47 protein-coding genes, 1 tRNA gene and 1 pseudogene are annotated in these 55,305 nt (G+C 62.7%); 22 read left to right on the top strand and 27 right to left on the bottom strand.

Annotation, left to right across the window (positions count from 1 at the left end; genetic code table 11):
- The first annotated feature begins 7 nt into the window (after positions 1-7).
- Positions 8-2,155: a PKD domain-containing protein gene (locus PLN84_RS03505; RefSeq protein ID WP_348531905.1), complete on the top strand. Its 2,148-nt coding sequence runs from the start codon at positions 8-10 to the stop codon at positions 2,153-2,155.
- Positions 2,156-2,380: 225 nt separating this feature from the next.
- Here the strand turns inward: PLN84_RS03505 and rpl12p are convergent, their stop codons facing one another.
- From rpl12p to PLN84_RS03485, 4 genes are read right to left on the bottom strand one after another with little or no spacing between them, the layout of a single operon-like run.
- Positions 2,381-2,701, bottom strand: coding sequence for a 50S ribosomal protein P1 (rpl12p, locus tag PLN84_RS03500; RefSeq protein WP_348531904.1), 321 nt, complete (start codon positions 2,699-2,701; stop codon positions 2,381-2,383).
- Positions 2,702-2,733: 32 nt separating this feature from the next.
- On the bottom strand, positions 2,734-3,759 hold the full coding sequence (locus PLN84_RS03495) for a 50S ribosomal protein L10 (protein ID WP_292382942.1): 1,026 nt from the start codon (positions 3,757-3,759) through the stop codon (positions 2,734-2,736).
- Entirely contained in the window at positions 3,759-4,400 is a 642-nt protein-coding gene (locus PLN84_RS03490) for a 50S ribosomal protein L1 (protein ID WP_292382944.1), read from the bottom strand. The genes PLN84_RS03495 and PLN84_RS03490 overlap by 1 nt, the downstream gene beginning before the upstream one ends.
- 51 nt (positions 4,401-4,451) lie before the next feature.
- On the bottom strand, positions 4,452-4,928 hold the full coding sequence (locus PLN84_RS03485; protein ID WP_292382946.1) for a 50S ribosomal protein L11: 477 nt from the start codon (positions 4,926-4,928) through the stop codon (positions 4,452-4,454).
- A gap of 260 nt (positions 4,929-5,188) precedes the next feature.
- On the opposite strand from PLN84_RS03485, the gene PLN84_RS03480 reads away from it, so the two are divergent.
- The gene (locus PLN84_RS03480; protein WP_292382948.1) at positions 5,189-6,376 is read left to right on the top strand and encodes a transposase; all 1,188 of its coding nucleotides are present in this window, start codon (positions 5,189-5,191) and stop codon (positions 6,374-6,376) included.
- A gap of 136 nt (positions 6,377-6,512) precedes the next feature.
- Here the strand turns inward: PLN84_RS03480 and PLN84_RS03475 are convergent, their stop codons facing one another.
- Genes PLN84_RS03475 through PLN84_RS03460 form a run of 4 tightly spaced genes read right to left on the bottom strand, consistent with a single transcriptional unit; the run spans position 6,513 to position 9,615 of the window.
- Complete coding sequence (locus tag PLN84_RS03475; RefSeq protein WP_292382949.1) at positions 6,513-6,986, bottom strand: transcription elongation factor Spt5; 474 nt, start codon at positions 6,984-6,986, stop codon at positions 6,513-6,515.
- Positions 6,987-6,991: 5 nt separating this feature from the next.
- Positions 6,992-7,201, bottom strand: a complete 210-nt coding sequence (locus tag PLN84_RS03470) for a protein translocase SEC61 complex subunit gamma (protein ID WP_292382950.1) — start codon at positions 7,199-7,201, stop codon at positions 6,992-6,994.
- Between the two features lie 6 nt (positions 7,202-7,207).
- On the bottom strand, positions 7,208-8,305 hold the full coding sequence (gene ftsZ, locus PLN84_RS03465; protein ID WP_292382952.1) for a cell division protein FtsZ: 1,098 nt from the start codon (positions 8,303-8,305) through the stop codon (positions 7,208-7,210).
- A complete protein-coding gene (locus tag PLN84_RS03460; RefSeq protein ID WP_292382953.1) occupies positions 8,302-9,615 on the bottom strand; it encodes a D-aminoacyl-tRNA deacylase in 1,314 nt (437 codons plus the stop codon). The genes ftsZ and PLN84_RS03460 overlap by 4 nt, the downstream gene beginning before the upstream one ends.
- 94 nt (positions 9,616-9,709) lie before the next feature.
- On the opposite strand from PLN84_RS03460, the gene PLN84_RS03455 reads away from it, so the two are divergent.
- From PLN84_RS03455 to PLN84_RS03445, 3 genes are read left to right on the top strand one after another with little or no spacing between them, the layout of a single operon-like run.
- Positions 9,710-9,892 (top strand): hypothetical protein, encoded by a 183-nt coding sequence (locus tag PLN84_RS03455; protein WP_292382955.1) that lies wholly within the window; start codon positions 9,710-9,712, stop codon positions 9,890-9,892.
- Positions 9,889-11,091, top strand: coding sequence for a gephyrin-like molybdotransferase Glp (gene glp, locus PLN84_RS03450; RefSeq protein WP_292382957.1), 1,203 nt, complete (start codon positions 9,889-9,891; stop codon positions 11,089-11,091). The genes PLN84_RS03455 and glp overlap by 4 nt, the downstream gene beginning before the upstream one ends.
- Positions 11,085-12,995 carry a molybdopterin biosynthesis protein gene (locus tag PLN84_RS03445; protein WP_292382959.1) on the top strand — a complete coding sequence of 637 codons (1,911 nt, stop codon included), beginning with the start codon at positions 11,085-11,087 and terminating at the stop codon, positions 12,993-12,995. The genes glp and PLN84_RS03445 overlap by 7 nt, the downstream gene beginning before the upstream one ends.
- On the opposite strand, the gene PLN84_RS03440 is transcribed toward PLN84_RS03445, so the two are convergent.
- Positions 12,922-13,404 (bottom strand): TIGR00725 family protein, encoded by a 483-nt coding sequence (locus PLN84_RS03440; RefSeq protein ID WP_292382961.1) that lies wholly within the window; start codon positions 13,402-13,404, stop codon positions 12,922-12,924. The two genes, PLN84_RS03445 and PLN84_RS03440, sit on opposite strands and share 74 nt — an antisense overlap.
- Positions 13,405-13,804: 400 nt before the next feature.
- On the opposite strand from PLN84_RS03440, the gene ileS reads away from it, so the two are divergent.
- A complete protein-coding gene (gene ileS / locus PLN84_RS03435; RefSeq protein WP_348531903.1) occupies positions 13,805-16,984 on the top strand; it encodes an isoleucine--tRNA ligase in 3,180 nt (1,059 codons plus the stop codon).
- On the opposite strand, the gene PLN84_RS03430 is transcribed toward ileS, so the two are convergent.
- On the bottom strand, positions 16,967-17,701 hold the full coding sequence (locus PLN84_RS03430) for a tRNA(His) guanylyltransferase Thg1 family protein (RefSeq protein ID WP_348531902.1): 735 nt from the start codon (positions 17,699-17,701) through the stop codon (positions 16,967-16,969). The genes ileS and PLN84_RS03430 overlap by 18 nt on opposite strands.
- A 46-nt stretch (positions 17,702-17,747) precedes the next feature.
- Positions 17,748-18,011 (bottom strand): PRC-barrel domain-containing protein, encoded by a 264-nt coding sequence (locus PLN84_RS03425; protein WP_292382966.1) that lies wholly within the window; start codon positions 18,009-18,011, stop codon positions 17,748-17,750.
- A 52-nt stretch (positions 18,012-18,063) separates the two neighbouring features.
- On the opposite strand from PLN84_RS03425, the gene PLN84_RS03420 reads away from it, so the two are divergent.
- Complete coding sequence (locus tag PLN84_RS03420) at positions 18,064-19,200, top strand: CBS domain-containing protein (protein ID WP_292382967.1); 1,137 nt, start codon at positions 18,064-18,066, stop codon at positions 19,198-19,200.
- Here the strand turns inward: PLN84_RS03420 and PLN84_RS03415 are convergent.
- The 3 genes from PLN84_RS03415 to PLN84_RS03405 are packed head-to-tail and all read right to left on the bottom strand — an operon-like array spanning position 19,197 to position 22,907.
- Positions 19,197-20,840, bottom strand: a complete 1,644-nt coding sequence (locus tag PLN84_RS03415) for a radical SAM protein (protein WP_292558928.1) — start codon at positions 20,838-20,840, stop codon at positions 19,197-19,199. The two genes, PLN84_RS03420 and PLN84_RS03415, sit on opposite strands and share 4 nt — an antisense overlap.
- A complete protein-coding gene (locus PLN84_RS03410; RefSeq protein WP_292382972.1) occupies positions 20,830-21,450 on the bottom strand; it encodes a 6-hydroxymethylpterin diphosphokinase MptE-like protein in 621 nt (206 codons plus the stop codon). Before PLN84_RS03410 ends, PLN84_RS03415 begins: the two co-directional genes overlap by 11 nt.
- Complete coding sequence (locus tag PLN84_RS03405; RefSeq protein ID WP_299954419.1) at positions 21,447-22,907, bottom strand: DHH family phosphoesterase; 1,461 nt, start codon at positions 22,905-22,907, stop codon at positions 21,447-21,449. The genes PLN84_RS03410 and PLN84_RS03405 overlap by 4 nt, the downstream gene beginning before the upstream one ends.
- A 113-nt stretch (positions 22,908-23,020) precedes the next feature.
- On the opposite strand from PLN84_RS03405, the gene PLN84_RS03400 reads away from it, so the two are divergent.
- A tRNA-Lys gene (locus tag PLN84_RS03400) sits at positions 23,021-23,094 on the top strand.
- 387 nt (positions 23,095-23,481) lie between these two features.
- On the opposite strand, the gene PLN84_RS03395 is transcribed toward PLN84_RS03400, so the two are convergent.
- Both PLN84_RS03395 and PLN84_RS03390 read right to left on the bottom strand, forming a co-directional pair.
- On the bottom strand, positions 23,482-23,973 hold the full coding sequence (locus tag PLN84_RS03395; RefSeq protein WP_292382975.1) for a chemotaxis protein CheW: 492 nt from the start codon (positions 23,971-23,973) through the stop codon (positions 23,482-23,484).
- A gap of 10 nt (positions 23,974-23,983) precedes the next feature.
- On the bottom strand, positions 23,984-25,837 hold the full coding sequence (locus PLN84_RS03390; RefSeq protein ID WP_292382977.1) for a PAS domain-containing methyl-accepting chemotaxis protein: 1,854 nt from the start codon (positions 25,835-25,837) through the stop codon (positions 23,984-23,986).
- Between the two features lie 267 nt (positions 25,838-26,104).
- Here PLN84_RS03390 and PLN84_RS03385 point away from each other — a divergent pair, with 267 nt between their 5' ends.
- Positions 26,105-28,303, top strand: a complete 2,199-nt coding sequence (locus tag PLN84_RS03385) for a PAS domain-containing protein (RefSeq protein WP_292382979.1) — start codon at positions 26,105-26,107, stop codon at positions 28,301-28,303.
- Positions 28,304-28,437: 134 nt separating this feature from the next.
- On the opposite strand, the gene PLN84_RS03380 is transcribed toward PLN84_RS03385, so the two are convergent.
- Positions 28,438-29,478 carry a transposase gene (locus PLN84_RS03380; RefSeq protein ID WP_348531901.1) on the bottom strand — a complete coding sequence of 347 codons (1,041 nt, stop codon included), beginning with the start codon at positions 29,476-29,478 and terminating at the stop codon, positions 28,438-28,440.
- Between the two features lie 183 nt (positions 29,479-29,661).
- On the opposite strand from PLN84_RS03380, the pseudogene PLN84_RS03375 reads away from it, so the two are divergent.
- The 3 genes and pseudogenes from PLN84_RS03375 to PLN84_RS03365 all read left to right on the top strand — a co-directional run.
- Positions 29,662-30,024, top strand: a pseudogene (locus PLN84_RS03375) (PAS domain-containing protein); the annotation flags it as partial.
- Positions 30,004-30,192: a PAS domain-containing protein gene (locus PLN84_RS03370; protein ID WP_299954934.1), complete on the top strand. Its 189-nt coding sequence runs from the start codon at positions 30,004-30,006 to the stop codon at positions 30,190-30,192. The pseudogene PLN84_RS03375 and the gene PLN84_RS03370, both read left to right, overlap by 21 nt.
- Positions 30,189-30,332 (top strand): hypothetical protein, encoded by a 144-nt coding sequence (locus PLN84_RS03365; protein ID WP_292382982.1) that lies wholly within the window; start codon positions 30,189-30,191, stop codon positions 30,330-30,332. The genes PLN84_RS03370 and PLN84_RS03365 overlap by 4 nt, the downstream gene beginning before the upstream one ends.
- A gap of 164 nt (positions 30,333-30,496) precedes the next feature.
- On the opposite strand, the gene PLN84_RS03360 is transcribed toward PLN84_RS03365, so the two are convergent.
- Positions 30,497-31,219, bottom strand: coding sequence for a PAS domain-containing protein (locus PLN84_RS03360; protein ID WP_292382983.1), 723 nt, complete (start codon positions 31,217-31,219; stop codon positions 30,497-30,499).
- Positions 31,220-31,501: 282 nt separating this feature from the next.
- Between PLN84_RS03360 and PLN84_RS03355 the strand changes: the two genes are divergently transcribed.
- On the top strand, positions 31,502-34,006 hold the full coding sequence (locus PLN84_RS03355; RefSeq protein WP_292382985.1) for a PAS domain-containing protein: 2,505 nt from the start codon (positions 31,502-31,504) through the stop codon (positions 34,004-34,006).
- 293 nt (positions 34,007-34,299) lie between these two features.
- Here PLN84_RS03355 and PLN84_RS03350 read toward each other — a convergent pair whose 3' ends face one another.
- Positions 34,300-35,190 carry an ABC transporter ATP-binding protein gene (locus PLN84_RS03350; protein ID WP_292382986.1) on the bottom strand — a complete coding sequence of 297 codons (891 nt, stop codon included), beginning with the start codon at positions 35,188-35,190 and terminating at the stop codon, positions 34,300-34,302.
- Positions 35,191-35,269: 79 nt separating this feature from the next.
- On the opposite strand from PLN84_RS03350, the gene PLN84_RS03345 reads away from it, so the two are divergent.
- The 4 genes from PLN84_RS03345 (at position 35,270) to PLN84_RS03330 (ending at position 40,376) form a co-directional block, all read left to right on the top strand.
- Positions 35,270-37,075 carry a PrsW family intramembrane metalloprotease gene (locus PLN84_RS03345; RefSeq protein WP_292382988.1) on the top strand — a complete coding sequence of 602 codons (1,806 nt, stop codon included), beginning with the start codon at positions 35,270-35,272 and terminating at the stop codon, positions 37,073-37,075.
- 44 nt (positions 37,076-37,119) lie between these two features.
- Complete coding sequence (locus tag PLN84_RS03340; RefSeq protein WP_292383720.1) at positions 37,120-38,154, top strand: ABC transporter permease; 1,035 nt, start codon at positions 37,120-37,122, stop codon at positions 38,152-38,154.
- 159 nt (positions 38,155-38,313) lie between these two features.
- The gene (locus PLN84_RS03335; RefSeq protein WP_292382989.1) at positions 38,314-39,009 is read left to right on the top strand and encodes a hypothetical protein; all 696 of its coding nucleotides are present in this window, start codon (positions 38,314-38,316) and stop codon (positions 39,007-39,009) included.
- 53 nt (positions 39,010-39,062) lie between these two features.
- Positions 39,063-40,376 carry a methyl-coenzyme M reductase glutamine C-methyltransferase gene (locus tag PLN84_RS03330; protein WP_292382991.1) on the top strand — a complete coding sequence of 438 codons (1,314 nt, stop codon included), beginning with the start codon at positions 39,063-39,065 and terminating at the stop codon, positions 40,374-40,376.
- A 44-nt stretch (positions 40,377-40,420) separates the two neighbouring features.
- On the opposite strand, the gene PLN84_RS03325 is transcribed toward PLN84_RS03330, so the two are convergent.
- Both PLN84_RS03325 and PLN84_RS03320 read right to left on the bottom strand, forming a co-directional pair.
- The gene (locus PLN84_RS03325; RefSeq protein WP_292383722.1) at positions 40,421-40,939 is read right to left on the bottom strand and encodes an RNA-guided endonuclease TnpB family protein; all 519 of its coding nucleotides are present in this window, start codon (positions 40,937-40,939) and stop codon (positions 40,421-40,423) included.
- 190 nt (positions 40,940-41,129) lie between these two features.
- Positions 41,130-41,522, bottom strand: a complete 393-nt coding sequence (locus PLN84_RS03320) for a transposase (RefSeq protein ID WP_292383724.1) — start codon at positions 41,520-41,522, stop codon at positions 41,130-41,132.
- A 385-nt stretch (positions 41,523-41,907) separates the two neighbouring features.
- On the opposite strand from PLN84_RS03320, the gene PLN84_RS03315 reads away from it, so the two are divergent.
- Together PLN84_RS03315 and PLN84_RS03310 are read left to right on the top strand one after the other, a co-directional pair.
- The gene (locus PLN84_RS03315; RefSeq protein ID WP_292382993.1) at positions 41,908-43,767 is read left to right on the top strand and encodes a DUF2795 domain-containing protein; all 1,860 of its coding nucleotides are present in this window, start codon (positions 41,908-41,910) and stop codon (positions 43,765-43,767) included.
- A 201-nt stretch (positions 43,768-43,968) separates the two neighbouring features.
- Positions 43,969-45,147 (top strand): DUF2795 domain-containing protein, encoded by a 1,179-nt coding sequence (locus tag PLN84_RS03310; RefSeq protein WP_292382994.1) that lies wholly within the window; start codon positions 43,969-43,971, stop codon positions 45,145-45,147.
- On the opposite strand, the gene PLN84_RS03305 is transcribed toward PLN84_RS03310, so the two are convergent.
- On the bottom strand, positions 45,099-46,259 hold the full coding sequence (locus tag PLN84_RS03305; protein WP_292382996.1) for a radical SAM protein: 1,161 nt from the start codon (positions 46,257-46,259) through the stop codon (positions 45,099-45,101). The two genes, PLN84_RS03310 and PLN84_RS03305, sit on opposite strands and share 49 nt — an antisense overlap.
- A gap of 142 nt (positions 46,260-46,401) precedes the next feature.
- On the opposite strand from PLN84_RS03305, the gene ablB reads away from it, so the two are divergent.
- The 3 genes from ablB to PLN84_RS03290 all read left to right on the top strand — a co-directional run bounded on the left by ablB (position 46,402) and on the right by PLN84_RS03290 (position 50,307).
- Positions 46,402-47,442 (top strand): putative beta-lysine N-acetyltransferase, encoded by a 1,041-nt coding sequence (gene ablB, locus PLN84_RS03300; RefSeq protein ID WP_292558997.1) that lies wholly within the window; start codon positions 46,402-46,404, stop codon positions 47,440-47,442.
- A 32-nt stretch (positions 47,443-47,474) separates the two neighbouring features.
- On the top strand, positions 47,475-48,692 hold the full coding sequence (locus tag PLN84_RS03295; protein WP_292383000.1) for an NAD(P)/FAD-dependent oxidoreductase: 1,218 nt from the start codon (positions 47,475-47,477) through the stop codon (positions 48,690-48,692).
- Positions 48,693-48,822: 130 nt separating this feature from the next.
- The gene (locus tag PLN84_RS03290) at positions 48,823-50,307 is read left to right on the top strand and encodes an alpha-amylase family glycosyl hydrolase (protein WP_292383001.1); all 1,485 of its coding nucleotides are present in this window, start codon (positions 48,823-48,825) and stop codon (positions 50,305-50,307) included.
- An 11-nt stretch (positions 50,308-50,318) separates the two neighbouring features.
- On the opposite strand, the gene PLN84_RS03285 is transcribed toward PLN84_RS03290, so the two are convergent.
- From PLN84_RS03285 to dinB, 5 genes are all read right to left on the bottom strand, one after another.
- On the bottom strand, positions 50,319-51,173 hold the full coding sequence (locus tag PLN84_RS03285) for a MerR family transcriptional regulator (protein WP_292383002.1): 855 nt from the start codon (positions 51,171-51,173) through the stop codon (positions 50,319-50,321).
- A 163-nt stretch (positions 51,174-51,336) separates the two neighbouring features.
- The gene (locus PLN84_RS03280; RefSeq protein ID WP_292383004.1) at positions 51,337-52,095 is read right to left on the bottom strand and encodes a tetratricopeptide repeat protein; all 759 of its coding nucleotides are present in this window, start codon (positions 52,093-52,095) and stop codon (positions 51,337-51,339) included.
- A gap of 179 nt (positions 52,096-52,274) precedes the next feature.
- Entirely contained in the window at positions 52,275-52,748 is a 474-nt protein-coding gene (locus tag PLN84_RS03275; protein ID WP_292383006.1) for an HNH endonuclease signature motif containing protein, read from the bottom strand.
- Between the two features lie 53 nt (positions 52,749-52,801).
- The gene (locus PLN84_RS03270) at positions 52,802-53,653 is read right to left on the bottom strand and encodes an ATP-dependent Clp protease proteolytic subunit (RefSeq protein ID WP_292383008.1); all 852 of its coding nucleotides are present in this window, start codon (positions 53,651-53,653) and stop codon (positions 52,802-52,804) included.
- Between the two features lie 27 nt (positions 53,654-53,680).
- Positions 53,681-54,769 carry a DNA polymerase IV gene (gene dinB, locus PLN84_RS03265; protein ID WP_292383010.1) on the bottom strand — a complete coding sequence of 363 codons (1,089 nt, stop codon included), beginning with the start codon at positions 54,767-54,769 and terminating at the stop codon, positions 53,681-53,683.
- Positions 54,770-55,305 lie beyond the last annotated feature (536 nt).

The raw sequence follows: 55,305 nt of genomic DNA, 5'->3' as shown, positions 1-55,305 counted from the left end.
AAACCTCATGAACCTGTCAATACCTGTGGTCAACGATAACCCGTCGACATTTACCACCAGGTATGTCGAGATCGACGATTCGTGGGAGTACCGGTGGGACACTCAATATGTGCGTGGCGGACTTCTTGAAGAGGAGACGTACACCATCTACGCTGTCTCCGCTCCCCGGGACGAAGCCCATCTCTCCGATGCCGTGTACGCCACGACCACAATCCGGTTCCAGCCCCCCACCATCACCGCCACAGCCTCCAGCGCCACCATCGCCCCGGGCGACGAGCTCTGGATCAACGGGACCGCAACCGGCAACCCGTCCAGTGTGCAGCTCTGGATCTTCGGCCCGGACTACTACGGCCGTTATGATGGAGCGCTGGAGACACAATTCTGGAGCGTTGAAGCCGACGGCACCTTCGAGGGCGTCCTACATACCGATATGCTGCAGGAGGGGCAGTACTATTTGGTTGTCCAGCACCCGGTGGATTACGACTTCGGGGTCATGGCCGACCCCGCCAACGGAGTGATCTACGGAGAAGGCATCGGTAACGTGACACTCACCGACCTGCAGGCCTCCGACGCCGTAACTGCGCTCATCAACGCCCTCGACTCGCCGGGTGTCGATGATATCTATGCCACGCTGAACTTCGAAGTCACTGACTCGGGCCCACGGGCGAACTTCACCGCCAATGTCACCGCCGGTATCGCCCCGCTCACCGTGCAGTTCACCGACACTTCGACCGGTGATCCGGCCTCCTGGCGCTGGACCTTCGGCGACGGCAACACCTCGACCGAGCAGGACCCGGTCCATACCTACACTTCTCCCGGCAACTATTCCGTTGCACTCACGGTATCGAACGGCAACGCAAACGACACGGTAACAAAAGAGCACTACATCCAGGTGCAGCAGCCGCTCCCCCGCGCCGAACTCATCTTCAACGTCAACTACAACAGGGGCACGGCGAACGACACCATCGCAAGCGGCGCAGCTCCCTGCCAGTTGGGGTATTACATGAGTGCGGTCAATCCCCCGGGCAACCAGGAGAACATCCTCGGCAACCTCTCGTTTGTCCTCGATGCGCCGGAGATTATCAGCACCGAGCCCGCTACGGAGATCGACGGGACACGGGTGACCTGGACCTTCCCCCCGTCAACCGAGATTGGCCCTGGTATGACGCTCTCGACCGCGGCAACGACGTCGGTCTTTGCACCTCGGACTTCCAGCGTAACGCTGGAGCGATCCTGCAACCGGACAACGTTCACCGAAAGTGGCATCCAGCAGGTCACCCTGAAGATGACCTTCGATACCGTCGACGACCTCGACAACCTCTGGGGCAGGTTAGAATGCGCCGGGACCGACGATGTCGGGGCCGCGATCGTCCCGGCCACGATCTCGACCGACCTGCCTCTCCTCGGGCTTAGCGATGAGAACACAAGAATCCAGTTTACGATCGACCGATCCGCGATTGAAACCGGCCGGCAGTATACCCTCTCCTGTGCAGTGGAAGTCAACCCCCTCCGGACGGTAATCTATGCCCCGGCCTGTACGGTCTGGGAGGTCAAGAACTCGGCGTCGGCGGTTGCGCCCGCGGGAACCGCAGTGACCCTTCCTGCGGAGCTCCTCCCGGATAACGTCAGCAGTGTCGCATTCTCCTCGGCGACCCCCTGCGAGTGGTCATGCACCCAGAACGACCACGTCATCACCAGCCTCCGTCAGCGGGCTGTCCCGGTATCGATACCGGCGGCGAACTTCACCGCGAACGTCACCGCCGGCACGGTACCATTCACGGTTCAGTTCACTGACCTCTCCACCGGCGACCCGACCACCTGGCTCTGGGACTTCGGCGACGGCAACTCCTCGACGGAGCAGCACCCGGTCCATACCTACAGAACACCGGGCACCTACACCGTGAACCTCACGGTCAGCACCGCGGACGGCTCGGACACGCTCTCCCGGCCCGATTACATCGCCGTCACACGCCTCAAAGGTGACTTCAAAGGAGACGGCAAAGTGGACATCGGCGACGTCGCCTTTGTCGCGCATATGGTCGTCGGGAAGGCCGCGGCCGACCCCGCCGCCGACTTCAATGAGAACGGCGCGGTCGATATCGGGGATGCGGCAAAGATCGCCTACTACTTCGTCGAGAAGATCCCGGCGCTGTGAGACGGCCGGAAAGAAAGAATAGAATCCCTTATCCGGGGGAGCGTTGCACCTCCCCCGTTCTCCCACTCCAGGTCTCAAACCGCTCCGGTCACAGTTACCCATACATCCCGCCGGCCCGAATAGTGGCAGGAAAGAGAGATACAACTCATGGCGTGGCCTACCGGAGAAGGTTCCGGAAGAATTATGTTGTAACGGCTACCGGCAAACCGCCGGCAAAAAAAAGATTTAGCCGAAGAGGGCACCGAGACCGGCCATGCCGCTCTCTTCTTCCTCTTCCTTCTTGGACTCTTCCTCGGCCTCTTCCTCGGCTGCGGGCGCGGCGGCCGCTGCAGGGGCAGCGGCTGCGGCGGGTGCAGCGGCGACGGGCGCGACGGCGGCCTTGCTGATGGCCTCCTCGATGTTCACGTCCTCGAGTGCGGCGACGAGCGCCTTCACGCGGGCATCCTGGGCCTCGACACCGGCCGCGTTCAGGACAGCAGTCACATTCTCTTCAGTTACATCCTTGCCTGCGTTGTGCAGGAGCAGTGCAGCGTAGATATACTCCATAGTTCATTCACCTTTGATTGTCTGATAAAGTATTAGCCGAAGAGGGCACCGAGACCGGCCATGCCGCTCTCTTCCTCCTCTTCCTTCTTCTCCTCTTCCGTCTCTTCTTCCTCGGGCTTTGCCTCGGCTGCCGCCGGGGCTGCAACGGGGGCTGCAGCAGTTGCGGCTGAGGCAGCCTTCAGGGTCGCCTCATCGAGTTCGAACCCGTGGCCCTGCGCCGCGAGCGCGACGACCAGCATCTCCCGCTGTGCCCGTCCGATGATCAGGTCGACGACACCCTTCTCGTAGATGGCCGCCTCGACGCCCACGTTCCGGGCTTCGCGAACCGCCCTGCCGATGATCGCGCTGATCGTCAGCGGGGTCGGGATGACGGCGTTGACCGAGAGGTTGAACGCCTGCTGGGCAGCAAGCACGAGGTTGTTCGCGTAGGCCTCTTCATCGATAGCGAGGAGGTCCGGCGTGAAGATGGTGCTCCTGTAGTATGCGGCCTGCAGGACGAGACCAACGTCCATCGGCTTGATACCGAGTTTCACGAGCGCGTCGGCAACCTTCTTGTTGATGACCTCGCCCTTCTTCACGACGGTCTTCGTCTCACGGATCTTGACCTTTCCGCCCTCGATGGCTGCGGGAATGCCCACCTGCTGGAGCTCGCCCACGATGGGGCCTGGCTTGAAGGTGGTCGGACCCTTGGGGACGACGATATCCTCGGGAGCCGTCTCGCCGGGCTTCGCCGCCATCTTGGTCTTCGTCTTCTCCAGCAGCTTGAAGAGTTTGAACGGATTCTCGTTCGTGAAGATCAGGGCACTCTGGCCCTCGGCGTGATCCTTCAGACCGCCGACGTTGCCGCCGAGTTCGGTGAGGGCGTGCTCGATCAGCGTGTTCCGGGCCATTTTCACCCTCGCCGTTCCGCGGAGGTTCCTCCGGATGTGCTGGACCTGCGAGGCGGGAATGCCGTACATGTCCACAACGCCGACGAGCGTGTGCTCCTCGACACCACGCTTGATCTCGTCTACCTCTTCCTTCTTCCACCTGGGCAGGTGGTGCGTATAGAGTGCCATCAGATCACCCTCACTGCCGGCCCCATGGTCGTCTTCACGTAGACCGAGTGGATGTTCAGTGCCCCGCTCTCGAGAACCGACTCGACCCTCCGGAGGACCGCATCGATATTCTCAGCGATCTCCGCGGGATCCATCCCGGCCGAGCCGACCTTCGCGTGGAAGACCTTCTTGTCCTTCGTCCGGATCTTGACGGAACTCCTCAGACGCTGGACGATGGGCCGGATATCCATTCCCTGCGGAACCGGCATAGGCATTCGGCCGCGGGGGCCGAGCCTGACACCGAGATACCGGCCGACGAGAGGCATCATTGCCGTCTCGGCAAGGAAGAACTGGTACTCTTCCGCCACCTTACGCGCTTCCCGGGGTTCTCCCCCGAGCCGCTCAATCTCCTCAGGTCCGATGATAAGGTCCACGTCGACCTCTTTTGCCTGCGTGGTGATGTCGCCCTTCCCGAGAACCGCGATCCTGACGTTGTCAAAACCGTTCGGAAGGAGAATCGTCTCATCGATACGATTCTTGGGCTGGGACATATCGATATTCCTGAGGTTGACGGTGATATCCACGCTCTCCTTGAACTTCCGTTCCGGAGCCTTTGAGAGGGCCGTCGTCACGGCCTGCTGTATATTGGTTTTATCAACCATCCTTTGCCTCCATAGTACACGACCTCATGATCTTCTATGGTTGTCTGACATCTATGCGACGAGTACGCCGTCGTATGCTCCGTCGTTGATGGCCCGGATCATCTCGCGGGGTTTCATACCCTCGACGGTGACACCGACACTCACGCACGTTCCCACGACCTCTTTGACCGCGGATTTCAGGTCGTACGAGAGCATCCCATCAAACTTCATACGGGCAATACGGACAGCGGCCTCCAGCGGCAGATCTCCCGCCACCAAAGCACCCGGCTCTGCAGACCCCTTCGTGATACCGGCCTCTTTCATGACGAGCGCCGTCGTGGGCGGAATGCCCACATCAATCGTGAAGTTTCGCTTATCGTCGACCGTGACCGTCACCGGCACTTGCATGCCGTTGAAATCGGCCGTCTTCTTATTGATCTCGTCGACGACTGCCTTCACGTTGATACCAAGAGGTCCAAGAGCAGGCCCGAGAGGCGGGCCTGCTGTTGCCTTGCCACCGGGTACCAATACCTCGACCGTTTCTGCCATACAAATTCTCCAGCTTATTCCTCAGGGGAATAGTTGCCTGGGTTATCTAAGGTCAGCGTAAGAGAATTTAACCCTTGTGGAGGTGAAGGGGCGGAGCGAGAAGTCCCCGGTCGAGAGATCGGGGATGACACGGCACAACCCGCGGGGTTGTGCCTGACAGGAATATGCGAAGCATCTTCCGTGAAGCGGAGCCGTCCTTCTTCACTTTCACCCTGCACGGATCAAGTATATCTTATTTCAGATGAACTATCCTGTTGTCTATGCTCATTTCCTACAAGTATCGAGCGTATCCAGATGCAATCACCGAGGTGCGGCTCAACGCAGCTCTCGATACCTGTAGATGGCTCTATAACAAACTCCTTGAAGAGTGTAATACCGCACGGGAGACCGGGATCACTCCGACGATGCGAGGAATGCAGGCGCGGATCGTCACGCTGAAAGAGGAGAATCCAACCCTGAAAAGCGTGTATTCAAAAACACTCCAGATGGTGAACTATACCCTCTGGAGCAACATCCCCGCGCTCTCACAGACGAAGAAGAGAGGATGCAAAATCGGCAAACTCAGGTTCAAAAGTGCAGTCCGGTACCGGACGCTCAATTACAACCAGTCCGGGTTCAAGATTGACCGGGAACAGAGCAGGATTACATTCTCGAAGATTGGAACAATCCCCTTCAACATGCACCGGCCCTACTCGGGCAACGTGAAGGGTATTCTGATCACCCGTTCTGGAGAGCGGTGGCATGTGATTATTCAGGCAGAGCAGACAGTGTCTGCATCGAAGCGTGAAGGGCGTTCAGTCGGCATCGACGTCGGGTTGGATTCGTTTGCAGTCGATAGTGACGGTGCAGTGATTGAGAATCCCCGGTTCTATGAGCACTCACTTGACCGGATCAAGAAGTTACACCAGAGTATTGCCCGGAAGAAGCGATCTTCGCAGAATTGGAAGAAGGCGAAATGCAGGCTGGAGAAGGTCTATGAGCATATCACGAACCAGAAGAACGATTTCCTGCACAAACTCTCCCGTCAGTACACTGACACCTATGCGACGATTTGCGTCGAAGACCTGAATATCAAGTATCTTAAAGAGAACGGCAAATCTCGCGGGCTCCGTAGAAGTATCCACAGTGCGTCATGGGGACGATTCTTTTCGTATCTTTCGTACAAGGCTGAAAGTGCTGGTACGAACTTCATTCAGATCGATCCCCGGGATACAACGCAGCTGTGCGCGAACTGTGGGAGTATCGTGAAAAAGACGCTTTCCGAGAGAGTCCACGATTGTCCGTACTGTGGGTTCATTGCCGATCGAGACTATAATGCTGCGGTGAATATTCACCGCATGGGGATGGAACAGCCCTTTGAGCCTGTAGAGCCGATACCGCTACATCACATCGCTGTGATGCAAGTATTGGCCATGAAGCAGGAAGCCCCGCCCGAGAGCGCGGGGTAGTTCACATATAGTGCAGGGCGGTTCCTTTCCAGCGCCGGGCCCCTCCCGCACGATCGGGCGCGCCCGATCGAGAAGAGTCGGATCAACAGCGGGGCAACGACCCCAATCAGGAGAAAAAAAGTGGAGTGATGACGTTTCAGTTCATGTCTTCCGACCGCTCCACGACGCGAACGGAATCGCCGCGAACGGTGATCGGGATAGGAACCATGCTCTCGTAGAGTTCGACCGTGATCTCTTCCTTCCCGGTATCGATACGCTTGACGACCGCTTTTTCGCCCTTGAAGGGGCCGGCGATGATCTCGACGATGGTGCCCTCGGTGATGCCGCTGACCACCGGTTTCGGCACCAGGAAATGCTCGACCTCCGAGAGAGCGGTCGAGCCCTGCACCACCGCGCGCGCGTGGGGAATCAACTCGACCAGCTGTTCGATCCTGGCGATGGAGTCGGGACTCTCCACGAGGACGTAGCCTTTCAGTTCCTCGGGGACCATGACGGCCATCACGTGGATGTCTTTCTGCTCGCGGGTCACCTTCTCAATATTGTCGGCAACCGTCCGCTCCTGCTTTGCGGTCGTCTTTATTGCATATACCCTGTTTACGCTGTCAGCCATATCCATCATTTAGGCAACATTAACATAATCTCGTAGATAACAAAGCCGACAAGACCGATGAGCAGGATCCCGGCAGCCGCCACGATAGCGATCTTGGAGAACTCGTCCCGGGTCGGGGTCCGTGCCAGTTTCAGCACACGCCAGTACTTTTTGAAGAGTTCCTCTTCGATCTTGAACGATTTTACGTCCTCAAACTTCTCTTTATAATCCATCATACCGGCTCACTTCAGGAAGTCGATCTCAAACTGTTTCATCATGCGCGGCATACTCTTTTCGTTTCTCCCATATATTTGTGGTGACCGCACACCGGTGACGACGAGCAGCGTCCGCATCTTGCCCTGCATCTCGGGGTCGACCTGAGCACCCCAGATGATCCGGGCGTCGGGATCGATGCGGTCGTAGACCTCCTGGATGACGGCCTCAGCCTCAAACATGGTCATATCGGGTCCGCCGACCACGTTGACGAGCGCCGCGGTCGCCCCGGAGATATCTACGTCGAGCAGTGGGGAGCGCAGCGCTTTCTTGACCGAGTCGGCGGCTTTATCTTCACTGTCGCTCTCACCCATCCCGATCATCGCAACGCCTCCCCGTTCCATGACGGTCCGGACATCGGCGAAGTCAAGGTTGACGAGCCCGGGCATCGTGATGAGCTCGGTGATGCCTTTGACCGCCCGCATCAGCACCTCGTCGGAGACCTTGAAGGCTGCATGGAGCGGGAGACGGGGAACGACCTCGAGCAGGCGGTCGTTGGGGACGACGATGACGGTATCCGCCACCTCGCGGAGCCTCTCGAGGCCGGCCTCGGCGTTCTGCCCGCGGATGGCGCCTTCGGCAGTGAACGGCAGGGTGACCACGGCGATGGTCAGCGCGCCCTCCTCGCGGGCGGACTTTGCAACTACGGGTGCGGAGCCGGTGCCGGTGCCGCCCCCAAGCCCGGTGGTGATGAAGACCATATCGCACCCCTCGACGGACCGCTTGATGTCGTCCTCGTTCTCGAGGGCCGCTTCCTCGCCGACCTGGGGGATCGAGCCCGCGCCAAGGCCGCGGGTCCTCTGCCTTCCGATCAGGATACGGGTCTCTGCCCGTGTCCGGATAAGGTGCTGGGCATCGGTGTTGATGGCGATCAGCCGCGCCCCATTGATGCCTTCCTCCGCCATCCTGGTGATCGTGTTCGAACCGCCGCCCCCGCATCCGACGACCGCGATCTCGGTCCGGAGTTCCATAAGGATATCTTCAAGATCCTTGTCGACCTCTACGGGTTCAGCAAAGCGCTGCTCTTCTCGTGCCCGTGAAAGTGCCTCTTCTACGATAGATTTCATATGTACCTCTCCAATCCCGGGATATGTATCCGCTTTGCGCTGGTTGTCTGCACTGCATCGGGTGTTATCTTCCGTCCCTCGATCTCGACCGCTTTCCCACCGGCAAGCATGCCGAAGAGCGGTCCTTTCGGGACCCCGAGCATGCGCGCCTTCTCGGGGTCGAACCGCACCTTCCGGAGGACGAGGTGATCACCGTCGATAACAGCATTTTCACAGATAAGTAAGAGTTTTACACACAGGGTAGTTATATCTCTTGCGAGTTGGGAGGACATCTCCTCGAAGGTGATGAACGTCGGTACAACCTCGGTCGATCCTTTTGAGAGATGGGCTACCGGTAATTTGTCGAGTGCGGCAAGGAACCCGACTTTGTCGATTTTTACGGTTTCTTCGACCAGATCGGGAGAGACCCGGACCGCAACGGGGGTCCCTCCCCCTGCAAGATCGTGGATATGGACGCGTGACCCCGGAGCGATCTCCCCGACGAGGGACCTGACCCTGAGGTAGCTCGCCCATGCAAGACCCGCGGCCTCCAGGATCTCCGATTCGGTGAGGAGAAGAACCCCGGCATCGTCGAGCATCCGCTCGATCCGTCTGACCTCGCTGGTGGCAAGTGACTTCTGGTCGATGTGGGCGGCCACGGCAGAGCTCGCCTCCTGCATCTGCAAGATGAGACCGGGGTTGACGGCGCGGATCTGCCGGGCCGGGACGATGTGGCCGAAGGCGCCCCGTGAGGAGAGAGCGATCTCAGTCTGCCGCACGGCGTAATGGGTTCCGCCAAAGCCGATAAGATTGATCGTCTCCTCCGGCGCCGCGGAGAGGATGCTCTCTGCCACCGCTCTCCCGGCGGCCGGGTCGGCCCACTCAGTGGCGGTGGACCCGATCTCGACGAAGAGCGACGGGGTCCTGAGCGCCGTCGGGCCGTGGTGGGTCACCTCGTAGGAGACCCGGTAGCCCTCCGGGGCCCGGGCGGCAAGGTTCCTCAGGACGGCATGCATCCACGCGGGGGCTGCCGGCGCAAGCGTCTCCGGCTCCCCGCCGAGGTCGGCGGTCTCATAATTGCCGGTCACGTGCACGGTCAGGGCGGGCATTGGCTGCGCGCTCGCGTGCCGGGAGATGAAGATGATCAGGTCGGCGTCGACCTCTTCGTCGATCCGGTCCTGGTAGATCAGTCTTCCCCCGACCTCGCAAAACGTCAGCGTATGCCGGTTCGCAAGCGGCCACTCCCCGCCCTCCGCGAGCAGGATCTCAAGGTGGTGCCTGATATTCACTCCCGCAACATCCTCTCTTGAATTGATCAGCGCGATCCGCATCGGTATCTATCTTAGACGGGCGGCACGCTAAATGGTAGTGCCGATCAGCCTGACAGTAAATCCTATCTGCCTGCAAGCGAACCATGTTGGTACTATGGACAGAGAGAAGATACGGAAAGCATTTGAAGCGTACGGCATAACGGACGAGATCACCTGCCCGCAGGCGTTCGAGATCTCGGAGAAATACGACATTCCGAAGATGGATATCGCCCGGTACTGCAACCAGCGCGAGCCCAGGCTGAAGATCCGGGGTTGCCAGCTGGGCTGCTTCAAATGAGCCTCTTCCTCGAAGTCGTTTCGGTCAGCGAGGCCGTGGAGGCGGTCCGGAGGATCGCGCCACCGCCCGGGTATGAGGAGGTCCCGCTCGAGGACGCCCTGCACCGGGTTCTCGCGAGGGACGTTGCTGCCGATATCGATATCCCCGGGTTTGACCGGTCGACGGTCGACGGCTACGCAGTCGCCGCGGCCGAGACCACCGGTGCCTCCGAGGCCATCCCGGCGATGCTCCAGTGCCAGGGCCGGGTCGGGATGGGAAGCGTAGATGCGGGGGCGATCTCCCCGGGATCGTGCCGATACGTCCCCACCGGCGGCGCTCTCCCCGGGGGCACTGACGCGGCGGTGATGATCGAGCATGCCGAGCAGATCGGCGACGAGATCCTGGTGCACCGCCCGGTAGCGCCCGGCGAGAACGTGGTCTTTCGGGGCGAGGACTTCAAGGCAGGGGAGATGGCCCTCGCACGTGGTCGCATCCTTTCACCCCGGGATATCGGCGTCGCCGCGGCGGTCGGCTCCGACCGGGTGAGTGTGGTGAAGCGCCCCAAAATCGGGATCATATCGACAGGAAACGAGCTCGTCCCCGTCGTCGAGACCCCGGGGCCGGGCGAAGTGCGGGACGCGAACTCCTACCTTGCCGGGGCTTTCGTGACGGAACGAGGCTGCCACCCGGTCTACTTCGGGATCGTCAGGGACGATCGTACGGTGCTGAGGGGGGCGGTCGCTTCGGCGCTCGATCAATGCGACGCGGTCCTGGTATCGGGGGGGTCCTCCAAGGACGAGCGGGACAACACCGCCGCGGTCATCGCGGAACTCGGCGAGGTGCTGGTCCACGGGATCGCCCTCGCACCCGGAAAACCCACCATCATCGGGACGGCCCGGGGCAAACCGGTCATCGGTCTCCCCGGTCACCCGGCCTCGGCCTATGTCGTGCTCGTCGCCATAGTTGACCACCTGCTCGCGGCGATGCTTGATACTGCCGTCTCCCGGCGGACCGTCCGCGCACGGCTGAAGCAGAATGTTCCCTCCGCCCGCGGGCGGGAGGACTACGTCCGGGTCAGCCTCAGGAACGGGGAGGCGACGCCGGTCTTCGGGAAGTCGGGGCTCCTCAACACCCTGGTGCAGAGCGAGGGGCTAGTACGGGTCCCGGCATCGAGCGAAGGGCTCGAGGTCGGCGAGAAGGTGGAGGTGATCCTGTGGTGAAGCGCTACCTCTCGGTCATATCGCTCGCTGAGGCGCGAGCGCTCGTGGAGCGCTCGTTTGCGGCGGTCCCGGGGGTCGTCCGGGTCCCGGTGACCTCCGGAGCGGTCGGGAGGATAACCGCCGCGCCCATATTCGCCCGGTTCTCGGTCCCCGCCATCCACCTCTCGGCGATGGACGGGATCGCGGCGAGAAGCGCCGATACCCACGGGGCGAGCGAGCAGCACCCGGTGACCCTCCCGGAAGCGGCACGGGTCAACACGGGGAACATTGTCCCGCCCGGCTACGATGCGGTGGTGATGATCGAGGACGTCTGGGTCGAGTCGAAGTCTGACGACTTCTCCCGCTCCGCTCCCACGGAACGTCACGACGGCGAGACCTACACCGTCCGAAAGCCGGTCAGCCCCTGGCAGCACATCCGCCCGGTCGGCGAGGATATTGGAGAATCGGAGATGATTCTCCCCTCACACCACCGGATCCGGCCCCAGGACGTGGGAGCGCTCGCAAACTACGGGGTGACGGAGGTCGCGGTCGAAAACGTCCGGGCCGGCCTGATCCCCACCGGGAGCGAGCTGGTGCCGGCGGGTGAGATGCCGCCGCCCGGGAAGGTCGTAGAGAGCAACACCCTGATGGCCGCGGCGGTCCTCACGGAGGCGGGCGTGGAGGCGCATCGCTACCCAATCGTCCCGGACGACTACGACCTGATCCGGGAGGCCGTCCGGCGCGGCGTCGCCGAGAACGATATCCTGCTCGTCTCGGCCGGGTCGTCCGCCGGGACCCGCGACTACACCGCAGAGATCGTCCGGGACCTCGGCGAAGTGCTGGCGCACGGGGTCGCCATCAAGCCCGGAAAGCCGGTGATCATCGGCCGGATCGACGGGAAGCCGGTGATCGGGCTTCCCGGCTATCCTCTTGCGGCGGCGACCGTGCTCCGGGAGATCGTCCTGCCGCTCGTCGCCCGCTACGGTCTCCCCACCCGGGAGGGGGAGCGCGTCGAGGCCCGGCTGACCACGACCCTCCAGTCGGATATCGGGACCGACGAGTTCGTCCTCCTCTCGGTGGGAAATATCGGCGACCGCTGGGTGGCGGTGCCCCAGTCACGGGGCGCGGGTATCCAGATGAGCGCAGTCCGGGCGAACGGCTACCTCCAGATCCCATCGCAGAAGGAGGGCGCCGAGGCAGGAGAGACCGTTAACGTCCGGCTCACTGTCCCCTGCGCGGAGGCTGAGGAAGCGGTGCTCATCACCGGCAGCCACGACCCGGCCCTCGACTACCTGGCCGACCAGGTCCGGCCGCGCGGCGTCGACCTCCACTCCACCCACCTCGGGAGCATGGGCGGGGTGATCGCGCTCAAAAAGCAGGAGTGTCACGCGGCCCCGATGCACCTCCTCGCCCCCGACGGCACCTACAACACCCATTACCTTGAGCGCTACATGCCCGGCGCGGACCTCGCCCTCCTCTGTGTGGCGGAACGGCAGCAGGGGGTCATCTCCCGCGACGGGCTCGGGTTCGACGACCTGCCCGGGCGGACGTTCATCAACCGGCAGAAGGGGTCGGGGACCAGGATCCTTCTCGACCACTGCCTCGCGAAGCGCGGCATCGACGCAACATCCATCCCCGGCTACGAGCGCGAGGCGACGACCCACCTTGCAGTGGCCCTTGCCGTCCGGACCGGGGAGGTGGACGCGGGCATGGGAGTCTACAGTGCCGCAAAGGCGCTCGATCTTTCCTTCGTCCCGGTGGCGACGGAGCGCTACGAGCTCGTGATGCACCGTGCGATGCTCGACGACCCCCGGATCGCGGCCCTGGTAGAGACCGTCTCTTCGGAGGCGTTCAAGCAGATCCTCCGGGACCTCGGTGGCTACGAGACGGGCGAGACCGGCGTCCTGCGCGGACTGCGAGGCTGACCGCCTCCTCGGGCCCGGCGCAGGCCCGCACCCCTTCTATCTCCCAGGTCAGGAGGCCGAAGACCGGTTTTTCGGTCTTGAGGGCAACGGCGATCTCCGAGAGCGTGCCGTACCCGCCCCCAACGGCGATCACCGCGTCCGCCGAGTTGACGAGGACGACGTTCCTCGCGTGACCCATGCCGGTCCGGATCACCACGTCGAGGTAGGGGTTCCCCTCTCCGGTGTCCGGCAGGATGCCCACAGTCGTCCCGCCGGCCTCTTTTGCGCCCCTGCAGGCGGCCTCCATCACCCCGCCGAGGCCGCCGCAGCAGACGATCACGCGATTCCGGGCGATGAGACGGCCAACGGCCTCCGCTGTTGCGTATTCTTCGCTGGAGCAGTCCCCCCTCCCGATGACGGCGATCTGCATGGAGGAGAAGTCGGGGTTGTGAGGGGATAAAGGCCCGGCACGGGGGGCACCCGGGTGGTTGAACTCCGTTCCGACAGTTGCAAGTCGCAACCTGCGGGGCACCCAAGGAGAGGTTGAACTCCGTTCCTACCGGAACGTCGCACTTCGAAGCCTGATGGCTTCTCATGCTCCTGTCGTTCCGACAGTCGCAAGTCGCACCTAACGGTGCTCCTGCTCCGGCCCTGATGGCCCGTCGCAAGTCGCACCCGGCGGTGCTACCGCTACGGCCCTTCGGCCCGACGCGAGTCACACCTGCGGTGCTCCTGCCCCGGCTGCCCTGCGGGGCACCCGGGACACATACAAAATACTTTGTCCCACGGCAACAAACGGTACACCAGAGTGTGACGATGAGGGATACCAGGTGAAAGAAGTCACCAGCAGTTATAACCCGCGCGATATCGAGACGCGAGTCCAGGATTACTGGAAGAACGAGAATATCTATGCACGCGTCCAGGCTCTGAGGAATGATGGAAAGGCGTTCTTTTTCGTCGACGGGCCGCCGTATACCACCGGCCACATCCACCTCGGCACCGCCTGGAATAAGATCATAAAAGATACCATCCTCCGCTACCACCGGATGCGGGGCGCCGACGTCATCGAGCGGGCCGGCTACGACATGCACGGCCTCCCCATCGAGGTGAAGGTGGAGCACCAGCTCGGGTTCACCTCCAAGAAGGACATCGAGGAGTACGGCATCGCTGCGTTCATCGAACAGTGTCGGACGTTCGCGGTGACGCATATGGGGATCATGAGCGACCAGTTCCGGAAGCTCGGTGTCTGGCTCGACTTCGATAACCCCTACCAGACCATCGATGCGGGCTACATCGAGTCCGCGTGGTGGGCGATCCAGCGGGCCGACGAACGCGGGCTCCTCGAACGCGGCCACCGGGTCGTGAACTGGTGTCCCCGGTGCGAGACGGCGATCGCCGACTCGGAGGTGGAGTACTGGGACGAGACCGACCCATCCATCTTCGTCAAGTTCCCCGTCGTCGGGCGCGAGAACGAGTACCTGGTGATCTGGACGACGACGCCCTGGACCCTGCCCGCAAACGTGGCGGTGGCGATCAATCTCGCGTTCACCTACGCCCGGGTTCGGGCGAAGAAGGACAACGACGAAGAGATCCTCTGGATCGCCGACGAACTCGTCGAGCCCGTCCTGAAGATGGGCCGGTATCAAGACTACACGGTCATCGAGAAGGTCCCGGGAAGCGGTCTCGTCGGGATGGAGTATACATCTCCGCTCGCCGGCCACGTGCCGCACCAGGCGGAGATCCGGCACCGGGTCGTGGCGGCCGACTACGTCACGCTCGAGAACACCGGCCTCGTCCACATCGCCCCCGGCCACGGGTGGGATGACTACCTGGTCGGGATCAAGGAGGATCTTGAGGTCTTCTGCCCGGTCGACGCCGGCGGATGCTTTACCCCGGCGGCAGGAGCGTTTGCGGACATGTACGTCCGGGACGCAAACGACGTCGTCGTCGACGCGCTCGGCGGCTACCTCCTCGCCCGGCGGACGATCACCCACCGTTACGGCCACTGCTGGCGGTGCAAGACCCCCATCATCTACCGGGCGACGGCACAGTGGTTCCTGAAGGCCACCAGCATCCGCGGCGAGATGCTCGATGAGATCGCGAAGGTGAAGTGGTACCCCGGGTGGGCGGGCAGCGCCCGGTTCCACGACTTCGTCAAGGAGTCCCGGGACTGGTGCATCTCGCGGCAGCGCTACTGGGGGATCCCCATCCCCATCTGGCACTGCGAGGAGTGCGGCGAGTACACCGTCATCGGCACCATCGCAGAACTCGAGGAACGCTCAGGGGCAACGATCCCCGACCCCCACAGACCCTACGTGGACGAGGTCACCATCCCGTGCTCCTGCGGCGGCGAGATGCGCCGGGTGGCCGACATCTTCGATGTCTGGTTCGACTCGGCGGTCGCGTCCTGGGCGACCCTCGGGTTTCCCCGGCAGCGTGAGGCCTTCGACCGTTACTGGCCGGCGGACTTCATCACCGAGGGGCAGGACCAGACCAGGGGCTGGTTCTATTCCCAGCTCGGGGCGAGCACCGTGGCGTTCGGCCGCGCCCCCTACAAGAGTGTCCTGATGCACGGGTTTGCTCTCGACGCCGAAGGGCGCAAGATGAGCAAGAGCATCGGGAACGTGGTGACGCCCGAAGAGGTGATGAACCAGTTCGGCGTCGACGTCCTCCGGTTCTACGTCCTCTGGGCGAACGCCCCCTGGGACGACCTGAAGTTCAACTGGGACGGCGTGAAGACCGTCCACCGGACGCTCAACATCCTCTGGAACGTCTACCGGTTCCCGCTCCCGTACATGGCCCTTGACGCGTTTGAGCCCGCGGCCGGTGACGGTGGGCGGTGGGACGGGTCGTTTGTCCGGGCCCACATCGGGGAGATGCCGGAGGAGGACCGCTGGATCGTCTCCCGCGTAAACTCGCTCGCCCGGGCCATGAACGACGATATGCAGGAGTATCACCTCCACCGGGAGACCCGGGCGCTTGCCGCCTTCATCCTTGAGGACCTCTCTCGCTGGTACGTGCAGCTCGTTCGGCCGAGGATGTGGCTCGAGGAGGATTCGCCGGGGAAGCGGTACGCCTACGAGACCTCCTACTACGTCATGCGTCGCTTAACGACGCTCCTCGCGCCGTTTACCCCGCATATCGCCGAGGAGATCTACCAGAACCTCCGCCTCGAGGGAGACCCGGAGAGTGTCCACATGCTCGACTGGCCGGAGGCGGAAGACTCCCTGATCGATGCGCATCTGGAGGCCGACATGGGGGTCGTCCAGTCGTTCGACGACGCGGTCGCCACTGCCCGGCAGGCCGGGAAGCGGAAACTCCGGTGGCCGGTCGGCGAGGCCGTGGTCGTCACCGAAAGCGTTGAGGTGAAGACGGCGCTCCAGGACTTAAACGCCCTTGCCCTGGCCCGGGCGAACGCCCGGGCGGTCAGGGTCGTTACGGGGACATGGGACCGGATCCTCTGGCAGGCCGAACCGGTGATGCGGGCGATCGGCCCGGAGTTCGGCAAAGAAGGCCCGAAGGTCAAGGCGCTGATCGAGAGCGCGGACGGCACCGCCCTGAAGGCCGCTATCGAGCGGGACGGAAAGGCCACGATCGACGGCTACGAGATCACCGCGCGGCATGTCACCTTCGCAGAAGCCCTCCCCACGGGCGTCTTTTCCGCCCCCATGAAGGATGCGACGGTCTACGTCGACGTCACCCTCACGCCGGCGCTCGAAGCCGAGGGCTACGCTCGCGAGGTGATCCGGCGGATACAGGATATGCGCCGGCAACTGGACCTGAACGTCAACGACTTCATCGTTGCGGCCGTTGAGATCGCCGATGGGCGGGTAGCCTCGCTCGTCGGGGAAGAGGAGTGGCAGAACGAGATCGCCGGGGAGGTGCGGGCTGCTGCCCTCACCGTCCGGCACGCAGACGGAAAGAGACCGGCAGAACCCTTTGCGCTCGAGAAGGACTGGGACGTGGAAGGCGTGCAGATGCAGATCGGCATCTCACGTGCCGGTGAGTGAGCGGATCAGGGCAGCGCCCTCCGGGCTGGAGAAGAGGGGCGTCTCCTCCGGCTCCCGGATGCAGGTCCTCTTCGTCTCGACGGTCTCGGCCGTCAGGGGGTTATACCCCTCTTTTACACACTCTTCGCGGTAGAGGAACGTCCCCCGCCGCTGCCAGGCCGGGGTCGCCGCCAGATTGACGCCCCGCTCAAACATCATCTCGTGCATCGCCTCGGACTGCAGCCCCTTGAGCGCGGCGGCGGCCTTCCGGGGGCTCATCCCCTCATCGACCAGAGCGCTCTGGCAGTAGGCGTTGATGTGGTTCCGCCACGCCTCGTTCTGCCTTGATACGAGGTACTCGACCGCAAAATCCCCGGCCGCGGGGATGGTCCGAGCATCGAACGCGAGGGGTTCGACGCATCCAAGCTCGATCGTCAGCGCGCTCGCCGCAACCGCGGCGGTCACCGAATCGATCTTCTCCACCCGCCCGGAGAACGGCAGCGTCCGGAAGTAGAGGCTGATCTCGTCGGAGAAGGTGTAGGCGAACGCGGGCGTAAGGCCGCTTTCCGTGAGGAGGTAGCGGCAGACCGACCGCATGCTGGCATTGAAGGCGGGATCGAACGGCTTTTGAAGGTTCAGCGCACGGGTCAGACGATGAAAGGCCCGGCCGTCGAGCCTGACAAAAACGGGGGGAAAGATGGTGAGGTTCGAGAAGATCTCCCGATCTTTGATATCCATATGCTATCGACGTATGAGGATCCCCGGAGAGACCGGATCTTCCCGGTTACTCCTCTTTTGCCGGCGACCTGAAGATCCCGGGGATGTGACGGACGATGACGATATCTCCGATGCTCTTTACGATGCGGAAGGGGATCTGCATTCCTGCGTAGCCTTTTACCTCCCCAATCTCGGGGTTGAGGTCGCCAACCGCGAGGGAGTCGATCTTCTTCTGGTCCACGTCGAGCACGACGTCATCAACGTTCCCGACAAAGACGGCCTTATCAGTATAGACCCGCAGCCCGAACAGCTCTGTGATCTGTGTTCTCATCGGTATCCTCTGAAGGTATATTACTATAAATGATAAAAAGATACTCCTTCTCATGGAAGCGTCGCTACAGATCGGAAACCTGGCCGGGATTCCGGTCAAACTGCACTGGAGTTTCCTCCTGGTGATCCCCATCTTTGCCTGGATCATCGGGAGCCAGATTCTGCTCACGACCGAGTTGATCGCGGTCCTCTTCGGTGTTCCGATCGACGTGACGCTGATCGCGGCCGGATTCAACCCGTACATTCTCGGGACCGTCGTTGCGCTCGGCCTCTTCGTCGGCGTCTTCATCCACGAGATGGCCCACTCGCTCATCGCGAAAGCAAAGGGGATCGAGATCCACAGCATCACGCTCCTCATCCTCGGCGGCGTCTCCCAGATGGAGGAGACGATGCCGGACCCGAAGGTGGAACTCCCCATGGCGCTCGCGGGTCCGCTCACCAGCCTCGCAGTCGGCGTGATCTCCAGCGCCCTGGTCTACGCCGTTGATGCCGTCGTCGCCGACCCGGGCATTGCCGGCGTCCTGGTCTTCACCTTCGGTTACCTCGGGCTCTTAAACATCCTGCTCTTCGGGTTCAACCTCCTCCCGGCGTTCCCCATGGACGGGGGGCGCGTGCTGCGGGCGTGGCTCGCCCGGAGGATGCCACTCTCCCGGGCGACCCGGATCGCCGCCGACGTCGGGAAGGGGTTTGCCGTCCTCTTCGGGATCGTCGGACTCCTGCTCTTGAACCCGATCCTGATCATCATCGCCTTCTTCATCTACATCGGGGCGAACCAGGAGGCTACCTACCTCCGCTACAACATCCTGCTCCAGGACGTCACGGTGGCGGACGCGATGAGCAGCCCGGTAACTACCGTGGAGCCGACGATGCCGCTCAGCAGGCTGCTGGAGATGATGTATGAGACAAAGCATCTCGGCTTCCCGGTGGTGGAGCGCGGATCGCTCGTGGGGATCGTCGCTCTCGCCGATGTCCACAAGATCTCGCCGCTCGACCGGGAGGCGATGCAGGTGCAGGACGTCATGACCCGGACCCCGACCACCCTCCCGCCGTCGGCCCCGCTCATCGACGCGCTGAAGATCATCACGGGGATGAATATCGGGAGGATCCCGGTGGTCGCAGATGATACCCTGATCGGGATCGTCACCCGGACGGATGTGCTGAGAGTGATGGAACTGCGGGAGGAGGCCTAAAACATCATCATCCCATCGATCCCCGTCTCGCCGGCGACCTCCCGGAACTCCGCGAGGTTCCGGAACGGCCGGCGGGCGGCGATGGTCGCGGCCCTCTTCTTGCCGACGCCGGGGATCCACCGGAGCGCCGCGACCGGGAGGGTGTTGACCTCCACCGGGCAGGGGAGGGCCGTTACCGACCGCATTCCCCAGTCCACCACGACGGCATCGAGCACGGTCTTTGCCGGGAGTTCAAGAGGGATGCCGACCAGGATCGGGTATGAGCCCATCTGCCGCCCGAAGGAAGGTCTTCCGGGGATCTCGATGACGATATCCGAAAGGACGGTGCCCACGGGAAAGACCCGGCGGAGCATCGGTTCGTCGAAGTGCGTCCGGGTCCACTCCTTGAAGGCCCGGAACCGGGCGTCGTGCATCCCGAGGGTGTTCTCGTCATAGGCTGTCGTCCCCTCAAACGGCATCAACTGCCGGATGTTCACCCGCCGGACCAGAAGCCCGGCGTCGAGCACCCGCTGGAGGAACGCTCCGTTCAGGTCGAACGTCGCCGCGGTCTCCCCGGCAAGGCCGACGATGAAGTTTAAGCCCGGGAGGAGTTCGGGGATTCCTCCCGTCCGTCCTGCCCCCATATCGTTCACGACCTCGATCGCACGGAAGACGTCGTCGGGCATGGCTTTCAGGTTGTTTGCCGCAACGACCGCCGGATCGGCGGTCTCCATCCCGAAGGCCGCGATGTCGCCGGGTGTGTGGCCTGCGACGATCGCTGAAAGTGCCGCCCGCGCTGCGTCCTCGTGCCGGGCGATAGTGCCTGGGTTGATGTTGTCGATGTGCAGGGTTGCAAGGTCCGGGGCACTCGCCCGGATGGCCGAGAAGAGTTCTTCGAGCACCTCCGGGCGCGGGACCGGGAACTCGCCGCCGGAACTCTGGTAGGCGAGGAGGTCCGGCTGCCGGCCGAGCCTGAAGTGCCGGGCTCCCGCCGCATGGAGTGCCGCCACCTCCTCTGCAATCCCCTCGATACTCCGGTAGCGCGGGAGCCCGTAGAAGGGCTCGGTGCAGAAGGAACATCCCCCGACCGTCGCGCGCGAGCACCCGGTCGCGGTCTCGATCTCGCACATCACATACGGGAACGCCGGGTGCTGTGCGATGATCGGAGCGCCCGCCACGGACCAGGGATCGGTCAGGGAGTAATCGCCCGCACCGGCGGGCTCCCCACCCGAGAGCCAGGCATCCAGCGCGACCGCCGGCGACCCTGAGAGCGTGACGTCGAACCCGGCAATAGCCTGGCGGATGGCCTTCCTCCCGCCTTCGGGAGCGTAACCGAAGGTCATCGGCCCGCCGATGGCGGTGGTCGGCCCCCGGAGCAGGGTTCCAAGCTGCTGGACCTCCGTCAGGGTCGCGGGCTTCCCACCGATGTAAGCGCCGGGCACGGTCATGCCGGCGATCATCACCACGAGGTCGCCCGGGCCGCATGCGGCGGCGAGCGACGGGTCGGCCCGGACCTGGTCGATGGTGACGTAGCGGGGAGCGTAGCCGTGCCCGGAAAGAACGCCGGCGACATCTCTCACGTAGGGAGAGATGTAGGGCGCAACCCCGAGGCACGCGGGCTCGTCGACGTAGCCGTCGATGATGAGGGCGTTAGAGGTCATACCCGATCAGGCGGAGGAGTTCCCCCGCCCAGTACAGTTTCCCCCGCTTGACAGGGTCGACGTTTCTATCGGCAAGGTCGAACCCGATGATCCGGATCTCTGCCGCCCCGAGTTCGTCGGCGGCAAAAACCGCCCGGTCGCCGTCGGTGAACCCGCCGAAGTTGTGGACGGACGGAAGGGGGGCCGCCTGGGTGGTGGCGACGAGCGGCCCGGGGAGGCGCGGAACCCAGTGGCGGAGGAGCGGGAGGTTGTCACCGTGGGCGTGCACGACCATCACCGTCCCCTGCGCCGAGAGGTCGATGAAGACCTCCGTTGCTCCATCCAGGTCGGTGAAGACAGCGTCGGGCCGGATCCCGTGGCTGACAAGCACCCCGGCCGCGGCATCTGCGGCAAGCACCGTCCCCTCGATCCGGTCGAGCTCCCCCACGAGGCAGGGGGCGTTGCCGCAGACCGTCACCACTCTATCCCGGATGAGGGCTTCGAGCAGCCCGACGTCGTCGCGGTCCGCCAGATCCGCAAGTTGCCGGGCGGCCGCCTCGTCCGCCTCGCGCTCAAACCCGAAATACTCAAGAATTGCGATATAATGAGGCTCCCAGTCTGCAAACCTCATTGTTTATCCTCGTTGTCCAGGCCGACGATGTTGGAGAAGCGCTTGAGGATCGGGTCGATGACCAGGCCAAGCAGTTCCTCCTTCTCCTTCACCATCGAGAAGAAACTGAGCGGTATGATAGCGGCGGCCATCGTGGCGTGCCCCCCCGCCTCGCCGATAGGGCCGAACGCCTCGGCCATCACGTTCCCGAGATGGAGCCTGATATCCTTGTTCCGGGCGGAGATGATGACATTCTGGTCGCTGATGCCGTAGACCAGCGCCGTGTTCACGCCCTCGAGATGGATCAGCATATCGGCCGCCTGCGGGAGAGCGTCGCGGTTCCGGATGTAACCGACGTTGGAGAAGAGGTAGCCGCTCTTGATCCGCCGGTTCCGGATGGCGTTGCCGATGATATCCACAGTCTCCTGCGATATGGACGGAGACGTGATCTTATCGAGGAGGTCCGAGTCGGTCAGGGGGAGAAGGAACGCCGCATAGTTGAGATCCTGGGGGGTGACGTTCCGCTTGAAATCTCTCGTGTCGGCTCTGATGCCGTAGAGGAGTGCGGTCGCTACCGATTTGCTCACCGGGATATCGAGTTCCATCAAGTACTGGGTCAGGATGCTCGCCGTGGCGCCGACCCCCGGCCGGATATCGATGAAGTCGGCAACGGTAGAAGGGTGCTCACCGTTCTTGTGATGGTCGATGATGATGTTGACCCGGGTGGTCTTGGGGAGTTCGTTGTTCACGCCGGGTCCGGATGAGTCGACCAGGGCGATGTAGTTGCATTCATCGAGGATCTGGGGGGTGAGCCGTTCCATCTTGATCTCGAGGAGGTTGATGAATGCCCGGTTCTCCTGGTGCCCGATGTCTCCTTCGTAGAGGATACGGCAGTTGAGTTTGTTGTGGCTTGCATGCCGGGCAATCATCGAGAGTGCCATGGCGCTTGAGATCGAGTCGGGGTCAGGGTTTAAGTGGGTGACGATGCAGAGCGTCCCCTCCCAGGCGGCAAGCATATCGTAGAGCCGCAGGGCGAGCCGTGACGAGTGGAGTTGCCGGATGTGGTGGATGGCGGTCCGGGCCACCACCTCCTGCGGGTAGAGGACAATATCGGCGCCTTCCTGCTGGAGGAGGTCGACACCAACCGGGTCGGTGGCGCGGGCGATGACGTAGGTCGCCGGGTAGCGGTTCTTGATGGTCTTGAGTGCGGCCAGATTGGCGTCCCGGTCGTTCGCGAGGATGAACGCGACCTCGGGGACGGGCAGCCCTTCCATGAGGTCCGGGTCCCGGAGGTCGCGGACGAGCGCTTCATACTTCTGGTCCCGGAGATCCTCCACTCGCTTTTCGTCCTTATCGACGATGATCAGGTCTTCGCTCTCCTGCTCGAGTTCCTCAGCGACGTTATAGCCGGTGCTCCCGCACCCAAAAATGATGTATTTGATACGTTCCTTCGAAACGTTCTGGACCGCCTCAGGCATGCGTACAATGGTGTAACTTCTCATAGTATTAAGGGATTTCATTTCGGCGATTTTGGGGAGGGTCCCACAAGATTTATACCCTTTCCCATGCTATACTATTAGGTCAGATGCATGGGCCTGTAGCTTAGTTCGGCAGAGCGACGGACTCTTAATCCGTAGGCCAAGGGTTCAAATCCCTTCAGGCCCGTCGAGTTCTCAATTTTGCATATTGTCTGCCTGGATTCTCTCGAGATCGTCTCGGTGACGATCAGCCCGGTTCCCGTGATCACCCTCCGAGGTTACTCGCATTACGGACGGGGCGCCCGGTCGTCCGGTCAACCCCCATCGACCGCCGTCCGCGCCAGGGTTTCATACGAGAGGCCGGTTGTTGCGATTTTTGTGGGGTTCTGCAGGCACGTATATGCCGCTGCTATATATAATCAGCTCTGACAAAAAATCCGGGAGCGCGCTGTGCAGGAGAGAGATCCCCGGAGGCCTGCCTGTTCCGCACCCGCCCACCACAGGCTGGACGGCGGGGTCAAAAAAAGAGAGAATTGCGAGTACGCCGCGTTTTGCAGGCGCGCCGAAAGGGCGCCTATGCCCGGCTGTTCCGGACGAGGTCGTCGAGTATCTTTTTGATATCGACCCAGAGGATGAGCCCGGCCTCCTGCCGGCCCCTCCCGTCGGCCTGCTTCCGGTCGTCTTCGTCTCTTGCAAGTTTGATGATCCCCTTGACGAAGGCATGGACCCCTGAGGCGATCCCTTCGTCCATCAGCTCGATATCGTCCTCGGCCACCTGGATGACGCTGTGCACGTCGTCTACAATGATGCCGAGGTTCGACCCTCCCGTCGCCTCGGCCACGAGGACGATGATCTTCTGGTTGTCGCCCGATACCCCCGGGATCTGGATCAGCCGTTTCAGGTCGATGACTGTGGTGATCTCTCCGCGGAGGTTCATGATCCCGGCGATGTAGTCCTGCGCCCGGGGGATGTGGGTGATGGGCATCATCTCCACGATCTCACGGGCAAGCTGGATGTCCATCGCATACAGTTCCTGTCCCAGCCCGAACTCAACGACATCGATCATGCTCACGGCCTCATTGGAACTTGAACGCCGCGACCCTCTCGCGGAGCTGGTGCGCCATCTGCTGGATCTCGTTTGAGGCGCTGGCGACCTCTTCGGTCGAGGCAGACGACTCTTCAGCGAGCGCGGCGAGGTTCTCCGTGCCTTTCTCGGTCTCCTGGATCAGGGAGAAGACCTCCTCGATGCTCGTTGTGACCGCGTTTGCTGCATCGGCCTGGTTCTCGGTCGCCCGGGATATGTCGGCGATGCCGCCGACGGAGGCGTTGACGTCGGCGACCATCTTATTGAGGGCCGCGATGGTCTTGTTCACGCTCTCGATCCCGCTGAGGATCTCGGTGTGCGCTCCCCGCATCGCCTCGGCGGTCTTCCCGCTGCTTGCGGTTACCCCGCCGATGACCTCCTCGATCTGCCGGGTCGCGCTCTTCGACTCCCCGGCAAGGTTCCGGACCTCGCCGGCGACGACCGCAAACCCGCGACCGTGCTCCCCGGCCCGGGCGGCCTCGATCGCGGCGTTGAGCGCGAGGAGGTTCGTCTGGTTCGCTATATCGGTGATCAGTTTCACGATATGACCGATATCCTGCATCTTCTCGTTCAGGTTTGTGATCTCCCCGACGGCCTGCTCGGAGATCCGCTGCACCGCCTGCATCTTTGCGCCAGCCTCGTTCCCGAGCCCGACGGCCGCTTCCCCGGCCTTTGCCACATTCGTGGAGAGGTCACGGACCTCCTGGGCGGTGCTTGCAATCTCTTCCACGGCCGCGGAGAGGTCCCCGATCTCTTTCGTCACCCGATCAAGCTGCCGGATCTGCTCTTTTGCGCCGTCGGACGTCTTCTGGGCGGTGTTTGCCACCTGCTGCGATGCCTGGGCGATCTCGTCGGCACCCTTCCCGGCATCGCCGACAATGTGCTCGAGGGCATCGGCCTGTTCGAGGATCTGCAGGAATAATTCCTTCTGACCGCTAAGCGCTCCGTTTACGTCCTTCTTAAGTTTTCCCAGCGGGTCGCCAGGGTAGGTAGGCACCACCCAGGTCAGGTCGCCGCTGGCAATCGCGGCGAGGCCCTCCCCTAACTCTCCGATGCTCTTCTGAAGCTTCTGCTCAAGCGTCCGCCCTTCCGTGATATCGTTGTAGACCGTGAGCACGCTCGTGATGTCACCCTGCTTGTCAAAGAGCGGGATGTTGTAGCGATCGAGGATGCAGACGCCTGCAGGGAACTCGACGGTGACCTCGCCTTTGCTCGGCTTCCCGCTCTTCAGTGTATCAGCGGCACCCTGCCCCGACTGGCTGATGTACTTGAAGTCCCGCACGGAGAGGTGCGCGGACCGCTCCTCGGAAAAACCACTCACCTTTTTAAACGCCTTGTTGACGACCTTGATGGTCAGGTCGGCGTCCCAGAGGAGGATGGGCATCGGGTTTTCCTGGACGATCACATCGGCCTGCTGCTGAAGCACCTCCATCCGCTCTATCTGCTGCTTCTGGTCGGTGATGTCCTTGTAGACAGTCATCACGCTATCGATGTTGCCCGTCCCGTCGGGGAGCGGGACGTTGTAGCGGACGAATGAGAAGGCGCCGGTCGGGAGCGCAACCGTTATCTCGCCGGATGTTGTCTGCTTTGTCCTGAAAGCCTCCGCCACTTCCTGGCCGGACTGGTTGCCGATATAGCTGAAGTCCTTGATCGTCATGGACTCGGCCTTCTTTCGGTCGTAGCCGGTCATCTGCAGGAACGCCTTGTTCACTGTCTTCACGTGCAGGTTCCGGTCCCAGATGATGATAGGCATCGGGTTCTCCTGCAGGATGGTCTCCGCCTGCCGCCGGCTCTCTTCTGCCGCGGTTGAGATGAAGTTGTCTGATCCTTGTTCACTTGATATCATGGTTTGCCTCCTGTACGACTTCACATATTCTCTGCAGACTCCGCCGGGCCGGGCGAGGGGCAGAGCGAGCCCGACCACCGGTCCAGGTGTCGGCTATCGTGCCAGCCCTCTCCACACAGCGGATCAGATCTCCCAATTTTCGTCGCTAATGTAAGGCTATCCTCATTTTACCACTTAAAATAACTCTTATGCCATGCATGTTTGCCATGCATTTCCGTAAATTATATATACCATTTCCGGCATGACCTTACATCACGGTCGTCCTCCATGGTCGATAGACAGACAGAGAAGAATCTTGCAGAGATACTCGGGATTTTACAGGAGCACCCGGGCGGGCTGAGTATAAGCGATATCGCAACTCTCTTCCCGATGAACCGGAACTCGGTCTCGAAATACCTCGCGATACTGCAACGGCAGGGATCGGTCGATATGCGGCTGGTCGGCGCGGCAAAGGTCTACTGCCCGACCCGGCGCCTGCCGGTCGCGGCCGTCCGCCGATTCTGCTCCCCGAACCTCATCGTCGTCGACCACAACCTGGAGGTCCTGGAGGTATCCGATACGCTCGCGAGCATCCTCAGGACGACGCCTGAGGCTCTCACCTCCCGCCCGGTTTCGGTTCTGTTTTCCGGCACGTCTTCAGATGATGTTGCCTCCCTGCTCAGGAGGGCTCTCTGGGGAGAAGAGGGGACCTTCCGGTGGCGCCCCGGCTCTCGCAGGGGTGCCGCCTCCTACCGGATCTCCCTGATACCCACCGTGCTTGAGACCGGCAGGCCCGCGATCTCGCTCGTCCTGGAGAAGGTCCCAGAGGATGGCGATCCCAGAGAAGAGCGCCTGCTTGAGGCGTTGCGGCAGGGGGCGCTCCGGGAAGACCGGGCCGAAGGAATCGTCCGCGTCTCGCCGGACGGGCGCACCAGGTGGGCCGACGAGATCTACTCTCGGGTGGCGGGGAAGAGCGGAGACGACCTCGTCGGGAGGCAATTCCGCCCGTCGCTTGTCGGGGAGGAGAGGGCGGCGTGGCAGAAGTTTGTCCGGGGCCTCACGCCGAAGAACCCGGCAGCGACGATCGACTGCAGGATGGTTATGCCGGATGAAGACGTTCGCTGGTACCGGTGGAGGGGAAGGACCCTCTGCGGCCCTGAAGGCGAGATCCTCGAGTACCAGTACATCTGCTCTGATATCCACGAATTCAAGGTGCTCGAGGAATCCTTGCGTCGGCAACAGCAGGCCCTTGAGCAGCAGGCAAACGGCCGGGTGGCCGCACTCAGGGAGAGCGAGGAGCGGTTCAGGGCGATCTTCGAGGAGTCGCCCGCCGGGATGGCGTTCTGCGGCATGGACGGTGTCGTGGTTCGCGTCAACCGTGCGTTTCTCGCGATTTTAGGCGCCCCGGACCGGAAAGAGATTGAAGGGTGGAACATCTTTGCAGACCCGCACATTCCCCCTGATATGCCGCGCACCCTACAGGGCGGAGAGCCGCTCAGGTTTACCATCCCCTACCCCCGAAACGAGCGCCAGAACCGGACTTCCAGTGCAACGGACGACGCGGAGACGATCTGCCTTGAGGGTGCGGCATCGCCGGTATTCTCCGGGGAGAACGGCACGCCTTCCGGGCTCATACTACAATTTCGGGACGTTACGGGAAGAAAGAGGGCGGGGACGGCGGCAAAAGAGGCCGAATCGCGGTACCGGAACCTCTTTGAGGCACTGGCCGAAGGCGCCATCTACCTGGGGGATGACGGCAGGATCATCGATGCCAATCCCGCCGCCGAACGCGTACTCGGGTATCCGCTCTCGGATATGCGGGGCAAAACCTGCAGTGAACTCCGGTGGCGGTTTATCGATGAAGACAACTCCGGGTACCCGGGGGACATGCTCCCGCACGTGGCGACTCTGGCGGCCGGTATGCCAAAGAGAAAGACCCTCGGCTTCTTCAACCCCCGGGAAGGCGGGTACCGATGGCTTGATCTCCTTGCCGTTCCCCGGTTCCGACCCGGCGAAGAGAATCCGTTCCAGGTAATCGTCATCTTCTGCGATATTACCGGGCAACGAGAGGTCGAGGCGGCACGGACGGAGAGCGAAAAGCGGTACCGGATATTGACCGAGTCGCTGCCGGACGTCGTTTTCCTGCTCGACCCGGATGGGCGCCTGCTCTACGTCAACTCGTCCGGGGCGCGGATGCTGCACCGCCCCGGGGAAGATATCCTCGGGAAGAGTCTCCCCGATCTCTTCCCGGGCGGCCAGGGTGCAGACTACCGCCGGAACGTCGCGTCGGTGGCGGCTACCGGCACGATCAAAAACAACGTAAGTCGGCTGCCGTTGCCGGATGGTGAGGTCTGGTACGATACGCGGCTCATCCCGGTCCGCGCGGACGACGGGACGTGCCGCTACGTGATGGGCGTCGCCCGCGACATCACGGCATCGAAACGGGCGGAGGAGACGTTGCGGATTGACACTCTCCCCGGGCTTTAGCCGGGAGATTCTTGCTTCGTTGACCGGAACTTGCACCGCCGGGCTTGGCGGTGTAGCGGTTCTGATCTCCACAAACGTAGATTCGGGTGTGCCCCACCCTACAGATGCTCGTTTCAGAATATTCTGCGCGGCGTTCAGATCTCGCGGAACGGTATACCCGCAGACCGGGCAGGAATGGGTTCGCTGCGCGAGATCCTTCTTTTCGCGGTGCCCGCAGAGGAAACAGTCCTGGGTCGTGTAGGCCGGATCAATAATGTGGACATACTTACCAGCATTCGCAGCTTTGTAGCGTATGAACTCTCTTGCCTTGTACCACGCGATTCGAAGCCTCCGGCTTCTCCCGCTCCGGCCCTCCGGCCCATCGCGGCATCGAGAATAGATTTAGATCTGCCACGGAGTTTCGCGTCCAGCGATTCGACCATCGGCCTGATGTTTAGGTGTTCCAGCGCGATAAGATGATATCGATCCACATAGTATCGGCTCCACGTGTGCAGGAAGTCGTCCCTCCGGTTCTCGATCCGCTCGTGGATCCGGGCAACCGTGACCCGCTGCTTGCGGCGGTTCCTGCTGCCCTTCACTGCCCGGGACAACTTTCGCTGAGCCCTGCGGAGCCGCTTCGCCGACTTCCTGACGTTGTGCGGGTGCTCGAAGACCACTCCATCAGTGTCGGTGGAGGAGTTCTCCAGGTTCAGATCGATCCCGACCGCCCGGGTACCGGTCGTCGGCTCGGGCGTGTCCGGAGTCTCGGAGATGATCGCCACAAACCATTTGTGAGCAGGCGTGTGCTTGATCACGATCTGTTTGATCCGCCCGGGTACCGGGCGGCTGAGCTCGATCGGCAGCTCCCCGATCTTGCTCAACCGGAGGCGGTTGCCCGTGAGCTTGAACCCGGTCGAATCAAATTCCATCGAGTGAACCCACTTCTTCCGGAGCTTGCCGACCTTTCTCCCCTTCGCTTTCATCGCTCTCAGGGCTCGGAGGCTGGAGACGATCCGGTGGATCACTTTCTGCAGAACATGACTCTGCGCCTCTTTCAGTTCCGGGTGCTGTTTCTTGAGTTCCGGTAAAAGAGAGTCCCGAAAGGCGTTGTTGTCGAGACAGTGGTTCCGTACAAAGGTGCATCTCGCAAACCCGGTGCACAACCGCTGTTCAACGGTGTGAGAGGGGGTATGCACGGTAACGGGTGACGTGTCTCATTGCTTGAACCAATAGAGGAGTTGGGCCTCATCAGTCTATACGATATGCCGTGCGGGGAGATTCGTGAACGGACCAAAGGGTGCAATTCTCCCCATGGCTCAAGCCGGGGGCTTGCTTGCGCCCCTTGAAACCCGGTTTTCTGTCATGCGGAACGGTTCAGGAGGATATTTGAGGATTCCCCCACCGGGATCGCGGTCTGCGATCCCCGGGGGGTGCTGCTCCACGTCAACCGGACCTGCCTCGAACTCTTCGGGATCGCCCGTCTCGACGATGTACGGGGGATCAACCTCTTGCAGGCCTGCAGGGCGCTCGGGAACTGCGAGGTGCAATTACCCGGAGATGCGGCGACCCCGCTTGAGTGCCGCATCGACTTCGACCAGATCCGCAGCCGGGATCTCCTCCCAACGGCCCGGGCCGGGTCCATCCACATCGGGGGCGTCATCAGCCTGCTCAGGTCACCCGACAGTGGATCCCCGGACGGCTACCTCATCCAGGTACACGATATCACCAGCCGCGTTCTGGCGGAAGGAGCACTCCAGGAGTCCTGTGACCGGCTGGCCGGCATCGCCAGGCATCTGCCCGATGCCATGTTTGCAATCGACCGGAAGGGAGTCGTCACCACCTGGAACCTGGCGATGGAGGATCCAACCGGGATCCCCACAGCGGTGATTCGCGACGGACATGGTGGGTGAGGGCCGCCCCGCTCTACGACGGCAGGGAGGAGGTTGCCGGTGCCATCGAGTCGATCCGGGACATCACGGAACAGAGACGGGCCAAGGAAGTCCTGAAGAAGGAGAGGATCTCTACGAACACGGCCCTTGAGCTACTCTGATGTGTTGCTGACCTCGATGCGCGGGGGCATCACAAGTGGTAGAACAGCCGGCGCCGATACAGGAGAGGCAGGCGGTGGGAGCAATACCTGCGCCGGGATCAACGGTCCTCCCCGCATTCCCGGATTTATCACAGTGTCCCTCAGAACCCCCTGACGCCCTGCCCCTACGGGGTGATGTCCCGGTAGACGGTCAGTATCTCTATGACGTTCCCGTCTCCGTCCACAAGAGGAGTGCTGTACCGGATCAGGGTGCGGGTTCCTGCAGGAAGGTCGAGCGTGACCTCCTCAAGTACCGTCTGCCCCTCCAGAGTCGCGTCCGCGATCTTCCGGGCGGTCCGATCGAGAGATTCAAAGTCATGGACACTCATCGATTCAAGGGTTTTTCTCTCATACCCTGTCATCTGCAGGAACGCCTTGTTTACCGCCCGGAGGGTCATAGCCAGATCCCAGATGACGAGGGGCATGGGGTTCCCCTGGATCACCATCTCCGCCCTCCATTCTGCGGCCCGCGCCCCGGCAAGCAGAAGGTTTTCTCTGCTGGAATCCCGGATCGAGGCCAGGATAACAACGGCATCGTCGATACGGGCGGCCGCGAGGGCGATCTCAGCATCGAAGGTCGTGCCGTCCGCCCGCCGGCACTGCCATGCAAACCTCCCGGGTCTGCCGCGTATCGCATCCAGGATACAGGCATGGATCGCCTCTCCGGATGCCCTCCCATCCGGCTGCCGTGGGGGCGAGAACCAGGAGATATCCCGTCCAATGACCTCCTCCCGCCCGGCAAGGCCGAAGAGCCTGCCTGCGGCGGTATTCCCATCGATGCATCTGCCGTCCTCGACCAGCAGTACCGCATCAGGCAGAGCATACAGTATTGCCCGATACCATGTCATCTTCTCTTCTAGTGGAGAGGGTTCCTGGCACAATTTGCTTCACATCCTTCTTTCCGGACCGGGCAAACGAACGGCTCCTCCTCCCCCACCATGCGTGTCGCCGTCGTGCCGCATCTTCGGATCCGGGAAGGAAGCTGTCTGCAAGCCTTCGTAATCTGGTAATCTCCTGAAGATGGTTTCAAATCTCCGATTTGCCATGCAAAGACGCCATGCAATATAGGAAGTATTTATCTGGACCTGCAGTATGTTGCATTGAAACCGGGTGCCGGTACGATTATGGATATGGATTTGGTGGAAGTTACGGAGAAGATACGGGAACTCCTCAGGTTGCACCCCGAAGGATTGAGCATCACATCAATATCGTCTCTATCCAGGATAAACCGCAACACCCTCGTGAAGTACCTGGAGATCATGCAGAGCCAGGGTTCGGTCGGCATGCGGCAGGTAGGTACGGCAAAGATGTACTTCACAGCAGATCGGATCCCGGTTTCAGCCGTACGCAGATTCTGCCGCCATTACATTATTCTCGATCACCTTCTCGATGTAATCGAAGTGTCCGCATCGATGCCGGCCAGCCTGGGCATGCCTGCCGGAGAACGCGGCACAGGACGCCGTATCGACGATCTCCTCCCCGGCCTGCGCGGGATCAGCGATCTCGAGACGCGGTTGCGTTCTGCATTGCGAGGCGAGGAACAGACGGTGCGATGCCAGACCGGCAAGCACAAGGGGGAGAGAGCGTTTTCCGTCTCGTTCATACCTACGGTGCTTGAGTCCGGACGCCCTGCGGTCTCCCTGGTCCTGAAAGACGTCACGGAGAGCGATCAGGGTGGCAACGGGGATGAACTTGGCATCCTGCGCTACCAGGCGCTCTTCGAGGACCAGAGCGAATACATCGTCAGGCTTTCTCCTGAGGGGTATGTCAGGCGGGCAAACCCCGGCTACTGCAGGATGGCGGGTCAGGCGAAAGAAGATCTTGTGGGGCGGCGGTTCCAGCCACCGGTCACCGCGGACGAGAGAGAGCAGTGGAACCGGCAACTCCGCTCTCTCACTGTCGAGCACCCGGCAACGACGATCAGGTGCCGCATCAGCGCCCGGAATGGAGGTATCCTGTGGCAGTCCTGGACGTTGCGGGCGCTCTACGGTTCATCCGGAACGCTCCTGGAGTATCAACTGGTGGGTCATGACGTAAACGAATACCCGGCGGCCCGGGGCGGAGCCCTGCAATATGGAGAGGAAACCGGGAGACGGGCTCCGCCCCGGGAGAGGGAATTCTGGTATTACGAGGATACTGCACACCCCGATAAGGTCGAGAGCGCGTCGTGGTTTGCCAGGTATGCCGTAGAGATGGCTACGGACGGCATCTGCTGGTTCGATCCCTCCGGCCGCATTCTCCATACAAACCAGGCACTGTGCGGGGATCTCGGGTATACCAGGGACGACCTGCGATTGCTGTATCTCCAGGAGATCGATATCCGGTGCGACCGCGAGTCGCTTGAGCAGATATGGGCGACACTCCGGCGGGAGGGCTGCTACTATACCGGATCGATGTTGCGGAGGCTCGATGGAACGCTCCTCCCGGCTGAGATAACTGCAAAATACCTCAAGTTGGACGGGAGAGAGTATTGTTGTGCAGTCTTCCGGCTCATCTCCGGAGCAGGAGATAAGATCCGGTGGCGGAGCGAAGACCTGTTCGGTATGGCTTTTGACGAATCTCCAGTCGGATTAGCGCTCTATGACCACGAGGGGTCCCTGATCCACGCCAATAAAGCCTTCCGGGAACTCTCCGTCCCTCTCACGACTTCAGGGGCCAGGTTATTCCAGTATCCCAGCCTCACCCGTGAAGAGATCGGCATGCTGCAGCAGGGTCGTCAGGTCAGACTTTCGTGTTCCGTTGCCCACGGTGAGGGAAATCCCGGTGCCACGCCGATAGAAACGAACATCTCCCCGTTGTGCGACCCCAAAAACACCCGCCCCCTGGGGTACATGGTCAGGGTTCAGGATACAGATGGGTATGAAAAAGCCGGAACTCTGGTTAGATCGGCCAGCTCCCTGCTTGAAGAGACCATACGGAATCTCCCGGAAGCAGCGTTTGCTATCGATCGCGACGGGAGGGTCATGGCCTGGAACCGGGCCATAGAGACGATGACCGGCATCAGCGCGGCTGATATGCTTGGAAAGGGGAACTACGAGTACTCGGTGCCGTTCTACCGTGGGCGGGTGCCTATGCTCGTCGACCAGGCGATCGGTTCCGGTGACTTGCCGGTGGGGGGGTATGCCTGCTGCATACGGGAGGAAGGAAATTGTCTCATCGCCGAGAAAACCGCCTCCCTGCCAAACGGGTACTCGCGGGTGATCAGGGAGAAAGCCTTTCCGGTCTACGCTAGTAAAGGGAAGATCGCCGGTGCGATCGGGTTCGTCTACGACATCACGGCGCTGTGCCACACCGAGGAGCTGCTGAAACGGGGGTGGATATTCAACGCTGCCGCCCCCGACGCGATCGATGCCCAGGTCGTGGTTGCGGATGACGACGGTCGGATCGTGTGGTGCAACAGACGGTGCAGGGCGTTGACCGGGCATGACCCGACCGGCCGGCGGGTTCATGAATTCTTTGGCATGGATCCCCTGAGTGCCGGAGAGCCGTTCACCAGGCCAGGGTTGGCGAAGGACGGGGAACAGCCGCCGATCCGGTGGTCACGCCGGACGTTTGTGCAGCCGGGTGCGGGAAGATTCGAGATCTATACCGGGGTATATCCGGCTACCGGTGAAACGCTGGAAAACCCCGTGTAATGACGACAGGGCCGAACCTGCTGGACTATTGCTCTTTTATCTCCGGGCTTGTCCTCGTGTAGTGGGCCGTGGTGGGCATCGCCACGGAGGGCGGAGACAGGGGGGGACCTGCCCCCCCCAAGGTGATAGACACCGGAACGTCACGTTTAGAAGCGCAAATGGGGCCCAGTTTTCAAATTTACGGAGTATTCATGCGAAATTTCACACCCCCTTCGCGTCCTTCGCGTGCGGCCCGTCACCTGTCTTTACCACAGGCTCACGCGGAAGTTCGCGAAGTGGCTCGATGCACCGCGTCACCGCCCGATGATCAGGAGCATCTCCTCAAGCGTCGGGTAGTGCGATTCGATCCGGTCGATCGTCGCGCCGTCGGCCGCGAGCGCCGCGGTCGTCCGGTTCAACTCCTCGATGGAGCGTGCCTCGGCAAGGTACCGGCCGTCGTGGGCGGAGAACTCGACCGACGTGGCGAAGGCAGACGCAGGGCCGGGTATCCGAAAGAAGACCTGGTAGGTGATCGAACCGAAGGTCTCCCTGAGTTCGGAGATGGTCCCCCCGGCCACCACCTTCCCCCGCCGCAGGATCAGCACGAGGTCGCAGACTTCCTCCACCTGGAAGAGGTTGTGGGCCGAGAAGATCACCGTTTTACCATCTTCCCGGAGGCCTTTGACGTACTCGATCACCGAACGCGAGGTCATGGGGTCGAGACCGGAGGTGGGCTCGTCGTAGATGAGCAGTCCCGGGTCGTGCATCAGTGACCTCGCGATGGCAACCTTCCGCTTCATCCCCTTCGAAAGCTCCCCGATCTTCTTCCCGTCGGGCTCAAGTGCAAGCGAAGCGAGGAGGTCGTCGCGCCGCGCCCGAATGGCCGCCTTCGGGAGGCCGTAGATCTCGCCGAAGAACGCCAGGTAGGCATCCGTCGTCATCGTCTCGTAGAGCCGCGATTCCTCGGGGAGGTAGCCCAGGTTCTGCTTCAGGTCGAGCGGCCTTCTCACGACATCCACCCCGCCGATCTCGAGGCTGCCTGCCGTCGGGGCGATGAGGCCGGCCATAATCTTTAAGAGTGTAGTCTTGCCGGCCCCGTTATGCCCGATCACCCCGAGTATCCGTGCATCGTCGAGATCGAAGGAGACGCCGTCGAGGGCCGGGAAGTCGCCGTAGTGTTTGACAAGAGAGCGGGCGGCAATCATCGGATCTCCCTATGGCTCCGATGACTACTAATAGGTTGCTGCACAGAGGTAGAGTTCTCCGACGCCTTCTGGGATTACCATGAGTCTCGTTTCCTCCATCCGGACGATCGCCACGTGGGAGTTGAACCGGTCGATGACCACGATGGGACGAAACGTCCTGCCGCTCGCGGCGGGGTTGCTTGTCCTCCTGGTGCTGGTGACCGTGTTTGCCGCCCAGAGCGGCGTCCACATGCAGGACGGCATCTACCGCATCGGCATCGATGACCCCGACGTCGCCCGGGTCGTCGCCACCGATAGCCGCTTCACCATCGGCCTCGCCGACGGCCCGGCCCTCCGTGAGAACCGGTTCGCGTACGACGTCCTCATCCTGAATCGAGTGGTATACGTCGCCGACACGGAGAAAGGGCGGGCGGCGGCCAGAACGCTCGAGCGTGACTACAAGTCCTACGTCGCCCGCGTGGCCGCCGGGGAGCCCGACCTCTTCGCCGCCTACCCGCTCTGGATCGATCTGAAGTACGTCAAAAGCGAGATCGACTTCCTGGCGACCCAGAGCGGGCAGCAGGTCGGCGCCCCGGCAACCACCCCGGTCGCTCCCGCCCCTTCCGGCCCGGTCGAGGTGGTGACCCTTCCGCCATCGGCCGTCCCGGTCTCCGAGGACGACCTCCGGGAGCAACTCGCGGAGGTGGGGAGCGATCACCCCCTCGCCCGCTACACCGGCATCTTCTCGGAGAACGGGCAGGGGGCACAGCTTCAGACACCATCGGAACTCTCGCCCCCGCTTCCCTTCGACGCGCTCGTTCTGGTCTTCGTCTTCATCTTCCCTCTCTACTTCACCTCCCAGTTCTTCATGATGAGCGTGATGAACGAGCGGGTGGGACGGACCGGGGAACCTCTCCTCTCCACCCCCGTCCGGCCGTCGGCGATCGTCATCGGGAAGGCGCTCCCCTACTTCGGAATCATGATCTTCGTCTCGGCTGCCATCACCCTCTTCATCGGGGTGCCGGTGACGATCCTTCTCCCGCTCATCCCGGTCGTCATCTTCTTCCTCGCAAACGCCCTCATCATCGGGATGGCCGCCCGGAGTTTCAAAGAACTCTCGTTCGTCTCGATCTTCTTCTCGACCCTCGCCACGTCGTACCTCTTCTTCCCGACGGTCTTTGCGAACACCCATGTCATCAGCATCATCTCCCCCCTCACCCTGGTCGTCCTCGAGATCCAGGGTGAGGGGTTCACCGCCATGGAGTACGTCTACTCGACCGCGCTCTTCTTCGCTACAAGCGCCGTTCTCTTCTACGTCGGGACGGTCAACTTCCGGGAGGAGCGTCTCTTCTCGGAGAAACCCCTCGCATCAAGGCTCGCAGACTTCGTCTCGGGCGGGATCAGCCGCGACCACCCGCACCTCTCGCTCTTCCTCATTGCCGCATTCACGATACCGTTCGTCTTCATGGCCCAGATGATGACGCTCGTCCTCTTCTTCAACTTCCCGATGCCGCTCTCTCTCGTCCTCCTGACCGTTTCTGCGGCGTTCATCGAGGAGGTTGCCAAATCAGCCGGGCTCTACGCGGCAGCACGGGAGCGCCCGGGATTCCTCACAGTAAAAAACCTTTGTTTCGGTGCGATAGCCATCGGTTTCGGGTTCCTCGCGGGGGAAAAACTCCTCCTCTTTGCCACGCTCGCCCAGATCACGGAGTCGATCTTCGGTAGTATCCTCTTCGCATCGCTCCAGGTGCTCTGGATGCCGCTCCTCCTCCACATTGCGGGAGTGCTGATCACCGGCACCTTCCTCATGATCGGGGGGCGGCGGGCCTACGTGCCCGGGCTTCTCGTGGCAAGCGTGGTACACTGCCTCTATAATCTCTACTTCCTCACGGGGGTGCTCCTCTGAACGCCCGCCATATCGGCCTTATCGCAAAGAAAGAGTTCTTCGGGCTGTCGTCGGAGAAGACGATCGTCTTCGCCATCCTTCTGCAGGTCTTCATCGCCATGTTCTCCTCGTTCCTGATGGTGGGGCTCACCACCATGTACGACCCGGAGGCAATCGAGGGCTACTCGACGGTTAACTACGGTGTCGGGTACGCGGGAGCGGAATCAGCCCTCATCGACGAGTTTGAAAAACGCCCGGACCTCGTCCTCCACCGGACGGACCTTGACGCGGCACTTCGAGCACTCCGCGATCGGAGAGTTGCAGCGGTGGTCTACGTCCCGGATACGCCGCCGGACGCGGAAGAACCGGTTATGCTCACGCTCTACCTCATCCAGAACGACCTGCAGTCGAGCGTCATCAATGTCAAGCTCAAAGAGGTCCTCCAGGGCTACGAGGAGGAACTCCGGGAGGTCCGGGCCGACCGGAGGACCTCCTTCCCCATCGGCCTGAATTTCCCCGAATCAGGGGGCGGCGAGAACTTCTTTGAGTTCGTCTACGGCCTCCTCATCCCGCTGCTCGTCCTCCTTCCGGCAGTCGTCTCGGCAGCCCTGATCATCGATCTCATCACCGAGGAGTACCAGCGGCAGACCCTTGAGACGCTCATGTCGACACCGGTCACGTTCAGGGAGATGGTCTGGGGGAAGGTCGCCGCCTGCGCAATCCTGGTCCCGGTCCAGGCCGGGGCGTGGCTCCTCCTTCTTCGGGCAAACGGCATCGCGGTCAACAACGCCGCCCCGATCCTCCTCCATGTCTCGGCGGGTGGGCTCTTCCTCATCCTGGTCGGGGCTCTCGTCGGCCTCCACTACCGGGAGCGGACCAGCGCCCAGTTCATCTTCTCGACGGCTCTCGTCGTGGTCTTCCTCTTCGTCCTGGCTGTCCCCTACAACCCCTTCAACCTCATCGTCCGGCTCGCGGTGGATACCGCGAGCCCGGTTCACTGGCTGGTCCTTGCGCTGGTCGCGGGCGCGACGGCGCTCCTCGGGTGGGCCGCAACGGCCTACGCCCGGCGGGTCGGAGAAGCCGCCCCGGGAACCCGGTGAAGGACGAGGCCGGGTTGCGTCGCCGGCGGTCCATCCCGGTCTCGAAGCCTTCGGAACCGGATACCCCGATACACTGTCCCGGGCCGGTCGGCAGAGAGGGGTCCCGCACTCTCATCCTCCGCCCGTCTTCCAGTGATGCAAAATTATATATTCCGGGTTATGCAAGTCAGCCCATCGATGATCCACCCTCGCTACCTCAATACGGCCTGCGCAGTCTGCGGCGAATCCTGCCGGTTCACCATCCCCGAGGCCTCCGGCAGCGTCGGGTCACGGGACCTCGACACTCGCCCCGCCGAACCCCTGCGGTCCACCATCTACGCATGGGTGAAACGGTGTCCTTCCTGCGGCTACTGCGCCCCCGACCCGGGCCAGGCCCCGAAGAGAGCGGCAGACGTGGTGAAACTCCCGCGCTACCGCTGGCAACTCGACTCCCCGAAGTTCCCGAAGATTGCAAACACCTTCCTCTGCTGGTCGATCATCCAGGAAGACCTCGGTGCCCCGGCCCGGGCGGCGTGGGCATCCCTCCACGCCGCCTGGATCTGCGACGACGAGGGGGAGGATGTACCCGCCCGGATCTGCCGGAAACGCGCTGCCGATCTCCTGCGGCGGGCGTGGGATCAGGGCGAACGCCTGGCCTCCCAGGCGGGAGCGGACGAAGCGCTCCTCGCGGACCTGCTCCGCAGGGCGGGTAGACTCAGGGAGGCCCGTGCCGTGGTGACGGAGACGCTGGAGCAGCACCCGCAACCCATGATCGCCGATATCATGCGGCTTCAGGCCCGGCTGATCGCCGCATCGGACCGGGACGCCCATACCGTCGCCGAGGCCCGGCGGTTCAGGCAACAGGTGCCGCTCTGACCGGGGACCGGCGGGGCCCCACCATTTGTATACTGTTGTGCCGATACTGTATCATGGATATCACGATCCTCTCTCCCGGCATCTACACCTACGGCGCCATGCTGATCGGCGGCGTCCTCCGCGACGCAGGCCACCGGGTGACCCTCACGCGGACGGGCGGGGCCCCGGCCGGCTCGCTCCTGCTCGCGAGCCTCTTTTCCACCCAGCACCTCCTCGATCCTGCGATCAGGGGCCTTATCCGGACCCATCGCAAGCAGGGCGGGACGGTCTACATCGGGGGGCCGGTCTCAGCAGCGCCGGAGATGGTGCTCGGGGAACTCGCTCCCGATGCGGTGGTCGTCGGCGAGGGCGAGGAAACGGTGGTCCGCCTCGTCGAGGAAGGGGTCTCGGCTACCCTTCCCGGGATTGCCTACCGTGATAACGAACGGGTGGTCGTGACGCCCCCCGCCCCGCCGGCACCGATCGACCGGCCGCTCCCGCTGATCCCGGACGATATCGGGAGCCAGAGCATCCGGGGCGCGAGTGCCTATATCGAGACCCACCGGGGGTGCATCGGGGGATGCACGTTCTGCCAGGTGCCCCGGTTCTTCGGGAGGAAAGTCAGGAGCCGGAACCTCGCGAGCATCATCGATGAGGTGAAGGTGTTTAAAGCATCCGGGGCCACGCGGCTCTCGGTTTCCGGGGGGACCGGGTCGCTCTACGGCTCTCGCGACGGCGAGATGAACCCGGAAGCCTTCATCAACCTCCTCCGCGGGATGGCCGAGGTGATGGGGCCGCACAACGTCTCCTCTCCGGACATCCGCGTGGACTGTATCACCGATGAGGTCCTGGACGCTATCCGGCAGTATACCATCGGGTGGGTCTTCTTCGGGATCGAGTCGGGGAGCGACCGGGTGCTCCGGCTGATGGGCAAGGGTGTGGCCGTCCGGCAGGTCGAGGAAGCGGTGGAGCGATGCCGGGAGCACAACCTCCGGGTTGCGGGAAGTTTCATCGTCGGCTACCCGGGGGAGACGAAACGGGACTACGAGGCAACAAAGGACCTCATTGCCGCGCTCTCTCTCGACGACGTCTTCGTGAGCAGCGCCGAGCCCATTCCCGGGACGCCCCTCGCCGACCTCGCGGTCAGGACGCCCCGAGACAAAAACCCGGCATTTATGCCGCACACCGGGGAGTACCGGGCGCTCGGTCTCACCGAGAGCGAAGCCCGGTCTTTTGACCTGATGATGCATGCTGATATGTTCCGCCCGCAGGTACGGCTGGTAACCGACGAGGTCTACGATGCTTACCTCACCGAGGCGAAGAAGCAGGGGCAGGATATCAGGGCGGCGACCGAACTCCTCCTCCGGTATCCACGAACCGGGGCGTGAACTACCCCGCCCTAAAGTTCGAGGCTTCCTGCTTCATCCTTCCTCTATTGAGGCAAATCCACAGGCTCGACGGCGCGTTTCGCACCTGTTAATACGCCGACAAGGTTCTGCTCTTGTACAGCAAACTTCTTGATATTGATCGCTGCGTTGATATCTCGATCATGGACGGTACCACAATCGGAACATATCCATTCGCGATCGGAGAGTTTCAGATCGCGGTTCCGGTACCCGCAGCAGCTACAGATTTTCGATGACGGATCGAACCTTCCAATCGTAAGGAGTGTCTTTCCATACTTCCGACACTTGTATTCTAGCATCGTGAAGAACGCACTCCACGATACGTCGTTGATACTCCGGGCTAATGTGTGGTTTTTCTGCATACCAGCGACATTCAACGATTCTACTGCGATGGCTTGGTTCTCGCTCACAATTTGATAGGAAAGTTTGTGCAGGAGATCGTTCCGCTGGTTTGCAACCGTCTCATAACATCGGGCTAATTTTTGAATTGCTTTCTGTCGATTCTTCGATCCTTTCACTTTTCGCGATACACGCCGCTGTAACACGTTCAGGCGTTGTAACGAGTTCTTCAAGTACCGGGGATTCGCAACCTTCTCGACCGGTCGAGAAGGTTGCGAAGTCCTTCAGACCAACATCGATCCCGATCGTCGTCTCAGATGTGAATGGTACCGGGTTTGGATCGGGTTGTTCATCGTCAACGAGAATACTGATGAACCATTTCCCGGTAGACGTCACCTAAATCGTCGCGTACTTCACCTTCCCGGTGAATTTTCGGTGCAGGATCGTTTTGACGTCACCGATCTTGGGAAGTTTGACCCGGTTAGACTCGAACTCGACACGGTAATGTTGCGGTACCTGAAACGACTGTACCGGATTCTTCTTCGACCTGAACTTCGGAAATCCCTTCTTCTCACGGAAAAACCGGGTGAAGGCGTTGTCAAGGTTCCGGTTCGCATACTGGAGCGACTGTGAGTTGATGTCGGCTAACCACGGGTGTTCCACTTTCAGCGCAGGGAGCTGGTTATTCAGATCGAAACACGACAATCGTTTTCCGTTCTGCTCATATGCCCGGATCTTTTGTTCTAACGAATGGTTGTACACAAACCGACAAGCGTGGATGTGACTCATGAGCAGCGGAATCTGCGGTTGAGTCGGATACATCCGATACTTGTAGGCTCGAAGCATACAAATGGGGATCACACTTACAGTAATAAATAGGTTTCTATAATCCTATTGACGAACGGACGCCGCTTCACGGCAAATTGAAAATTTGCCTGACACGCACAACCTTCTGGGTTGTGCCGTGTCATCCCCGGCCTCAAGGCCGGGGTCTTCCCGCTCCGGCCTTCAACCCCGCGAGACAAATTCCAGGCAGGTAGCCCCCCCCATTCCTTCACGATCCCGGATCTCGTCCGGTTTCCCCGAGCAGGAAACCCTTAAGTATCCTCGATCCTCTACCCACCCTGCCTTGAAGGGATACCCTTCGCAGGTAAACGAACTGGAGGGAAATACGATGGCTGAACAACAGACAGGGTCGGTGCTGGAGACCCGGCCGAGACCGGAAGAGACGATAGAACTGATGCGCGCACGCGACATCAGGGATGTGAAAGTACGGAACCCGGAAGGAGAGAACCTTGGCGATATCAGCGATATCGCTATTGACCGCGATACAGGCTGTATCGCGTACGCCGTGCTCTCCCACGGCGGGATTCTCGGGTTTGGCGAGAAGCACTTCGCCATCCCCTGGGAAGCGGTTCGCACCCGCCCGGCGGAGGGAGTCGCAGTCGTGGATGCGGATAAGCGGACACTGGACCGTGAGCCCGGGTTTTCCCGGGGCAGGATGCCTCACGAGGGGGACTGGAGTCTGATCAGGACGCCTCCCCCGGTGCGTGGGACAATGGAGCCCTCGCCCCCGGTTGCGGAGAGAGGGGTCCCGCCGATGCGGGAGACGGGCACGATGGGGGCGGCGACAGGAGCAGTGGCAACGGCAGCAGCAAGATCCACGCTCCAAAAGGAGGAGCGGGAGGTCCCGCCGGCCCGGGAGGCGGGCACGGCAGCAGCGGCGACAGGGGCAACGGCAGCGACACCAGCGAAATCCACGCTCCAGAGAGATGAGAGAGATATCCCGCAGCCGGCTGTCCAGACAGTCGCAAAGGGTTGGGGTGGGGAGCAGAGGGCGCATACCCCCGAGGAGAGGGCGACCCCGTTCCCCGCCCGGACCGGTGAGACTGTCGTGGAGGAAGTCCGGAGGGAGCGCCCGGCAGAGATGGAGACCCGACACCCGGAGACTGTCGTGGAAGAGGTCCACGAGGAGGTGCCGGAGACCCGGAGGAGGGCGCCGTCCGTTGCACGCCTCTCCGCTGCCGACCTGCAGGTCTATCTCAAGGGCATGGACTACCCGGCGAACAAACAGGACCTGATCGCCCACGCGCGGAAGAACAACGCCCCGGAGAGCGTGACAACGACGCTTGACGGGTTCAGCGAGCGGACCTATCAGTCCGCCGCCGACGTGAGCGTGGAGTTCGGGAGCGAGACTCGCGGCAGGCGGCCGGTCGGGATGGAGACCACCTCCGAGGAGATCCGCACGGAACCGGCCAGGGCAGCCCCATTCCATGGGCCTCTCACGGCCGCCAGCCTGCAGACCTACCTCAGGGGCGTGGACTACCCGGCAAGCAAGCAGGACCTGATCGCCCATGCCCGGAAGAGTGATGCCCCGGAGGACGCAATCACGGTACTCGAGCAGTACAGCGAGCAGACCTACCGGTCCGCCGCCGACGTGAGTGCGGAGTTCGGCAGCGAGGTCCGCGGCGGGCAACCGGCACGCGCAGAGACCGGCGTCGGAGAGGTCCCCAAAGAGCCCACCGCTGCCCCGAGAAAGGCTCCATCTCTCGCACGCCTCTCGGCCGCCGACCTGCAGTCTTACCTCAAGGGCATGGACTACCCGGCGAGCAGACAGGACCTGATTGCCCACGCGCGGGGGCATAACGCTCCGGAGGAGGCCGTCGCAACACTTGAGCAGTTCAGCGACCGGACTTACCGGTCCGCTGCCGATGTGAGTGTGGAGTTCGGCAGAGAGACCAGAGGGGAGCAGCCGACGGGGATGGAGACACGACGCGGGGAGACCGTCACGGAAGAGATGCACGGGGAGTCCACCGTCACCCGGAGAGCGGCGCCGTCCGTTGCACGCCTCTCCGCTGCCGACCTGCAGGTCTACCTCAAGGGTATGGATTACCCGGCAGGCAAACAGGACCTGATTGCCCACGCGCGGGGGCATAACGCCCCTGAGAACGTGATCACGGCACTCGAACTCTTCAGCGATCGGACCTACCGGTCCGCAACCGATGTAAGCACGGAGTTCGGCAATATCAAATAATGAAAGGAACTCCTTATTCCGGGCGGCAGCCGGGGAACACCCGCACCGCCCACCTCCCGGGGCTCGTTTTGCGGCGGAAAACCCTCCGCAGACGCCCCGGTACCGGGGCCGGGTAGAACTTAAATAGTCGCAGCACGCATCGCCCGCTCTGCGCGAAGGTGAAGATCGCCTTCGGAGGTATACCGGAGGATGGTGATTGCAATGGCGGAAACGATTCTTGAGCAGCAGATACGGAGGACGGAAGGGCAGGAATTTTTCTCGTCCGAGGATGTTGTGGGAAAGCGGGTGAAGAACCCGGAGGGCTACGACCTCGGGGAGATCTCGAGCCTGCGGGTCGGTCTCCCCACAGGAAAAGTGACGTACGCGGTGCTTAGAACCGGGGGCATGTTCGGTCTCGGGGCGAAGCACTTCGCGGTCCCTATTGAGGCCATGGTCTACCGGCCGGGGGACGACGTCTTCGTGGTGAACATCAGCAAGCATAGGATTGAGAACGAGCCCGGGTTCTCGGAGAGCGAGTGGCCGAAGGAAGCGAACTGGGCCCTGATCGAGTCGAGGCGGCCCATGGGCCCCCCAAGCCAGGAAGAAGCGCGGGCCGTGACCCGGACGGAGCCCCCTCCCCGCGAGGTCGTCACGACGGAACGGGTAGAGGTCCGGGAGAAGGTCGGCCGCGAGGGGATGCCGATAACAGCCGATGAGGTGGAGGGGAGGACCGAGGTGACGCGGCCGACGACGGTGGTTCCGGGGAGCGGAACCGTTACGGCGGAACGGACGGAGATCCGGGAGAAGCCCGCAGTCGTGGAGGAGATGCGGCCGGTGACGGAGGCCCACGCTCCGATGTATGAATCCATCGTGAGGGGCGAGGAAGAGGAAACTGCAGCTGAACGGCCTGTTAGGGCCGGTGGGCCGTCCCCCGGACATCTCTCGGCCGCCGGCCTGCAGACTTACCTCAAGGGCATGGACTACCCCGCAGGCAGACAGGACCTGATCGCCCACGCGCGGGAGCACAACGCCCCGGAGCACGTGATCACAACGCTCACGCGTTTTAGCGACCGGACCTACCGGTCCGCCGCCGACGTGAGTGCGGAGTTCGGCAGCGAGGTCCGCGGCGGGCAACCGGCACGCGCAGAGACCGGCGTCGGAGGGGTCCGCGAAGAGCCCACCGTTGCCCCGAGAAGGGCTCCATCTCTCGCGCACCTCTCGGCCGCCGACCTGCAGGTCTACCTCAAGGGTATAGACTACCCGGTAGGCAGACAGGACCTGATCACCCATGCCCGGAAGAACGGTGCCTCGGAGAGCGTGATAGCGGCGCTCGAACAGTTCAGCGACCGGACCTACCGATCCGCCGCCGATGTGGGCACGGAGTTCGGGAAGGTCCGGTAACCTTCACCACGTCCGGGAGAATCCGCAGACGAGAGAAGAAGCTGTGTCTGCACCGTGCCCCGCTCGCCGAACGTGAGGTGGCGCCCGGCGGCATGCCCCCGAATACCAGCACGCACAAGGTCGGGCGGGCCGGAGAACGGCCGTTCCTTCCGGCAGGAGAGGATCCTGTCGGCCCCCTTCGGCCCTATCCCGGGGACCCGGAGGAGGGCCCGGCGTGAGGCGAGGTTGACGTTCACCGGACCCTGGGAGGCTGCAAGGACCTCTTTCGGGTCGCGGTTCGGGAAGAGGCCGTCTTCGTCGAGGACCACCCGGAGATCGTCGGCCGCAACGCCGTAGTCGCGGAGAAGGTAGTCGGCCTGATACCACCGCCGTGCCCGCCATGCCGGGGTATCGGGGTGCGAGGCCAGGGGAGTCCCCTGCATGGCACGGAACGCTGAAAAATAGACCCGGGAGGGCCGGACCCGCCGGTACTGGTCGGCGAGGCAGGCGAGGACCTCCGCATCGGTCTCGTCCGCCGCCCCGATGACGAGCTGGGTCGTGTGACGGCCGGGCTTCTCCTCCGCCACCCAGGCCTGTCGCTTCAGGATATCCTGACGGTAGTCCTTCACCCCGGCGATACCCCCGAGGCGGTCGGGGGATGTCGTCTCCAGGTTGATGCTGATCCGGTCCGCCACCCGGGCGGCGTCGTGGATATCCGCCCGGGTGGCCCCGGGGAGGACCTTCAGATGGAGGTAGCCGTCGTAGCCCCGTCGCCGCAGGATCTCCCCCGTCTCCACGAGATCGTGCATCACGAGATCGACGTCCCGGGGGATGCCGGAGCTTAAAAAAAGCCCTTCGACGAGTCCGTCTCGCCATAGGCGGAGGAAGGTGTCGGCGAACTCTCCCGGGGAGAAACTCACCTGCTCCCGCTGGAGGCGGACGGGGCAGTAACCGCAGTCGTAGGCGCAGGTGCCGTTGAGAAGCATCTTGAGCATCCGCCCGCACCCGCCCGCCCGGCGGTTGTAGGTGACATAATGCGCAGCCGAGAGGGGCCGGATGCATTCTCCAGGGCAGCAGAGGTCGAATCTGCCGGCGGCGGTAAGGTAGGTGAGTTTCTGCTCAGCAACGGACATAACCAGGGTATCGGCTCGCCGAGAAGAAGAACCGATGCCGCGCGCGGGGTGAAAGTGTACGGAGGCACCTATAGTTCAAGTCGCAACGATAAATAGAGAAGCCCATTATATATTGTGAAAACTATAGTTACACCCAAGAACAATGTTTGGTTCACTACAAGATCAGAACAACCAGAAGAACTATCGATCACGCACCGGCGCCGGGACCGCCTCAACGCGGCATCCGGCAAAGAACGTTCCTCTTCAACGCCAGGGCCGGACTGGATCTCGCCCAGACCGGGGTGTCTACGCCGACACCATCACGATGCTCGGAGAGAGCCAGGTCCACCACGGCCCGTTCAACGACCGGGCCTACCTCTTCCACCTGGAGCTGGTGGATCTTCCCGGGATCACCGGCCGGCTCTTCGCGCTCGCAAGGGGCCGGGGCTACTCGCGGTTATTCGCACGGGTCCCCGCCGCGGCATGCGGCCACTTCGTATCGTCCGGCTACCTGCCACGGGCGCGGATTCCCGGGCTCTACCGGGGAGAGGAGGACGGCTACTACATGGCAGCCTACCGCGACCCCCTCCAGAGCGACTGGTTGGACGGGATCGACGACGTCCTCGGGGTTGCAGAGGAGAAGCGCCGGAAGAATGCCGCGAGCCCGGCACTCGACCCCGGCTTCACCTGCACCCCCGCCACGCCGGCGGACGCCCCGGCACTCGCGGCTATCTACCGGAAGGTGTTCCTGACCTATCCGATCCCCGTCCATGACCCGGCCTACCTCATGCGGGAGATGCAGAAGCACCACAGGTTCTTCTGCATCCGCGACGGCGAAAAGATCGCCGCGATCGCCTCTGCGGCCGCCGATCCGGAGGGGCAATTTGCGGAAATGACCGGGTTTGCGACGTTACCGGAGTACCGGGGCCATGGATTTTCGGGCCGTCTCCTGCAGCAGATGGAGACGAAGATGCGTTCAATCGGGATTAAGACCGCATTCGCCATCGTCCGGGCCCGTTCATACCCGGCAAACATCACCTTTGCCCGGGCAGGCTACACCCACGCGGGGACGGTTCCCGGCTGCGTCAACATATGCGGCTCTCTTGAGGATATGAGCGTCTGGTACAGATTGCTGGACGATAGAATGGCAGCACCCCCACGGGACCGATCCGGTCGAACCGGATCAGCCCGGGGAAAAGAATAAGGGAAATCCCGGATTCATATCATCATCCTGATATGAACACGGATGATTCACCGGCTTATGACGCCGTCGTTGTCGGTGGGGGGCCCGCCGGGAGCACCGCCGCCTGCCTGCTCGCGGGATTCGGATACCGGGTGGCACTCATCGAGAAGGAGACTTACCCCCGGGGTAAAGTCTGCGGGGGCTGTCTCAGCCAGAAGTCCATCCGGTTTCTCGACCGCGTCTTTGACCTGCCCATCCCCGCCCTCAGGGAGGAGGGGCTGCTCGACTCTGCCGGTACCGACTATGCACTTTATATCGGAAGCAGTCGCGTCCTCGCCAGGGACCTTGCGGAGCCGTTCTATTTCACCCACCGAAAGCGTTACGATGCCTGCCTTGCCCGGAAGGCAGCTGAGGCCGGGGCAGAGATCCACGAGGGCGTGGAGGTGACCGCAATCGACCACGCCCGCCGCACCGTCACGACATCGGACGGGGACCGGTATGCCGCCCGGGTCCTCGTCGGGGCTGACGGGATTCACAGCGGAGTCCGCCGTTCCCTCCCGGAGAGCGTCGTCGAGCATGACCGGTGGCGCGAGAACCTCGGATGGGCCATGGAACTTGCAATCCCTCGCAAGGAGGCGCAGGCACTCATGAGCGGTGACGGCGCGATCCGACTGGAAGCCGAACTCGCGACACCACTCCTTGTCCTTGACGCCTGCCGGTGGGGCTATGGGTGGGTCTTCCCGAACAGGGAGGCGATCATCGTCGGGCTTGGGGGGCTGCTGCAGAAGAACCGGAAAGACCTCCCCGAGCGCTTCAGGGAGTTCCTGAATACCATCGGCCTTGCGGCGTTCGTCGACAGGAAACCAGCGGCATACCCGCTGCCGTTCGGCAATTACATCCCCTCCCCGGTTCACGAGAGGACGGTTCTCGTCGGCGATGCAGGCGGGTTTGCAAGCCCCATCCTCGGCGAAGGGATCTTTTACGCCCACCGGACCGCAGAACTCGCTGCTCACGCCGTCGATCGCCACCTCACCACCGGCGCGCCGCTCGGTGAGACCTATACCGGCCTCCTCAACCGCCGCCTCATCCCCGAACTGCAGGCGGAGAAAGTGTTGCGGGACTTTCTCTACAACTGCCTGGATGCCCGGATACATCTGCCTCTCGAAGCCATGATGCGGGCGACGAACGGCCGGGTCATCGATGCAGTTCAGGGGCACCGGTCATTCCGTGGGCTCCAGCGGGACGACGACCTTCATTCTCCCATCTGGTGAGGGGAACGACTTCCCCGAAGGGGAAGGAGTTCGAGAAAACGCGAAGCGTTTTCGAGTAACGACTCGCCTGGAGAAATAGAGTTCGAGTCCAGGGATACCTCTATCATCCCGGGAATCCAGGGGAACCACGATGAACGCCCCCCGCCACCCCTCCCTCTACGAGATCAACGCCCGCATCCACCTCCGACGTCTCGCCCGCGAGACCGGGCGTCCCCGTGCCACCCTCGACGATATCCCCGACTCCTGGCTCACGGGACTCGCGGCCTGCGGGTTCGACTGGGTCTACCTTATGGGGGTCTGGGAGACCGGGGAGGCCGGCCGCCGGGTCTCGGGCTCGAACGAGGAGTGGCTCAGCGGTTACCGGAGCCTTCTCCCTGACCTCAGAGAGGAGGACATCTGCGGCTCCGGGTTCGCCATCGCCGACTACCGGCTCCACCCGGACCTCGGAGATGCGGGGGCGCTCGTCAGGTTCCGCGACCGCGTGCACGGAGAGGGGCTCCTCCTCATGCTCGACTTCGTCCCGAACCACACCGCCCTCGACCACCTCTGGGTGCGGGACCACCCGGACTACTATATCCGCGGCACGGAGGAGGACCTCGCGGGCCGACCGCAGGACTTCACCCGGGTGGACCTCCACAGTGGATCGGCCGTCCTCGCCCACGGCAGGGATCCCTACAACTCCAGCTGGCCCGACACCCTGCAACTCGACTACGCCAATCCGACCCTCGAGGAGGCGATGACCGCCGAGATCCAGAGGATCGCGGAGTGGTGCGACGGTGTCCGATGCGATATGGCGATGCTTCTCCTCCCGGAGGTCTTCCGGGAGACCTGGGGGAGGAGTATAGCACCTTTCTGGCCGAAAGCAATCGAGGCGGTGCATGGAGACCACCCGGACTTCGTCTTCATGGCGGAGGTCTACTGGGACCTAGAGTGGACGCTCCAGCAGCAGGGGTTCGACTACACCTACGACAAACGGCTCTATGACCGGCTCCGGAACGGAGTGGCACGGCCGGTGCGGGAGCACCTCCGGGCTGACCTCGAATACCAGGATAAGTCCGTCCGGTTCCTCGAGAACCACGACGAGGACCGGGCGGCAGCGGTCTTTCCTCCCGATCGTCATCGGGCCGCCGCCGTCCTCGCCTATCTCTGCCCCGGACTCCGGTTCTTCCACCAGGGGCAGTTTACCGGACGGCGGAAGTTGGTCCCCGTGCATCTTTGCCGGGAGCCGGAGGAGCCGACCGATCGGGCTATCGAAGAGTTCTACCGGAATCTCCTGACCTGCCTCCGCCTGCCGGCATTCCGGGACGGGGAATGGCGGCTCCTCGACTGCAACCCGGCATGGGAGGGGAACCCGTCCCACGACGGCTACATCGCCTTCGCCCGGGAGAGGAGAGGGGAGCGCTTCGTCGTCGCCGTCAACTACGCCCCGGACCGGGGCCAGTGTTATGTCCCGCTCCCGTGGGCCGACCTCGCCGGGAAGACGGTCCGGCTCGTCGACCTCCTGGGGCTGGCGCAGTACGACCGGGACGGGGAAAGCCTCCTCGTCCCGGGGCTCTACCTCGACATCCCCGGATGGGGCTGCCACGTCTTTAACGTCGATGCAGCGGGAGGGTGACCGTCCCCGGTTCAGGGGGACGCCGGGAGAGCGATCACCGGGAACAGGACCTCGGTCAGGAGTTCCTCCTCCGGCACCTCTGCGGGGTCGTTGAGATAGAGTTCCCGCGAGGGGCCGGCCGGTGCAAGACCGTGCTCGCCCATGTAGGCGAAGAGCCGCTCGTAGGCCTTCCCCACCCCCGAATAGGGGCCCGTGTAGAGTACCGAGACAAATCGGCCGCCCGGAAGGTTTTGGACCTCGATCCGGGACCCGTCGAGGTTGATGGGCCCTACGATAGGGATTGCCATCTCGATATCGGCGTCCGTCTCTCGATACTCTTCGTCGTGGCAGATGAACATGATCGGCCCGGTCACCTTTGCAGCGGGCTGCCGCCCGTCAGCAGGGAAGAGACAGCCGCAGAGTTCCCCGATCAGTCTGGGGATGGTCTCCTGGTAAACACCCAGCTCACGGCGGGTAAGCACCCGCAGGGCCGGGATCTCTTTTATAGCAGGTTCGGTAACAGACATACGGAATCCTCCGTTCAACGGATCCTGCATCCGCAGGATTTCCGCGATCGCATGCAGCCGCCCGGCCTCCCGCTCGGTTGCAGTAAGACGCCGCGCAAAGAGATCCCGGACTGTCCCGGCATCGCCGCGTTCCCGGGCCGCGAGGATGGTCTCAACCTCCGGCAGGCAAAACCCGAGCCAGAGCAGGTGCCTGATATGAATGCCTCGCTCAGCCTGGGCGACAGTGTAATAACGGTATCCCGTACAGATGTCTCTTGCCGCGGGGACGAGGAGCCCCCGCTCGTCGTAGAGGCGGAGCGCCTTCTGCGAGAGCCGGGTGATCCGCGAGAACGTGCCTATGGGGATCTGGTCGACTGGCATGGATTACATCCACCTGTTGGCATTGCCGGGTAATAGGCAGTCGGAGTCTCCCCGGGGGGAGAGTTCCCGCCCGATATGACAGTCTCCGGTTGGACGGCGCCGGGCGTCAACCTTCCGGAGTTATCCGGGTGGTGCGGACCCGGAAGAAGGGGGACGGAGCCCATCACCATTTCTGGATGAGAGAGAGGAGCATCTTTCTGACCTGTGCGGTCAGCTCGCAGGAGGGGTTGATCTCAAGCGCTTTGTCGGCGCACGTGAGTGCGTGGCGGTACATACCAAGGTGGTAGAGGACGCTGCACTTCATGCTCCACCCGGCGGCGTACTTCGGGTCGATCGAGAGCACTTTATCAAAGCACTCGAGCGCTTTGCGGTACTCGCCGAGGGCGTACAGGGCACCGCCCTTCAGGCTCCAGACCCGGACGCCCCCGGGATCGTCCGTGATGGCCCGATCGTAGCAGGCGATGGCCTCCTCGTGCCGGTGCTGGAGGAAGTGAGCGTAGCCGAGATCGGTCCATGCCGCGACGAAATGAGGGTCGATCGAGAGCACCCGTTCATAGCAGGCGACCGCTTCGTCAAGCCGGCGCATCGCGACAAAGACGCCGCTCCGGTTGTACCAGGCGACGGCGGAGTCCGGGTTGAGCTCCACGGCACGGTCATAGCAGGCGAGCGCCTCATCGAGCCGGTCGCGGCGCCGGTAGAGCATCCCCCGGGAGACCCAGGCCGGAGCAAACCCGGGATCGATCGCAAGCGCCTTCTCCCAGCAGGCGAGCGCGTCCTGGTCTTTGCCGATGAGGTCGAGAAAGACACCCTTGTTGTTCCACATCTTCACGTTGGCCGGATCTTCCTCGAGTGCCCGATCAAAACAACCGATCGCCTCGTTGAATCGCCCCTGCTGGGCAAGAGAGACCGCTTTTCTGCTCACTCCAGCATCGGTCTCCGGACCCTCTCGATCTTCGGATCCACCTCTCCCAAAGAGCTTTCCCGTAATGCTCATTCCGGACATTCCCCCCGTGGTCAGGCAATCGGTAGCGGGCATACGATATAACCGTTCCGCTGCTGCAGACGGTACCGGCATGGAGAAAGCAGCCCCTGATAGGGGGGTCAGGCGGCATCGGTCCGGCCGGGAGGCCGTCGCTCGGGGTCCCGGTCGGCACGGCCCCGCACCGTCGGGATCACCCGCGCCACCCGCCCGGCCCCACCCTCACGGCGGAGTTCGGTATGCACCCGGGCGTGGCAGAAGCCGCAGAGGGTGAGCAGGTTCTCCAGGTCATCGTTTGTGGGATCGAGGTCGAGGTGGTGGACGTGGAGGTCCCCCGCCGATCCGCAGACCGAGCATACCCCATCGTCGCGAGCGACGACGGCAGCGCGGACCTCACGCCAGCCCCGGAGCCCGTACTTCGCCCGCGCCCGGATGGTGACGCCGAACTCCTCGCAGAAGACAGCACCCCTCTCCCGGACCGCGAAGGGGCACCGGCAGCAGAGACTGATGAAGCCATTGTGGTCCGGGAGGCCGTCGCAGAGGGGAGGTCGGGTGCGGTCGAACGCATCAAGACTGAGCTGCAGGTCAGAAGACATCCTTGAGAAGATCTCTTTCGGGGTACGGGATAAGTGCTGGGATGCCCCGGGTGTTACCCCTTCTTCTCCTCCCGATAGGGGATCGGGATGTAGGTGACCGACGGGCGGCGGGACATCGCCTGCGGGAAGAGGTCCATCAGTCGATAAATCCCATCGGGCATACCGACCGTGACGGGAAGCCCGAGGTCCCGCGCCTGCTCGAAGGTGATCGGGTAGTCATGGGTCCACGTTCCTTCCGCGAGCAGGCGTGCGAGGTGGTCCGCCCGCCCGGCGTCCATCCGGTCGTGGAGCAGGCCGGCCACGAACTCCCGCATCTGGTTCTGGGCTTTTGATGCGATATCGACCAGAATGAAGGTCTCATCCTCGATCTCTTCCGGCGGTTTTACGTGTGGGACCCGCAGGATCGACGCCGCCGGGTACTCCCCGATCCGGGGGTCGACCGGACCGATGACGGCGTTCTCGTCCATCACCACCTCATCGGCGGCGAGGCAGAGGAGCGTCCCGCCTGACATGGCGTAGTGGGGGACAAAGATTGTCACCTTCCCCTTATGGCGCCGGAGCGCCATCGCGATCTGTTCGGAGGAGAGGACAAGGCCGCCCGGGGTGTGGATGATGAAGTCGATCGGCATCTCCGGATCCGTGAGCCGGATCGCCCGGAGGATCTCTTCGGAGTCGTTGATGTCGATGTAGCGGTAGAACGGGATGCCGAGGAATGCGACCCGCTCCTGCCGGTGGATGAGGGCGATGACCCGGGTCCGGCGCTCCGCCTCCAGGTCCCGGATCGCCCGGAGGCGGCGGGCCCTGGTTATCTGCTGCTGGACGAACGGCACCGCGAAGAGGAGGAGAAGCACGGCGGCGAGGAGCAGGATCCAGACATCGGGCATACCGGCTAGTGCGTCCTCCACGTAAAGAAGGTTCGCCCATCCAATGCATCAGGGGGAGCAGAACTCGTCGATCGAGGTCTGCCGGGTGCGGCCGCCCTCGAGCGTCGAGAGCCTGACCCCGAGGAGCCGGACGGCCGTGCCGTTCAAGAACGGCAGGAGCAGCGCAGACGAAACCCGCCGGATCACCCCGGGGTCCGCGGTGAACCGTTCCAGTGTCCGGGACCGGGTATGCGTCTGAAAGCCGCGATACCTGACCTTGACCGTGACGGTCCGGCACCGGAGGCCTTCGGCGGCGAGCGTCCCCACGACGTCGTCCGCGAGCCCCGCGACGGTTCCGGAGAGGAGGGACGGGTCGGCGCTGTCCTGATCGAACGTCGTCTCCCGGGAGATGGATTTGCACTCCTCTCTATCCTGCACCTCGCGATCGTCGATGCCCCGGGCGAGGCGGTGCAGCAGGACGCCCCACCTCCCGAACCGGGCAATAAGGTCCTGGACGTCGCGGCGTGCGAGGTCGCCGATGGTCCGGATGCCCATCTGCTGGAGGGCCTCGCCGGTCTTCTTCCCGACGCCGGGGATCTTTCCAACCGGCAGGGGCGCGAGGAACGCCGCGACCTCATCCGGGGCGACGACCGTCAGCCCGTCGGGTTTCTGGTAGTCGGACGCGATCTTTGCCACGGCCTTGCACGGGGCGACGCCGATCGAGCAGGTGAGCCCGGCCTCTTCCAGGATCTCCCGCTTGACCGCGGCGGCAAGCGCTCCCGCTGCTGCGAAACTGCCGGCGTCGCTGACGTCGAGGTAGGCCTCGTCGATGCTCACCTGCTCGGTGCGGCCGGCGTGCCGGGCGAGGATCGCCATGATCTCCGCCGAGACCCGGGAGTAGAGCGAGCGGTCCACCGGGAGGTAGACACCGCGTGGACAGAGGGCATACGCCCGGGAGATCGGCATGCCGGAGTGCACCCCGTAGCGGCGGGCTTCATACGAGCAGGTGCTCACCACGCCACGGCCCGCTCCCCCCTTCGGGTCGGCGCCCACGATAACCGGCTTCCCGCCAAGGGACGGGTCGCGGCGGACCTCCACCGAGGCGAAGAAACTGTCCATATCCACGTGCAGGACGATCCGGTCGCCGGTCACCTCCATGAACCCCTCCTGTCTCCAGAGGGAGTGTTTGAACTCCGGCAATATAGGGGGTTTGGTGGGGAGAGAAAGTGCAAGGCTGGAAGAGGATTGCACGGGTGCCGGACATGGGCCAGGAGCGGCTTCCTCCGATCATACCGGCAATGATCTGTGAAAGCCCGAAAACGGCTTTGTACAACAGATGGATATGTTAGACTCGTGGAAAGTGCCCCATACCGGACCGTGGGGACTGCGCACCGCTAGGTGCGAGGCAGGAGTTTGAGCACCGCCAGGTGCGATTGAGGAGGCCGGAGGCCGGGTGGGGAACGACTGCCGGAACGGCAGGAGTTTGAGAAGACCGGAGGTCTTCGAGTGGGGGTCACATGCTCCCATAAGTGGCGGAGACAGGGGAGGGGGGATGCCCCCTCGAAGACCAAAGGTCTTCTCATGCTCGCTACACTCGCACTCCCCGTCAGCCCCACTCCCAATGGGGATATCCCCTCGGAAGCCGTTTTCGGGCTTTAGTCTCCGATTCTCACACTTGCCCGGATCTCCAGGCA

It is taken from the genome of Methanoculleus sp., assembly GCF_035363275.1.
Lineage (GTDB): Archaea > Halobacteriota > Methanomicrobia > Methanomicrobiales > Methanoculleaceae > Methanoculleus.
This window is presented reverse-complemented; position numbering and strand designations above follow the sequence as displayed.

Coding starts and splice junctions, on each gene's coding strand:
- rpl12p (WP_348531904.1), bottom strand. CDS start 2,701: ATGGAGTATATCTACGCTGCACTGCTCCTGCACAACGCAGGCAAGGAT.
- PLN84_RS03395 (WP_292382975.1), bottom strand. CDS start 23,973: ATGATCGATGTCGTTGAGTTCGGGCTGGGACAGGAACTGTATGCGATG.
- PLN84_RS03410 (WP_292382972.1), bottom strand. CDS start 21,450: ATGAGGTTTGCAGACTGGGAGCCTCATTATATCGCAATTCTTGAGTAT.
- PLN84_RS03275 (WP_292383006.1), bottom strand. CDS start 52,748: ATGTCTTCTGACCTGCAGCTCAGTCTTGATGCGTTCGACCGCACCCGA.
- PLN84_RS03425 (WP_292382966.1), bottom strand. CDS start 18,011: ATGAGAACACAGATCACAGAGCTGTTCGGGCTGCGGGTCTATACTGAT.
- PLN84_RS03415 (WP_292558928.1), bottom strand. CDS start 20,840: ATGACCTCTAACGCCCTCATCATCGACGGCTACGTCGACGAGCCCGCG.
- PLN84_RS03430 (WP_348531902.1), bottom strand. CDS start 17,701: ATGGATATCAAAGATCGGGAGATCTTCTCGAACCTCACCATCTTTCCC.
- PLN84_RS03455 (WP_292382955.1), top strand. CDS start 9,710: ATGGACAGAGAGAAGATACGGAAAGCATTTGAAGCGTACGGCATAACG.
- PLN84_RS03355 (WP_292382985.1), top strand. CDS start 31,502: ATGGATTTGGTGGAAGTTACGGAGAAGATACGGGAACTCCTCAGGTTG.
- PLN84_RS03320 (WP_292383724.1), bottom strand. CDS start 41,522: ATGAGTCACATCCACGCTTGTCGGTTTGTGTACAACCATTCGTTAGAA.
- PLN84_RS03295 (WP_292383000.1), top strand. CDS start 47,475: ATGAACACGGATGATTCACCGGCTTATGACGCCGTCGTTGTCGGTGGG.
- PLN84_RS03345 (WP_292382988.1), top strand. CDS start 35,270: ATGAGTCTCGTTTCCTCCATCCGGACGATCGCCACGTGGGAGTTGAAC.
- PLN84_RS03440 (WP_292382961.1), bottom strand. CDS start 13,404: ATGCAGATCGCCGTCATCGGGAGGGGGGACTGCTCCAGCGAAGAATAC.
- PLN84_RS03330 (WP_292382991.1), top strand. CDS start 39,063: ATGGATATCACGATCCTCTCTCCCGGCATCTACACCTACGGCGCCATG.
- PLN84_RS03360 (WP_292382983.1), bottom strand. CDS start 31,219: ATGACATGGTATCGGGCAATACTGTATGCTCTGCCTGATGCGGTACTG.
- PLN84_RS03460 (WP_292382953.1), bottom strand. CDS start 9,615: ATGCGGATCGCGCTGATCAATTCAAGAGAGGATGTTGCGGGAGTGAAT.
- PLN84_RS03420 (WP_292382967.1), top strand. CDS start 18,064: ATGGAAGCGTCGCTACAGATCGGAAACCTGGCCGGGATTCCGGTCAAA.
- PLN84_RS03335 (WP_292382989.1), top strand. CDS start 38,314: ATGCAAGTCAGCCCATCGATGATCCACCCTCGCTACCTCAATACGGCC.
- PLN84_RS03405 (WP_299954419.1), bottom strand. CDS start 22,907: ATGCCTGAGGCGGTCCAGAACGTTTCGAAGGAACGTATCAAATACATC.
- PLN84_RS03315 (WP_292382993.1), top strand. CDS start 41,908: ATGGCTGAACAACAGACAGGGTCGGTGCTGGAGACCCGGCCGAGACCG.
- PLN84_RS03505 (WP_348531905.1), top strand. CDS start 8: ATGAACCTGTCAATACCTGTGGTCAACGATAACCCGTCGACATTTACC.
- PLN84_RS03485 (WP_292382946.1), bottom strand. CDS start 4,928: ATGGCAGAAACGGTCGAGGTATTGGTACCCGGTGGCAAGGCAACAGCA.
- PLN84_RS03290 (WP_292383001.1), top strand. CDS start 48,823: ATGAACGCCCCCCGCCACCCCTCCCTCTACGAGATCAACGCCCGCATC.
- PLN84_RS03305 (WP_292382996.1), bottom strand. CDS start 46,259: ATGTCCGTTGCTGAGCAGAAACTCACCTACCTTACCGCCGCCGGCAGA.
- PLN84_RS03350 (WP_292382986.1), bottom strand. CDS start 35,190: ATGATTGCCGCCCGCTCTCTTGTCAAACACTACGGCGACTTCCCGGCC.
- PLN84_RS03470 (WP_292382950.1), bottom strand. CDS start 7,201: ATGATGGATTATAAAGAGAAGTTTGAGGACGTAAAATCGTTCAAGATC.
- glp (WP_292382957.1), top strand. CDS start 9,889: ATGAGCCTCTTCCTCGAAGTCGTTTCGGTCAGCGAGGCCGTGGAGGCG.
- PLN84_RS03310 (WP_292382994.1), top strand. CDS start 43,969: ATGGCGGAAACGATTCTTGAGCAGCAGATACGGAGGACGGAAGGGCAG.
- PLN84_RS03490 (WP_292382944.1), bottom strand. CDS start 4,400: ATGGTTGATAAAACCAATATACAGCAGGCCGTGACGACGGCCCTCTCA.
- dinB (WP_292383010.1), bottom strand. CDS start 54,769: ATGGAGGTGACCGGCGACCGGATCGTCCTGCACGTGGATATGGACAGT.
- PLN84_RS03475 (WP_292382949.1), bottom strand. CDS start 6,986: ATGGCTGACAGCGTAAACAGGGTATATGCAATAAAGACGACCGCAAAG.
- PLN84_RS03495 (WP_292382942.1), bottom strand. CDS start 3,759: ATGGCACTCTATACGCACCACCTGCCCAGGTGGAAGAAGGAAGAGGTA.
- PLN84_RS03385 (WP_292382979.1), top strand. CDS start 26,105: ATGGTCGATAGACAGACAGAGAAGAATCTTGCAGAGATACTCGGGATT.
- ablB (WP_292558997.1), top strand. CDS start 46,402: ATGTTTGGTTCACTACAAGATCAGAACAACCAGAAGAACTATCGATCA.
- PLN84_RS03480 (WP_292382948.1), top strand. CDS start 5,189: ATGCTCATTTCCTACAAGTATCGAGCGTATCCAGATGCAATCACCGAG.
- PLN84_RS03390 (WP_292382977.1), bottom strand. CDS start 25,837: ATGATATCAAGTGAACAAGGATCAGACAACTTCATCTCAACCGCGGCA.
- ftsZ (WP_292382952.1), bottom strand. CDS start 8,305: ATGAAATCTATCGTAGAAGAGGCACTTTCACGGGCACGAGAAGAGCAG.
- PLN84_RS03285 (WP_292383002.1), bottom strand. CDS start 51,173: ATGCCAGTCGACCAGATCCCCATAGGCACGTTCTCGCGGATCACCCGG.